Origin of the sequence: Chryseobacterium sp. SIMBA_028 (assembly GCF_046535285.1) — a bacterium.
Lineage (GTDB): Bacteria > Bacteroidota > Bacteroidia > Flavobacteriales > Weeksellaceae > Chryseobacterium.
The window spans coordinates 230,687-288,357 of the sequence record NZ_JAWRWZ010000006.1; the positions used below are offsets into that span (position 1 = coordinate 230,687).

A 57,671-nucleotide genomic window follows, 5' to 3' on the forward strand; every position below is an offset into this window, starting at 1 on the left:
CATTACACTTGTGTTGATCCATAACTCAAAAGGGTGATTATCTATGTTAAATATTCTTCTTTTGAATTTTACTTCTTCTTTCATAAGTTTATATACTATTAGTTTTTCAAATATAATAAAGATAATGGTTAGGAAATTTTTATTTCTCCCTCACATAAGGTTTCATAATCACAATAAACAGAATCAAATCCATTATTCAATGTCCATTCATGGGAATAGATAAAAGATATATAACTCCCAATATAAGGTCGGGTCTTTTTATTGATTTCAGCATATTTATACTCTATCCATATCAATAAAGAATCATTTTCTTTCGGTTGATAATCTTCAAATATAGCCTTAGAATTTAGTAAGGAAAGAATGGGCTCATATGATAATCCATTAGTCAATTGAGGGCTTGAGGACCTATACTGAAAATCAATCCCGATATATTCTTCCATTTTCAGAAATCGGGACAGTCTCCATAGAATAGAGGTTTCTTCATATTGAGATTTTGTCAGTTTAATTTTATTCTTTCCTATATTCTTATTGTGAATTATTTTTCTGTTATCAATTGAAGACTCAGGTTCTATCATGATAAAATCAATTCTGGATTCTGAATTTGTCATGATTTTCTTCAATTGATTTGACGCTTTTTGATTTTTTCTATAGACTCCAAATATACAAAATGAATTAAAAAAATTAAGTTTAAAATTGTATAAGTAAAATGGTTTAAATAAAAATTGAATTTCAATAGTTTTTCCCTGAACTAAGCAATCAATCCTATCAATTACAAAAAGTAACTAATGCAGTTTTTATGTTTTAAATTTGTTTGGTTTTTTAAGAATCCAATTTAGAATTATGAAATCAACGAAGGTGATTTCATTTCACCTTTAGAAAATTAGCCTTTCGATATGAAAAATTTTGAAATTTCTGTTTTAGATCTTGCACCAGTAAAGCAAGATAAGAGCATTCATGATACTTTTCAGGACAGCTTGTCCCTAGCCAATCACGCCGAAAACTTAGACTATAAAAGATTTTGGCTGGCTGAACACCACAATATGGAAAGCATTGCCAGTTCTGCAACCTCCGTTTTAATTGGTTTTATTGCCAATGGAACACAAAAAATAAGAGTTGGTTCAGGAGGAATAATGCTTCCGAATCACAGCTCCCTGATTATTGCCGAACAATTTGGTACCCTGGAGTCTCTTTTCCCAGGAAGAATTGATCTTGGGGTAGGAAGAGCGCCAGGAACTGATGGTTTAACAGCGCAGGCACTGGGGAGAAATCCTGCGATCATTAATGAACAGTTTCCAAGACAGATTCTGGAACTTCAGAGATATTTTTCCAAGGAAAATTCTGATGCAATGGTTCGTGCTATTCCTGGAGAGGGATTAGATATTCCTATTTATATTCTGGGATCGAGTACGGATAGTGCCTGGCTGGCAGCTGAGCTTGGTCTGCCATATGCGTTTGCAGGGCATTTTGCTCCGGAACAGATGGAAATGGCTTTTAAAATTTATAGAGAACACTTTCAACCGTCAAAATATCTGGCTCAACCTTATGTCATTGCCTGTGTAAACGGAGTAGCAGCCGAGACTTCGGAAGAAGCACATCGAATTTCCACGACTTTATTCCAGGCATTTATCAATATTGTAAGAAATGACAGAAAACCTTTTGCGCCGCCTGTAGATGATATGGATGAAATCTGGTCGCCAATGGAAAAATCTATGGTTTTACAAAAGTTGAGATATACCTTTATCGGAGATCAGTCGGAAGTTCAGGAAAAGCTTAAGAATTTTCAGGAAAAATTCAATGTAGATGAGCTCATGATCAATTCACATATTTATGATCATCAGAAAAGATTAAGATCCTACGAGATTTTCAGAGAAGCTGTGAACTCTTTATTCAAAGCGTAATAAACCATTCATATTAATTGGCAGATGCTTATTTTTATGAGTATCTTTGCAAAAATAAAAAGTAAAAATGTCTGATATTAAATTAAATACTATTCCAGAGGCTATTGAAGACCTTAAAAATGGTAAAATAATCATAGTAGTAGATGATGAAGACAGAGAGAATGAAGGAGATTTTCTTTGCGCAGCAGAACTGACAACACCTGAAATTATCAACTTTATGGCACTTCACGGAAGAGGGCTAATTTGTATGCCGCTTCCTGAAAAAAGATGTGATGAACTAGGACTTGAGGTGATGGTGAGCAGAAGTAGTGATCCTAAGGAAACTGCTTTTACGGTATCTGTTGACCTGCTGGGTAACGGTACTTCCACAGGTATCTCTGCAGGTGACAGAGCAAAAACGATATTAGCTTTGATGGATGAGAAGTCCAAGCCTACAGATTTTATGAGACCGGGCCACATTTTTCCGCTTCGTGCTAGAAAAGGAGGAGTATTAAAAAGAGCAGGACATACAGAGGCTGCCATTGACCTTACGCATTTAGCAGGATTAAAAGAAGGAGGGGTGATCTGTGAGATCATGAATGAAGACGGAACAATGTCCCGTTTACCTGAGCTTCACGCTTTTGCTCAAAAGCACGATATGAAGATTGTTTCTATTGAAGATTTGATTCATTATCAGCTTAAAAAAGGAAACCTTGTTGAAAGACTTGAAGAGAAAAAAGTAAAGACCCACTACGGTGATTTTGATTTTTATGCATTCAGAGAGACTTCTAACGATCAGATCCACTTTGCATTGACAAAAGGAGCATGGACTGTAGATGAGCCGGTTTTGGTAAGAGTTCAGTCATCAGATTCTTATTTCGATGTATTAACAAGATTGAATAACGGTGAAAAACCTTTATTAGAAAAAGTAACCGGTATGGTGAACGAAGCGGGTAAAGGAGCAATTATCTTCATCAACAACGTTTCAAATTCTGAAAATACATTAAGAAAACTTCAGCAGTTCCTGAACTATCAGGATGGGCAGGAGCAGCATCCAACTTTGGCGTATAACTATAGAGATTATGGTATTGGAACGCAGATTCTAAAGAATTTAGGAATTAATAAGTTTAAAGTAATCACTCAAAATCCTAATATCAAGCCTCAGGTTGGAGGATATGATGTAGAGGTTACTGAGTTGGTACAATTATAATACGTAAATGATGAGTTGTGAATGGAGTTCACTGTAACTGATTGTTTATAATATAGAATAAAAGGTTTAGGATTTTTCTAAACCTTTTTTTATTTTTAAACCATGACGGAGTCTTTAAAAAAACATATCCGAGAATATGTTGACATTTCAGACGAAAAGCTGGAAAAATATAGTAATGCCTTTATTCTTAGAAAAATTAAGAAGAAAGATTTCCTTTTAAAGGAAGGTGATATTTGTGAATTCGAAGGATTTGTACTGAACGGATGCTTCAAGGTTTTTCATACTGATCGAAATGCTTCTGAACAGATATTATACTTTGGTATTGAGAACTGGTGGATTTCAGACATTGATAGCTTTATCAACGGTATTCCATCTAAACTGAATATTCAGGCTCTTGAGGATAGTGAAATTCTTCTTATTTCAAAGAAAGATAAAGAAAAATTATATCAGGAAATGCCAGAAATAGAAAGATTAATGAGGCTTAAGTTCCAGATGTCGATTATAGCACTGCAACGACGAATTATTGATAACTTAAGTAAATCCTCAGAGGAACGTTACACTGAATTTTTAAAAGATTACTCAGAAACCGCCCATCGTCTTACCAATATCCAGATTGCAGCTTATTTGGGGGTTACGCCTGAATTTATAAGCAGAATTCGGAGAAAAATAGTCAATAAAAAATGATTTAAAATAATACCTTAGTTATGGTAAGTGTACTTTAATACGTCAAAGCTTGTCCCTTACCATAACTAAAGTGTTTGAAAATGTTCGTGACTTTACAGTTTAAGTAAAGGTATATTTAATCCTTAAGAGTAATTTCATCAAAATTTCTGAAGCCGTTCAGAAAATCTTTCACACTCATTCTTTTTTTACCTTCTAATTGAAGTTCCTGTGGATAATAAATTCCGTCTTCTGTATAGATTTTAAATTCGTTCTTTGAAATCTCTAAGGTCCCTGAAGGTTTTCCATGGTTTGAAATTTCAAATGTACCCCCGAATATTTTTAATCCTTTTTCCTCCTCTCCAATTTTTAAAGTAGTGAAGGCAGCTGGGTAAGGTGACATTCCAAGGATAAACTGATGTACTGTTTTTGATGGTGCATTCCAATTGATTTTGGTGTCTTCTTTAAAGATTTTATAGGCATTTTTTGGATGCTCTACCTCTGGTTGAGGTCTTTCTTCAATCGTATTTTCGGCTAATCCATCCAACGTTTTTACCACTAATTTTGAACCCATTTCCATCAATCTGTCGTGAAGACTTCCAGCGTTTTCATCAAGTAGGACCTCGAGTTCGTTCTGAAGAAGAATATTTCCTTCATCAATTTTTTCATTAATGAAAAAAGTTGTTGCTCCGGTTTTTACTTCACCGTTAATCACTGCATAGTTGATAGGTGCAGCCCCTCTGTAATCAGGCAATAAAGATGCATGAAGGTTGAATGTCCCCATTTTCGGCATTTCAAAAAGGACTTTAGGCATCATTCTGAAAGCTACCACTACAAAAACATCTGCATCGAGTTTTCTCAGTTCTTCCAGGAATTCAGGATTTCTTAATTTTTCAGGTTGAAAAACAGGGATATTATTTTCTGCAGCATAGACTTTTACCGGTGATTGGTTAATCTTTTGCCCACGGCCACTTGCTTTATCAGCTACAGTTACAACACCTACCACGTTATGGTGAGATTGATGAATAGCCTCCAATGAAGTTTTTGCAAACTCAGGAGTTCCTAAAAAAACGACTTTCAATGATTTCATACTACAAAGATAAGTTTTTAGTTGAAAATTGAATAGGAGGGAAGCATTTGAAATGCTGAACGAAGGTGTAGTTTCAATGAACGAGCAGAAGGGTTGGAGAGGAATTGAATTTTTAAAATTTTACAATACAACATTACCCATGATTCAGTGCATACGTTCTGAAATTAAGCATTCTTACCTTTCCGGAATCCAGTAGAAAGATCAGGCTTTCCAAAATACTTTCCTTGGAATGGTAGCTTAGCTGTACAGAAAGTTCTTCTATGGTTGAAGATTTCTTGGCCAATAGGTTGATGATCTGCTGAGAGATATTTTTCCCGAAAATAGATTGTTTATTTTTTTCGCAGACGGAACAATGCCCACAGTTTTTTGAATTTTTTTCACCAAAATAGGCAAGAATGAGTTTCATTTTACAATAATCATTGTCTTCTACATAAAACTTCATTTCTTCCCATTTCTGGATTTTGTTTCTTTGAATATGTTCAAAAAGTTTCCAATAGGCATTATGGATAACCCTTTCATCACGAGGTTTTAAAAACTTTATACTGGATAATGCTCCATCTATATATTCCAGATAATTTTTTTGCTGAAGCTCTTTCAAACGTTCTTTGATGAGTGGCACACTCACTCCAATCTTATTGCTTACCTGTTGTTCACTAAACAATACCTTGTGCGTTGTAATTCCGGACATGGCACGGAGAAGAAGCTCTATGAAATAAGCGTCTTTTTGAGGCAATTGATCTATTTCATCTGACTTGATGAAAAGTTCCAGAGATGATAAGCTTTTGTTGGCATTATAATAAATGATTTCCTGATTGTGCAGGAAGTTGAGAATATTGTTGATCTTTGCTTTGGATAATCTTGTGAAGTTTTGTATTCCAACAGTATTCAGTTGGAATGTTTTTTCGGGTAACTCAAATTCTGCTACCTGAAAAATAGAGTAGAGGTAGCTAATGATCTTTAAAAATTCTGCCTTATTGGGAATCTGGTTTTTTAGGATCTGATCAAAGTTCAAAAGCTCCTGTTTATTCCAAAGCATGAATGCGAAACTTTCCTTTCCATCTCGTCCTGATCTCCCGATCTCCTGATAAAAATTTTCCAACGATGGAGCAGGAGAGTAATGAAGAACAAATCGTACATTATCCTTGTCAATACCCATTCCAAAGGCATTGGTTGAAATAAGGACTTGGTTGTCACTATTATTCCAGGTATTTTGCTTTGTGTTTTTCTCCTTTGTTGTTAAACCTGCATGAAAATAATCAACATTTTTCAAGTGATTTTTTTTCAGGAATTCTGCTAAGAGTTCTGCTTCTTTTCTCGTTCTTACATATACAATTCCAGAATCGTTATTATACTTTAAAATATCAAGCACACGCTGAAACTTATCAGAAACTTCTTCTGTAAAGATTTTGATATTATCTCTTTTAAAACTCTTTTGAAAGACAGCCGGATTTCTAAGTTCAAGTTTGCTTTTAATTTCTTTCAGAACCTTTGGGGTTGCCGTTGCTGTCAGAGCCAGACAGGGGATCTCAGGATTATTACTTCTGAATCCTTTAATGTTTTGATAGCTTGGACGAAAATCCTGCCCCCATTCTGAAATACAGTGAGCTTCATCTACTGCAATGAATGATAATTCAATTTCCTCCATATTTTGAAGAAACTGAGTATTGGTTAATCTTTCAGGAGAAACATATAAAAGCTTTGTAAGCCCCTCTTTACAACGATTATAAATGGTTTCCGCATCATATTCGTCAAGTTCTGAGGATAAATATTCTGCTTCTATACCTCTAAACTTAAGCTGATTCACCTGGTCTTTCATTAATGCCAGCAAAGGGGAAATAACCAAGCAGGTTCCTTCCTTAAGTAAAGCCGGAAGCTGATAACATAATGATTTCCCGGCACCTGTAGGGAGAAGTACCAGAGTATCTTTTTCATTAATAACAGCATTGATAATCTCTTCCTGAGAATCTCTGAAACCAGTATAGCCCCAGAAATACTTAAGAGTATCATATTTTAGCTTTTGAAAATCCTGTGAAGAAATCATGGTGTAAAAATAAGGAAAGAATTATGACAAAAAAAGCCACGCAATGCGTGACTTTTGTATAATAAATTAATAAGTTTATTATTTAGCTTCGAAGTATACTCTTCTATTTGCTCTGTTTTTCCATTCAGGGCACTTAGTTGCTGGTTCACACTCAGGGTATTTAAGGTCTTTCTCACCTTTACCTACTGCGTTTAGTTTACCAGATTGAACTCCATTTTTGATCAAATAACTCTTAACGTTGTTTGCTCTTCTTTCAGATAGTTTTTTGTTATAAGCATCAGTACCTCTTGTATCAGTTGCACCTACTACGTTATAAGAACCATTTGAAGAATTGATATAATTTACTGCATTGTTTAGAATAGGAGTATTTGAAGGTAAAATTCTGTCAGAATTTAAATCAAACTCAATTCCTTCCAATTTAGTTTCTGTTTCTACTACAGGTCCTGTAGTGGTTGTAGGACATCCGTTGTTTTCAACAGGCCCAGGAACCGTTACACACTTGTCGTAAAGATCGATTACACCATCAAGGTCAGTATCCAGGGCAACACCAGCACCATCTACTCTTGCTCCAGCAGGAGTGTCAAGTTGTCTGTCCCAATCATCACATACCCCGTCATTATCAGCATCCCCTTTCTTACATACTTCAATGTCTTGGTTTTTATTGGCCAACACATCAAGCTTGTAATAAATTTCCTGAAGCGGATCATGCCACATTAGATGAGATTCATGTTTTCCTAGCTTTAAGGAAAGACCTAATGTTGCATTGAAGAAGTTATCAGAAACCTGTTCTTCACGTCTATTAACTGCACTGTATTTGTCACCACCACCGTCAAATTCATCATCACCGGTAACCACGTACATTAATCTACCTTCAATGTCAATTCTTCTGTTTACCTTAAATTTCAAACCAGCACCCGTTTGCATAAACATGGATCCAAGTTGGAAAGGCTTGATTTCAGTCATTAAACTTTGTCCTTTGATGTCTTTCTGGTATGCTCTGTAGGCAATTGTACCAATACCTGCATATCCGTGAAGAGCCCATCTGTAAGGAGAGTGATTGTCAACTCTTCTCAAAAGGTTAGAGAAGTTAATATCTCCCAAGATTGAGATTGCATCATACTGAGTTCTTGCGCCTACAGCAGTTGCGTCAGGTGCAGCATCCTTGGTATTGAACCATCCTTGTCTTGTTTCACCTCTGTCATACTGTAAGTTAATACCAAAAGCATGAGTGATTGCCTTATCAATACTTACATAAGCAGAGTATCCAAATAGGTTTTTACCATTACCATTTTTGATAGAGGTTAAATCTGCTGATTGCATCAGTGGAACTCCAACCCCTGCCGAGATTGACCAATCATTAAACCTTTTTGATTGATTGGTAAATGGGGAAACATTAGCAGACCCAGAAGAAAAAGTATTTGGGTACTTTCCATTTGAAACTGCCGTTGAGTCTTGTTGTGCATAGCTGGCCGTAGGAACAGCCAATGCTAGGGCAACAATTGCTAAACTTAATTTCATAGTGTTATTTTTTTAAGTTAAGTTATTTTAAATGATTTTTTTACGTGAAAAATTGATTTTGTATTATTTTTTTCAAAACAACTATGCTAATGCCTTGTTTATTTGGTACCTATTGCCTTGAAAATGATATAAAGGTATGTAAAAAATTTCGTAGTAGAAAAAAAATAAACCGAAAAGAACAATTCTTTTCGGTTTATGTATTTAATAAGAAATTACTTTTTCTTTTTTTTAGCAGGTACCTTTTTAGTCGCTTTTTTTACAGGAGCATCTTCATAATCTTTCTTTTGGATAGAATTCCATTCAGAGCTTTCTATAAATCTTACTGTAACTTTTCTGTCGGCTAATCTTTCAGCATCTGAAGCTGAAGCAGGTATTGTTGCTTCTGCAGAACCTACTCCTTTAGATTTCAGTGCATTATCATTTACTCCTCTGGTTTCTAAAGCTCCCACTACAGCAGCAGCTCTTTCTTTAGATAATCTTAGGTTATATGCAGCATTACCTTTGATATCGGTATGTCCTGTTAATAGATAATTACCACCGTTTTCTTTAATAATTGAAGCCGCTAAATCCAGTTTACTGTTAGATTCTGGTCTTATCGTTGCTTTATTAAAGTTAAAGTAGATATCCTTAAGTGTTTTTTCTACTTCTACTGCAGTCTCTTTATTATCTTTCTTTACTGGGCATCCATTGTTTTCAACAGGTCCAGGAACCGTTACACATTTGTCGTAAAGGTCAATTACACCATCAAGATCAGTATCCAGGGCAACACCGGCTCCATCTACTCTTGCTCCAGCAGGAGTGTCAAGTTGTCTGTCCCAATCATCACATACCCCGTCATTATCAGCATCCCCTTTCTTACATACTTCAATGTCTTGGTTTTTATTGGCCAACACATCAAGCTTGTAATAAATTTCCTGAAGTGGATCATGCCACATTAGGTGAGATTCATGTTTTCCTAATTTGAAAGAAAGACCTAATGTTGCATTGAAGAAATTATCAGAAACCTGTTCTTCACGTCTGTTGACTGCGCTGTATTTGTCACCACCACCGTCAAATTCATCATCACCAGTAATAACATACATTAATCTACCTTCAATGTCAATTCTTCTGTTTACCTTAAATTTCAAACCAGCACCCGTCTGCATAAACATGGATCCAAGTTGGAAAGGCTTAACTTCAGTCATTAAACTTTGTCCCTTGCTGTCTTTCTGATAAGCTCTGTAGGCAATTGTACCGATACCGGCATATCCGTGAAGAGCCCATCTGTAAGGAGAGTGATTGTCAACTCTTCTCAAAAGGTTAGAGAAGTTAACATCTCCCAAGATTGAGATCGCATCATACTGAGTTCTTGCGCCTACAGCAGTTGCATCAGGTGCAGCATCCTTGGTATTGAACCATCCTTGTCTTGTTTCACCTCTGTCATACTGTAAGTTGATTCCAAAAGCATGAGTGATGGCCTTATCAATACTTACATAAGCAGAATATCCGAAAAGGTTTTTACCATTACCATTTTTGATAGAGGTTAAATCTGCTGATTGCATTAGTGGAACACCTGCTCCAACTGAAATAGACCAGTCATTAAATCTTTTCGATTGTTGGGTGAAAGGGGAAACATTGGCAGATCCAGAAGAAAAAGTATTGGGATACTTTCCATCTGTAGTTGCTGCTGAGTCTTGTGCATAGCTTATAGCAGGCATCGTCAAAGCCAGTACAGCAATTGCTAAACTTAATTTCATCGTGTATTATTTATTTTTGATTTTTTGAAAAGCAGTTTTTAGCTTCTTTTTATTATTTAATTGGGCATCCGTTGTTTTCAACAGGTCCAGGAACTGTTACACACTTGTCGTAAAGGTCAATAACCCCGTCAAGGTCCATATCCAGGGCAACACCAGCACCGTCTACTCTTGCTCCAGCAGGAGTGTCAAGCTGTCTGTCCCAATCATCACATACCCCGTCATTATCTGCGTCTCCTTTTTCACAAACTACAAGATCGGTAGTTGCATTTTCCAGAACGTTGGTTCTGTAGTATGCTTCCTGAAGTGGATCATGCCATGCTAAGTGAGATAGGTGTTTTCCTAATTTGAAAGATACCCCTAAGCTTACGGTCCATGCATTGTCAGATCTTCTGGCATTAAGCATGTTATATTTTGAACTTGTTGAACCTGGTTCATAATCACCAGGACCAGCCCATCCGCCGCCATCAAATTCATCATCGCCACTGATAATGTACATGGTTCTTGCTTCTACGTCAATAAGTTTTGAAACATTATACTTTACCCCTAGACCTCCTTGATAGAATATGGAATTAATTCCTAGATCTTGTTTGATGAATAAAGGAATTCTTTTTGGATTAGTACTCCATCTGAACTCATCATTGTCATGCAAAGACGTTCTGAATCCTTGGATACCAACTCCCATATATCCATGGAAAGCCCATCTGTAAGGAGAGTGGTTGTCAACTCTTCTTAATAGATTAGAGAAATTGATATCTCCCATTAGAGCAATTTGGTCAAATTGAGTTGTTGCAGTACCTACTCCGGCAAGTTGACCGGCTGTACCAGGAAGCTGGCCAGTCTGCTTTGTTTCTCCTCTCGTATACAGTAAGCTTAAGCCAAACGTATGGGAAATTTGCTTGTCAATACTTACGTAAGCATTATATCCCCAGTTGGTCTTATCTTTGCGAAGAGATTTAAGATCCGAGTGAACCATAAATGCCGGTCCTCCACCAACTGAAATAGACCAGTCTCTGAAACGTCTGGCTTTGTTGTTGAAAGTTTGTACATTAGCGGAACCTGAGGAGAATGTATTAGGATACTCAGTAGAAGAGTTTACTGTAGTACTGCTATTCTGTGCGAAAGCTGCAATTGGCAATGTAGTAGCCAATAATAATAAACCTAATTTCATACAATATGTTTTATGTTTTAAATAAAATCTTTTAATAATACTCTGGAAAAATCCCTTTCAAAAAGATGTTTTTTATGAGGGATTTCTAATCTTTCTGATTTAAAATTTAATTCATTATACTTAATGATATCAATATCTATTACTCTATCAGTGTAGCCTCCGGATACTTTTGAATCATTAATTCTTCCCATTTCAACTTCAATATCTTTAATACAATCAAGCAGTTGAATTGGTGAAAGATGAGTGAATATTATTGCTGCAATATTACAAAAAATATTGGAACTAACAAATTCTACAGGATCAGATATTAAAAATTCGCTTGTTTGTGAAATGTTGTTTCCTGCATCACTTATTTTCTGTAAAGCGAGTTCTATATTTTTTTTTTGCTCTCCAAGGTTACTTCCTAGTAACAAAACTACCTTTTGCTGCGACATATTGGGAAATTGATTGATTTATGAGAAGTTTCTTTAAAAATGTTTTGGCAAATATAGTAGCAATAGTTATACTTTGCGCTGTATTTTTCATCTTTTTCATTATGTTGATTGTGTTTAGTTCTATGGGAAGTGATAAGGCTGTTGCCGTGAAAAAGAATTCGGTTCTTACGATTAATTTAAAGACAAACATAATAGATAGCCCTACGGAAGAAGAAATGGGACTATTCGGTATCAGTAACCAGAACAAGAGTGTTCTTCTGTATGATGCACTGGAAGCTATTAACAAGGCTAAAACCGATGATAATATCAAAGGAATCAGTATTGAAGCTGATGAGCTGAATGCAGGATTAACACAGATTGATGATCTTAGAAATGCAATTGAGGATTTCAAGAAAAGTGGAAAATTTGTGTATGCTTATGGTAACGGAGTTTCTCAATCGGCTTACTATTTAGGGTCGGTAGCTGAGAAGTATTATCTGCATCCGGCAGGAGGGATAGAATTAAAAGGGCTTGCTACTGAAGTTACATTCTTTAAGGATTTTGCTGATAAATATGGGATCGGGATTGAAGTGATTCGTCACGGTAAATTTAAATCTGCAGTGGAACCATTCTTAAGAAATGATATTTCCCCGGAAAATAAGGAACAGCTAAGTACTCTATTAAATGATCTTTGGAAAAATACTTCCGATAAAATGGCAGCATCCAGAAAGATTGATACAGTTCAGTTCAGAACGATTGTTGATAGTTTATATGGAATGATTCCTGAGCAGGGATTGAAATATAAGCTTGCGGATAAGCTTATTCAAAAAACAGAATATGAAGATTTGCTTAAAGCTAAATTAAGTTTAACAAATAAGGAAAAACTGAACAAAATCTCTTTGGCTAATTATATCAATTCTTATGCTGATGAGGATCAATCAGGTGAAAAGGTAGCTGTACTCTATGCTTCAGGATCTATTAACAGCGGAGATCAGTATAATGACATTCATTCTGACAGATATGTAAAATATATTCAGAAGCTTCAGGAAGATGATAAGGTGAAAGCTGTGGTTCTTAGAATCAATTCTCCGGGAGGAAGTGCCAATGCTTCAGATGAAATTTTATTTGAACTGCAACAGCTGAAAAAGAAAAAGCCATTGGTTGTTTCATTTGGTGATTATGCTGCTTCAGGAGGATATTATGTAGCAATGGCTGCCGATAAGATTTATTCGGAGCCTAATACTCTTACTGGTTCTATCGGGGTCTTTGGAGTGTTGCCTTATTATAAGGATATTGCTGCGAAGAACGGAATTCGTGCAGATGTTGTTTCTACCAATGCTAATTCTATGTACTATTCAGGCTTGAATGGAGTAACACCATATGGAGTAAATATGATGACAAAAAGTGTAGAGGGCACTTACAAAAGATTTGTACATTTTGTTACTCAAAACAGAAAACAAACTTTTGAGCAGATTGATAATGTAGGTGGTGGTAGAGTATGGAGTGGTGTTCGTGCTAAGCAAATTGGATTAGTAGATGAATTGGGAACCCTGAATGATGCGGTAAAGTTTGCAGCACAGAAAGCAGGATTAAAGTCAGCGTACCAGGTTGAGTCTTTTCCTAAGAAAATGTCTCCTTTTGAGCAGATCTTTAAAGACCTGAATGAAGAAGATGTTTCGGCAAGAATCATCAAAAGTAAAATAGGAAAATCCAACTATGAGATTTTACAGCAGATTACAGATAAGAAACTGCAGTCTGATATCAAAATGGAAATGCCTTATCAAATCAGAATCAACTAACTAAATTATATTGTACAGAAAATCCCGGATCTGAATTTCAGATCCGGGATTTTATTTTTTATTAATTAGTATCGATTAGCCTTTCTTTGTAGCCATTCCGTAAATCCAAAGGACGATCAGAGATCCTCCTATGGCAAGAAGCATACTTCTGAAATCAAAACTGTCAACTGTTCCCCAGCCAAGAAAATTTCCTATAAATCCCCCAACAAAAGCTCCTATAATTCCCAGGATAATTGTTATTAGCCATCCGCCCCCTTGAGTGCCTGGCATTATTAATTTAGCAATGGCTCCCGCAATAAGACCAAATATGATCCAAGTTAAAATTCCCATAGTTTTAAGATTTTAATTGTTAATATTTATTGATTTGTTTTGCTAATATAAGGGAAAACATGACATAAATCATCTTTTCTTGAAGAATGAGTCTACAAATTCCGTACCATTAAAAAGCTGTAGATCCTGCATTTTTTCACCTACACCTATATATTTTACCGGAATCTGGAATTGGTCTGAGATCCCAATAACAACTCCTCCTTTTGCTGTTCCGTCCAGTTTGGTAACTGCCAGTGCGTTCACTTCAGTAGCTGCTGTAAATTGCTTGGCTTGTTCAAATGCATTTTGTCCTGTAGAACCGTCAAGAACCAATAGGATCTCATGAGGTGCATCAGGAATTACTTTCTGCATTACTCTCTTGATTTTGGAAAGTTCATTCATCAGGTTGACTTTATTATGAAGTCTTCCTGCGGTGTCAATAATGACAACATCTGCATTTTGGGCAACAGCACTTTGTACCGTATCAAAAGCTACAGATGCAGGGTCAGAACCCATTTCTTGTTTTACGATAGGAACACCCACTCTTTCACTCCAGATGGTAAGCTGGTCAACGGCAGCAGCCCTAAAGGTATCAGCAGCTCCTAAAACTACTTTCTTACCCTCAGATTTGAACTGGTGAGCCAGTTTTCCAATGGTTGTTGTTTTTCCAACGCCATTTACTCCCACTACCATAATTACATAAGGCTTCTTGGAAGTGTCGATATTTCCTGTTCCTGCATGAGGGTTTTCAAGCAAAAGACCTGCAATTTCATCACGAAGAATTTTATCCAGCTCGCTTACCCCGACATACTTGTCACGGGAAACCCGTTCCTCAATTCTTTCTATGATCTTGATGGTGGTAGAAGCGCCTACATCGGATGCGATCAGTATTTCTTCAAGATCATCCAGTACTTCGTCATCTACCTTGCTTTTACCGACAACGGCTTTCGTCATTTTTTCAAAGAATCCCTGGCTGGATTTTTCCAATCCCTTATCTAAGGTTTCTTTTTCTTCTTTTTTGAAAATATTTTTAAACCAACTCATAGTTTTAGTTTATTCTTATCTTTTGTTTTTAATCACTGCTGTGGCTTCTACCTCTATCAGTACATCATCTCTGAAAAGCCTGCTTGCCTCTATAAGGCTGCTTACAGGAGGGTTTTGAAGATTAATATGCTTGTCCCTTATTTTTCTGAAATCAGGGGTTTTTGATATGTCTTTGATGAAAATTCCCAGCTTTATAATATCCTTTCCCGTACCTCCGTACTCTTTCAGAATGTTTTCAATATTATTGAAAATCTGCTGTGTCTGCTCTTCTACATTATTTCCTACCAAGTTTCCCACTGTATCTAAGGGGACCTGCCCAGATAATAAAATCATTTTGGAACTTCCACAATCAATGCTTACTGATTGTGATAATCCCTGAATGTTGAAAACTTTTGACGAACTTTTATATTCTATAGTATTCATTGCTTCCTGACTATATGAAAATAGAAAAATTACTGTACAAGCCAGAATGAGAATTTTTTTCATATTTCATTGATTAATAATCTGGTGAACAAAGATAACAAAAAAACTACCCAAAATATGAGTAGTTTTTTATATTGTAAATAAAGTATTAATTATTTTTTCAAATAACCATCTACTTCATCAGCATTCATTACTTTTTCTTCGAAAACGTAAGCTCCTGATTTAGAAGACTTAACCATTTTCACCACTTTAGTCATCTTTTTAGACTGACCGCTTTGTAGGGTTGCTACTACTTTCTTTGCCATGGTAAATTATTATTTATAAATTACTTGATTTCTTTGTGAAGGGTAGATCTCTTAAGAACAGGATTGTATTTTTTCAATTCCAATCTTTCTGTAGTGTTCTTTTTGTTTTTTGTAGAAATGTATCTAGACATTCCTGGCATACCACTTTCTTTGTGCTCTGTACATTCAAGGATTACTTGAACTCTATTTCCTTTTTTTGCCATGATTTATTAATTCTTTTTAATCAATCCGTTTCTAGTAGCTCTTTCAATAGCTTCCTCGATTCCAATCTTGTTAATCACTCTCAATCCATGAGCTGATACTTTCAGTGTAACGTGCTTATCTTGCTCCGGAAGGTAAAACTTCTTCTCTAATAAGTTAATTTCAAAACGACGCTTCGTTTTGTTATTAGCGTGAGAAACGTTGTTACCAACCATTGCACGCTTTCCTGTTATTTGGCAAATTCTTGACATATCTCGATGTTCTTATTTGTATAATATTTGAGAGTGCAAAATAACGAAGAATTTTTTAGATAGACAAATCTTTTGGAAAATATTTGTAAATAAGTGACTGATTAATAATATTGATTTTTTAAAATATCCGAATTTCTGGGATATAGCCGAAAATCCCTGCTGATATATTTCATACAGGCTTTTTTTTAAAGGAGAAATTTAATATTCTATCTTTGTTTTTAATTAATCTAAATAAGAATAACATGAAGAGAATTTATTTTCTATTGTCTATGTTTCCTGTAAGCTTGGCAGCACAAAGTTTCAGTGAGATACAGACTGGGATGAATAATTTTTATTTTTCGGCGGCGGATATTGCTGATATAGACAATAATGGCACTTTGGATATTGTAGTGAATGGAGCCATAGATTCCGATGGAGACGGACAGCCCGATGCTACCTATAACGAAGTTTATCAGAATAATGGAACAACATTTCAGCCGTATACTGATCTTGGAGGAGATGTGACGCATTTGGGAGACGTGAAATTTATTGACTTTGATAATGATGGATTAATGGATATAGTCTCTACGGGGCTTAGCTATATGGACATTGTGAACTATAAACATTATCGGTTTAAAAATACCGGAGTAGGTTTTGTAAAACAGGAGGATCTTCCCGGAAAAATCTATGGTTCTATGGAAGTCTTTGATTTTAACCATGACGGAAAACAAGATTATGCAATCAATGGAACTCAATTTGCCCATGGTAGTGGGGAGTTTAATAATACATTAGATTTTTACAGAAATACAGGATCCGGTTTTGAAATGACTGAAAATTGGGTTAACGGGACGCAAAACGGTAGTTTTAAGGTAGTAGATTTAAACAATGATCATCTGTTGGATCTTATTGTAATTGGATCTGATATTAATGGAGATCCTGTATCCAAGGTTTATATGAATCAGGGTGGAACTTTGGTTGATGCACAATCACTGGATTCTTTGATATCCGGAAAACTTGAGGTCGCAGATTTCAATGCAGATGGTTTTCAGGATGTTGTAGTTGCTGGTAAGGATGCCAATGATGATCCTTATTTTGCAGTTTTAATGAACGATGGAACAGGTACATTGGTTACTCAACAGATTAGTCCTGCTGAAATTGAAGATGCGTCATTAAGCGTAGGAGACTTGAATAATGATGGATATTATGATTTTATCATCTCTGGTAATATAAACTATAATGCAGTTGTAAAGACTTATTTATATAATTCACCCAGCCAGACCTTTACGGAGGGAGCAACAACTGGGATATATAACCTGGGGGGTCCAGGAATGGTCCAATTGTTTGATTTTAATAATGATAACCACTTAGATGTCCTATTGGGTGGATTTGACTGGTCTGATTCAGGATTGCCATCGTTGACAAAAGTCTTTAAAAATAATTCTACAGCTACGAATGCAAAGCCAACGGCTCCTACGAACCTTAACCTGGCTAGAAGTGGAAACAGGTTTAATTTTACCTGGAGTGGGGCAACGGATGATAAGACCCCTGTTAATGCCTTACGCTATGAAATTAAGGTAGGATCAACTCAGGGAGCACACGATATTGCTAAATATATAGTCACAACACCATCATGGTTTCTGGATTTGGACCCATCGATTCAGAATGTATATTGGAGTGTAAGAACCATTGATGCTTCAAAAGCGTATTCTGATGTGTCTACAGTAGGTACACTGGCAACTAAAGAAAATAATATCAATACAGAAAAACAACTTGTTATCTATCCAAACCCAACATCTGATAAAGTGTATATTAAAGGTGAAAAGGTTTCAGAAGCTGAAGTGTATTCAATGGATGGACGAAAGCTGAATGTCATTTTAAATGGAGACCAGTCTATTAATGTTTCTCATTTACCAAAAGGAGTATATCTATTAAAACTGAAAATAAAAAACGAAATAACCACGAAAAAACTTACAATTAAATAACTGAATCATTCTATCATGAGAAAAGCCAGACGTCCAGCTGGCTTTTCTCTTTTTATAGGGTGAATCTTTTAATATTTTAAAATGAAGAAAGAATGGAATTTCTTCTGGAAAAAAAATCTGCGTTATCTGCAAAATCTACGAGAATTTATGTTTCTATCGCAGATCTGGCGGATGACGCAGATTCTTATATTATATGCTGTAAAGCGAGTATAATTACTATTGTAAGACTATGCTTTCTTCATTTTAGCCTGAAACCATTTAATCAGAAAATAAAATAATAAAAACCCCAAGGCAAAGATTGAAAATCTCGAGAGAAGATCTCCTGCCCTTGAGTAAAACGTCATGTTCTCGTAAAGATTTACCTTGGCAAACAGAGTAGTTTGGTCACCATAAAAGGTATCTGCCACCACTTCACCTTTTGCATTGATGTGTGCTGAAATTCCACTGTTGGCAGCACGGGCTATTTCTCTTCGGGTTTCGATGGCTCTCAATTTAGCATAGGATAAAAGCTGCTTGTGTCCTTCGGTAACTCCCCACCATGAGTCATTGGTCATAATTCCTAAGAAGTTAGCCCCTTTTTTAACATAGTCAGTTACAAACTCACCGTAAATACTTTCGTAGCAGATAATAGGAGCAATTTTACCTTTGTTATAAGGATTAGAAAAAGCGATTCTTTCCTTGTCTGTTCCCAGGGAGGCTACAGTTCCACCCAAATTAAGCATTGCATCGCCTAGTATAGGTTTAAGAACGCTCATATAAGGGAAAATTTCAACACCCGGAACAAGTTTTCCTTTGTGGTATACCTGTACTTTTTGCTGAGGAGCAAGCTGAATAGATGTATTGTAGCTTGCTATCCATACCCCTGGATTAATTTGATACGCTTCATCAGGTATTTTTGCAGGATCAAAATAAAAACGGTGTGAAGAAATCCCTGTTGCAAAAACCGATCCCGGATGTTTGACTAAAAAGTCTTTGATATTATTTAAAAGTAAACTCTTTTCAAAAGCGGTTTCAGAAATAGAACCTCTGCCCGGAAGTGCAGTTTCCGGAGCAATATAGTAATCAATTTTTGTGGTCGAGTTTTTCTCTGCAAGATTAAGAAGATCCTGTTCAATTGTTAAACTGTCCTTAGAGTATTTTTCTGCATAGGGATCAAGATCAGGCTGCAGCATCAGTACATTGACTTGTCCGGATGGTTTCTCATTAAAATTATTGTACTTAATGATTGAAATAATCATCGGAATAGCAATTAAACCTGCTACAATGGATGAATTTCTAATCAAATCCTTTGTCTTTCTTCCTGCTTCCCATGTTCTTACGGTATAGAAAATTAAGATATTGATAAGGAGTATCCAGAAGCTTCCCCCGGTTGCTCCTAAGGTATCATACCATTGAATTAGTTTTGGATAATCTGAAAATACATTACCTAAGTTCAGCCAAGGCCAGGTAAGCTCCCAACCCATGTGAAATTTTTCAAAACTCATCCAGATGGCAATAAAGAATCCAAGTCCCCAATACGTTCCCTGTGCATTCTTGTACCAATGGTAGCACTGGAAAACCAAGGAGTATAAAAGAGAATTAACAAGAACCGGAAATACTACAGCCATGAGAGAGTGGCTTCCGTCCGGATTTTTAGAACCGTACAGCCATCCTGTGGTCACAATATTCCAGATGATAAAGCAAAGATAGGACAGCCCAAAGATAATCCAGCCTTTTCTTTTATAATCTGAAAATTTTGAAATTCCATGTTCCATCATCAAAAGAGGAACAAGGGCGAAAAATATAAAAAACGGAACTCCATAAGTTGGCCATGAAACCGACAGCAGCATTGCTGAAATAAGTGTAAGTAGAACGTATTTCATTAAATTATTTTAACATACAAATTTAATGTTTTTGAAATGAATATATTAGCACTTCATGTTAAAGAAAATTTATAAAATCATTATTATTCCTTATTCGCTGTTTTTGCTCTACCTGATGTTTCTGGGAATGGGCAGGTTTCAGTATGATGATAACCTGATCACAGTGGAGCCTGTATTCTCTACCATCAAATTTATCCAAGGGGCAATGTCCTGGAAAGACATTGTAGTGATTGTTGTTGGAAATATTGTAATGTTTATTCCTTTTGGTTTTCTGGGATGGAGTTTTCCGGAATTAAGAAATCTGAAAACATTGATTTTCACTTTTGTTTCAGCAATTGTCATTGTAGAAGCGCTCCAGTACTTTACCAGAATGGGAATATTTGAGGTAGACGATATCATCCTGAATACTTTTGGAGTGTATTTAGGCTGGCGGCTTTGTGGGTTTATTGAAAAAAGATTTAGTTATTTAGTTCTTTAGCCCGCTTTTCGGCGTTTAGAATTCCCTGTTTTAAAATTTCTTTAAAATTGTTTTCTTCAAATGTTTTTAAGGCTGCTTCCGTAGTTCCACCCTTGGAGGCAACATCCTTAATAAGTTCTTCCAGGTTCTTTTCAGAGTTGTTAATTAAATGATAAGCTCCCAGCATGGTTTGCTTTACAAAAAGCTTAGAAAGGTTTTCTTCAATTCCCATTTCCACTCCAGCCTTGATCATGGCATCAATAATGTAATAAAAGTAGGCCGGTCCACTTCCTGAAAGTGCGGTAACACCATCCAAAAGGTCTTCATTCTCCAGATAAACTGATCTTCCGGTACTATTCAGTAGCCTTTCAATATTGATAAGCTGGCTGAATGAAATGCCATCTGCAGCGGTGTAGCCCGTAATTCCCATTCCTAAAAGAGTAGGAGAGTTGGGCATGGCTCTTACCACCAATGGATGATGTAATAATTTTTGAATTTTCTCAATATTAATTCCGGCCATGATGGACAGAACCATCTGGTTTTCTTTTAAGGTAAATTGGATATTCTGAGCAACAGCCTGGAAATCCTGCGGCTTTACAGCAATGATGATAAGGTCTGCATCCAGATCTTTCACCTCTTCAAAGGTGGAGATTTTTGACTTGGGAAATTCTTCTGCTATTTTGGAAATTTTTGATGAATTTCGAATGATAAGATGAAGATTTTCCGGCTTGATCAGTTCATACTTCAAAAATGATTTTGAAAAAGATAATCCCATGTTTCCGGCTCCCAAAATAGCTATTTTCATATTGTTTGCGTTATTTCTTAACGAAAATAATGTTTTTTATTGTGACAGGAAAGACTGTTCATGTTAAAGCCTGAAGTTATCACCATATTATTCAACGAAAAAGTCTGGCATTATACCAGACTTTATTTTTTTGATTCAAACCATTTCTTATTCCACGGGGAATTCCGGTCTTCTCATTTTATATTTTGTTCCTGAAAGAGCTTCCAGGAAAGAAACCAGGGCTTTTCTTTCTTCCTTCGTTAGCTTTAAAGGCTTTAATAAAGGATCAGTCACAGGATAAAGAGGGTCTTTTTGCTTGGCTTCAGGAGAAGGATCTATCATGTGCATTCCACTGTTATACATATTCACAACCCCTTCAAGCTCATTGAAAAGCCCGTTGTGCATCCATGGCTGGGTAAGCATCAGGTCTCTTAATTGAGGTGTTTTGAACTTACCTACATCTTCAGCATTCTTGGTGATATTATACAGTCCAAGATCCTCATATTTTCTTTTATAATACGTTAAACCGATATTATGAAAAGATTCGTCTGTAAGGTACTGGCCACTGTGGCAGTTCATGCATCTTGCCTTGGTTCGGAAAATATGCATACCATAAATTTCCTCGTCAGATAATGCGGTGTATTTTCCTTCTAAAAATTTATCAAAACGGCTTGGCTGGCTTTTGATGGTTTTCTGGAAGTCAGCAATGGCTCTTACAATTCTATCATAGGTTACTTTTTCATCACCATAGGCATTTTTGAAAAGGGGCTTATATCCTTTTAGTGCCTGGATTTTTGCGGGTAATGTTTTTACATCCATGGCCATTTCATGATGTGCACCCAAAGGGCCCGCTGCCTGTTCTTCAAGTGTTTTTGCTCTTCCGTCCCAGAAAAACAACTGTCTTTCTGCAATATTGTAAAGAGATATTGTATTTCTGTTTCCTTGCAGGTGATCATTTCCTAAGGCTACATGTCTTCGGTCTGACCAGCCCATTTCAGGATCATGACAAGAGCTGCATGAGATCTGGCTGGATTGGGATAATTTTGGATCAAAAAATAGAGTTTTGCCGAGGATAACATTGGGTTTATCCTGCTCTGCAAAAAATGTGGAGTCAGATTTAATGGGTGAGAACTCATTCCATTTTACACCATAGTCAATAGTTGGTTTTGGCCATTCCGATATTGCTTTTTTATAACTTTTAACAATATCTTCAATGGTAGGATCCTGAAGTTCGAAGAGGTCCTGATTTACCTTAGGCGTAAAGCTTAATAAGATCATTATAGCTCCGCCTAATCCCCAATAGATTATTTTTTTCATGTTTAAAACGTTATCCCGATACTCGCACCTACAAAATTATTGTTTTTTTTCTGAATTTTCTGAGACTGATACTGGGCGCCTACAAAGAAAGCAGGAAGTTTTTGTAGTTTAAAGTCATATCTTACTGAGGCTCCCAACGTGGTCATATCACTTGCCTGATAAATATAATCCTGAAGAATCCATTCGTTTATAGCTGCATTTCCTGTGGTAGTTAATGCATTGAAATTTTTGCCAACCACTCGTTGTGAGAAATAAGGCTGTACTGTCAGTACCTGATTGTCTTTGATTTGTTGCTTATAATCAACATTAATTCCGAAATAGCTGTATATGAATTTTTGTCCTGCAGCAGGATAGAGTCTTCTTTCCTTAATTTCTTCATATGCGAAAAACGGAGTCGTGGTAATAGAGAAGTTTTCCTGATTGTATTGGTAAAACCCTTTCACTACAGTTGTATAATCTTCCTTACGATATGATTTTCTTTTATAAATCTGTTGTAAGCTTGCTGTATTTAGGGAGTATCCATATTCATAACCTGTTTTTACAGAAGAAGAAAAGTTGGCTAAAAGTCCGATTCTGTTTTTTTCATTGATGCTGAAGAATTTTGCTCCCTCCACTTCAATAGTTTTATTTTCTAAATCGGAAAGATCATAAAATAAGTTGGAAGATGGACTGTTGACATAGCTTTTAATATTATTTGATTTCCCCCAGGCAGCCTGAAGATAAAAATCTCTGCCTTGTTTGTTGGCTATTTGTATCCCTCCTTTGTAGGCAAATTCTTCAAAAGTGGTATTGGGATTGGCACTTCCGTTGAAGAGGTAGTTTGAAAATCCAAAACCTGACATTTGGTATGTAAAAGGCCTTCCTAATAAACTTTGGAATGTAATGGAGCTATTTTGGGTATACTTGCTGAATTCACCAAATACGCCTACTTCATATTCTTTGTAAAAAATATAGTTCAAACCTGCTTTTATACGGAGATCAGATGTCGTACTTTTTAGCCGTGGATCCTTCGCACGGAACCCCATTTGAGCAAGATAGCTTACCTGTCCCGCAATGGTCCATCGGTTAAATTTCTGTAAATATCCTCCGGCGAACTGATAACGTTCAAGATTTAACTTTCCTCCGGCAGAATCTGCAGTGATGTAAGGTGCTACACGGTCATAATCTAATGATTCGTTCCATTGGAGCAGTCCGGTTTTTAGATTTTGATAGCTTGCATTTCCCCAAACATAACGGTTTGGTTTTGATTTTTGAAATGATTTTGCTTCAACAGTTAAGCCTTTATCTCCGTTTCCTAATTGCTGGCGGTAAATTTTTTTATCATTGTTATGGTAACCCACACTGAACTCTGAAAATGAAGAAGGACTATAACCCGACATTGAAGACGGGTTATAGAAAAAGTTATCTTTAAAATTTCTTTCGGTATCGTATTGGTTGTTGATGGTCTTAAAAAGACTGATGCTGTCCTGTGCTTTCACAGAAAGAAAACACATGCTGACCAATAGCAGGAAGAAAGATGTTTTTGTATTGAACATAATGTATTGAAAGTATAAACCGATATTTTAATGAACAATACCGTCTTTTAAACTAGCTTCGGAATCCTTAACGAAGTCATTCGAAGAATTGTTGGTGTCCATGTAAAGATTTTTATTCCCTACCATTTTTCCAGTAATCTTACGTCTTACAGATTTTCCGAAACGGGTAGGGTCACTATCTACAGATCCTGCAGAAGTCCATCCTGCATCAATGCTAGGAGATGTTAATGTGTGGAAAAACTTGGTAGGAACACTATTGTTAACCCCATCTATAATCCATGTATTCGGAATTGAATAAACACTTCTTTTGGTAACGGTCCCTGCAGAATTGATATAGCTAAAATCATATTTACGGTTTTGAAGGAATGTGTCTTTTGACTCTCCAGCCGGGAAACGTGCTATAACGTAGCTTTCAAACCCTCTGTTGTGCATGATAAACATATTCTTTGCTGTAGTAAAGGCTACATCTACATTAGGTACAGCAGGGTTATCAACCTGTCCCAGCGCCGGAGCTGTTGATGGGAATTCAAAGTCTGCATTATGAAGATCAAAAGCGGTACTTGTCTGCGCTTTATGGTTGATTGCATTATCTGCTACAACGATAAAGTCACCTGGCTGTACAGGGTATTTCTTTATGGCTGGATCTACTTCGTTTGTAGGTAAAATCAGAACTCCTTTTACCGGAAAATATTGGTTTACATCATAAGGAGTAGGGTTGTCATCCTCAGTGGTCATGAATTGAGACTGGCCAATGATCAGGTTATCCGCGTATAAAACTTTATCCGTATTATTTACGATTTTAAAATAACGGCTCGAGTTATAGTTTTTACCATCCGGAGTTTTAACTCCTGTAAAGAATACTTCCTCAATGATAAAATCCTCATGGAATGTTTTAAAATATAAAGGAACCGTAATATTGGTAGCCATTGTGGTGATATCTGCGACTGCTGTACCGGCAGCGTCAGTAGTTGTCAACTGAGTGGTAACCACTTTACCATTCACAATAATCTTATAAGAACCATAAGGGACTTCTATAGAGGTTGCCGTTACTTTTTGAGTTTTTTTGGTGATAATCGCCCCGGTATTCACTTCTCGAAGTTCAATATCCAGATTTTCGTAAGAATTAATATTCTCGCCGGTAAAAGATAAAGTTAAGACACCAATTTGTGCAGTCTGTACTCCGAATTCATCATCTGTACATGAGGTAACTGTAAATGCAGCTCCCATCATGGCTACAAAGCTTAATAGTAAAACTGTTTTTTTCATGCTATTTCCTTTTAGTATATTTTAAAAATTGTAGTTTAATTCCATTCCGAAGTAAGGCGTATTCATCCTTTTTCTGTAGACTGTTACATTGTTGAATGTGTAGGGGGCGCTGTAGTTGAAAAGTCTGTTGACAAATAATGAGGTACGTAATGCCTTATAAATACTTTTTGTCACCTTTATATTTCCTGAGATTGTAAATGTGGTAAGCCTGTCCAGATTATCAGAAACTGAAACATTTCTTACCAGCCATTGTTTGTAGGTATCTGTTTTGTCTGCCTCTGTGTAAGGATGTACTACGCCGTCCATTCCATAATAAGAAATAGGTTCTGCGATTCTTCTGTCGTTTCTTGAATGATCGTATAAACTTCCCTGAAATGAAGTTGAAACAATCAGATCCAGACTTGGAATATAAGTGTCTACAAGAAGATTGTAATTTAAATTTGAATTAACATATCCATAATCACTCTTGTAGATCCCATAATAAGGGTAAATCTCTGAACCAATGGTTACCGGGGGTTTATAAATAACAGGCGCTGAATTTCTGTATTGTGACTTAAACCATGCTCCTGTAAAGGTAAACTTTGTATTGATGGCCTTAATTCTTGGCGAGGTATAACCAAATTCGATACCTTGCTTCAACGTTTCACTTCCATTTTCTGTAGTGGTGTAGTTTCCGAAAATATTTTTCACTTCATACGGAACATTCGTTAAGTCTGGTCCGTTGAGAGTCCATTGAGAAATATCCACCTTTGTGGCATCGTATTGTTTATAATTATGAACAGTTGTTTTATCCATAGTACGGAAACCATTGTTCATGTTTTCTTTGAAATAAGTCATAAAGAACTCATGATTTCTGTAGGAAAGATCTAAACGGATTTCTTTTTTTATACTTTTTGCTGCCTGAAGATCCTTATTTTCTCTGGGTTGTACATACGTCATGAAGTTGACATATCTGTATTGAGCATCATTATGGTAATAATTCAGCTGGGTATAATCCCAATATTCATTATTGGGGTAAAGCATCAATAGAGTAGGCTGCTTATAGAAAAGACCATATCCTAATGTAACATCTGTTTTTAAAGGATAATTATTGATCATGATATGAGGCAGACTGTATTGAAAATTCAATCTAGGTTCAGTAAATACTTTTTTACTGATCGCATAAGAATTGTCAATCCCCAGATTTTTGGAAAATCTTAAACCTGCATACAATGTAAATTTATGCTGGTCAATAGCATAACTCATCTGATCTCCAACAAAAGCAGCTACCAGGCTTGAAGCAGGAATATCATTATAAGCTCTGGGTCTTGTAATACCTGTATTGGCAGAGGGCGGAGTTCTCATGTCGTATTGAAGCCCTTTACCATTATTTTTAGAATATCTCCAGTCGAGACCCGCTTCATATTGATGCGTAATTCCCATGGTCTTTTTAGTACCGGTTGCCTGTAGAAAAGTAGTGATGTCCAATGGCTTTCCTTCTGTGGAAAATTCCGCAACATAGCGAAGATCCGGAAAGTATCCTACATTTTCTCCCTGTTGAGTAGCGAGTGAAAAAGAACGAGGCCCTGATAATTGTATCAGTTTTACCTGTTCTATCTTTTCAAATCCCTGTCGGATGGCTGTATTTAAAACCAGTTTATTGAAAAATGAATTTTTATCCAGTTGATAAATAAAATTATTGGTGAAACTGATTCTTTTATTGTTCGAAGTATACTTGTCAATAGATGGATATCCGTTATCCGGATCATATTTTTTGTTATCAATATTCGTGGAAAAATCAATATTTGACCTCCATTCCAATGGTCTTGACCATAGGGTAGAAATCTTTTTTGAACGGATAGAAGCTGTAATACGCTGATAGTTTTCAAAATCATCGGTCGGATTTGATTTTGAATCCAGGAAATCTGCACTGGCGCTCAATTGCCATTTATCAGTTAATTTAAAACCTTTCCCTACATAATATTGTTTACTGAATCCATCCGCCTTGAATCTTGCCTGTAGAGGAGAAGCCTTTATTTTTCTTTCAATCTTGATTAATCCGGAAGTTAAGTCCCCATAGGCCGCAGACGGAATTCCACGAATAATTTCTACCTTTTCAATGTCATTGGTAGAAATAGTTCTCATATCAACTCCTGAAGATGAGGTTTCTCTGTATTTTGGAGCTTCCAAAAACTGTTTTTCGTCCAGTGAAACCTGCATGTCTGCATTAGAGTTGATGATATTGTCATCAATCATAAACTGGATACCCAGCGATGAGGTGTTATATTGATTACCTGTATAGATTCCTGTATTTTCCCGAAGAGTAGCTTTATTTACTGAATTTAATACAGGTGCCTTGGAAAGACCTCCGGGAAGCAGCTCCATTAAGTCAGTAAAACTAGAAGGCTGTAGATGTTGCATGGCCTGTCTGTCAATAACAGATTTGGTGGTTAAGCCCTTACTTTCCTTAGAAAATACAACAACTTCTTCCAGTTTATTGATCGGCTGAAGCTTGATGGTGATATTTTGTGCTGAAGAATGACTGATGTTCAGTTCCTTTTCCTGATAGCTGGGATGGAGAACTTTTACAAGATATTGACCATTGGAAATGGAAATACCGGTATTCCCATTCTTATCAGTAGTTAAAGAGGTCCGGTTGATGGTAACAGAAGCACCTCCTAATTCTTTATTGTTTTCGTCAAAAACGGTGATGTTCAATTGTGATTTTTCATCCTGAGCATGTATAAACTGTATACTGAAAATGAAAAAGAAAACAAGAAATAAAGATCTAGTCATTTTTATTTATTCTAAATAAGCAGGTGGCAAAATTATAAAATATAATAATGCTGACCAATAGTTATTTAGAATAAATTAAAATAATAGACAAATGTCAGGAAAATAATCCTGAGAATGTTATATAATATAGTGTGGAATTTATATAATATTCACTTCCCGCTCTAGCTCTATCCCGAATTTTTCCTTTACAGAATTGATGATCTCAGTAGAGAAATCAAAGATTTCTTTTCCGGTTGCAGTTCCTGTTGCGTTGATGATCACCAGTGATTGAAGCTTGTGTGAAGCTACATTTCCAATCTGCTTACCTTTCCATCCACATTGTTCAATAAGCCATCCGGCAGGAACCTTTACTTTATTTCCGTTAGGATATCCCTGAATATTTTCAAACTTCTGTTGAAGAACTTCAAATTGAGTCAAAGGAATGGTGGGGTTTTTAAAAAAACTTCCGGCATTTCCAATCTCCTTAGGGTCTGGCAATTTGCTTTGTCTGATACTGATAACGGCCTTAGAAACATCCTGAATCGTAGGTTGTTCTATACCCATATTTTTCAGCTCAGAAGTAATAGCTCCATATTCTGTCTTGATGTGGTGATCCTTTTTGGTAAGCTTAAAGGTAACTTCCAGAATGATATATCTGCCCTTTCCTTCCTGCTTGAAAATAGAGTCCCTGTAGCCAAACCTGCATTCTTCAAGATTGAAGGTTTTCAGTTCAAGGTTTTCCAGATCCAATACCTTACAGCTTACAAATATATCTTTGATTTCCGTTCCATAGGCTCCGATATTCTGCATTGGAGAAGTGCCCACATTTCCTGGAATTAAAGAAAGATTTTCCAATCCACCGTAGTTTTTTCCAATACAGTCTACAACAAATTCATGCCAGTTTTCACCAGCTTTTGCGGTTACAAGAACCTCGTTTTCATTAAGGTCTTCTTCGGAAATACCTTTTAAATTAAGCTTAATCGCAAGTCCGTCAAAATCCTTTGTCAGCAGAATATTACTTCCGCCTCCCAACAATAAAAGAGGAAGAGATTGTGCCCTTGAAAAACTAAGGGCATCCTTTAATTCTTCGATATTATTAATCTCAATAAAATATTTTGACTTGGCATCAACGCCAAATGTATTGTAAGGCTTTAATGAAAAATTTTCTTGCATGTTTTATTTGTATTCTTGTGGAAGAATTAGGTCTAATTGTTCTTTAAACTGTTGAAGTTGTGGGTAGTGTTCGGTATCCGCAAAAGAATTAACGTAGATATGGATCTTTTTGGGAGTACGCACTTGAAAAGTTTCATCAATTCCATCCACCGATTGTTGGCTCGGAGAACTTTTTATTTGGTCAAGATCCTTAACATTGATCGAAGATCTAAGTCGCTTCCATGTATCAATGTTGATGGCTGAAGCCCATTCCTGATGAGTTTTATTGGCCGTAGCACCTTTTTCTGCAAAGACAGAATCTTTGGTGACTTTGATGATCCTGTACTCACCCATGGTTCCTCCAATATGAGACAGCCTAATAGAAGTTATTTCATTTGGATTTTTAGAAGCAACAGGTGACTTCTGTTTTTCACAGGAAAAAAATGCCGACAGCAAAAGAATCAAAAAGATGATTTTCAGATGGATATTTCTTGTTGTCGGCATGATATGATTTTATAGGCTAAATTCTTCTCTGTACTTCTTTAAGGCTTCCTTAAGAATTTCAGCACTTTTCTTTAAATCCTCTTCTTTTAAAACGTAGGCAATTCTTACCTGTTTTTTTCCTAATTCAGGGTTGCTGTAGAATCCACCTGCAGGAGCTACCATAATGGTTTCATTTTTATAAGAGTATTTCTCCAATAACCATTGTGCAAATTTTTCGGTATCATCTACCGGAAGTTCTGCAACACAGTAGAATGCTCCTCTTGGCTTAGGGCAGATTACTCCCGGAATAGCATTTAAAAGGTCTACTAAAATATTTCTTCTGTGGGTATATTCTTCTCTTACCGCTCTGATGTAAGCCCCATCATTCTGGTGAGCTGCTGTTGCTGCAATCTGTCCCAAAAGAACCGGGCTTAATCTTGCCTGTGCAAAAAGCATTGCTGCATTACGGATTTTTTGAGAACGGGTAACCATACATCCGATTCTTACTCCACACATAGAATAACGCTTGGATTCTGAATCAATAATAATACAGTTTTCGCTCAATTCCGGGAAGTCCAGCATTGAAATCTGCTGTTTTCCGTCATATACATATTCTCTGTATACTTCGTCTGAAATGATGACGATATCATATTTTAGAGCAATTTCAGCAAGCTTTTTTAGCTCTTCACGTGTATACAGGTATCCCGTAGGGTTTCCTGGGTTACAGATGATGATTGCTCTTGTTTTATCTGTGATTTTTTTCTCAAATTCCTCAACAGGAGGTAAAGCAAAACCCGTATCAATGGTAGATGGAACCGCCACTACATTCACATCAAATGTACTGGTGAAACCATTGTAGTTTGCATAATAAGGTTCAGGGATGATTACCTCATCTCCCTCATCGCATAACGTTGAAATGGCGAAGTTCAGGGCTTCAGAGCCACCGTTGGTAACAATAAAGTTATCCGGAGTAAGATCTGAAAAACCTAATGAATGATAATATTCAGTAAGGGCCTTTCTGTATTCAATATTACCTTCAGAAAGTGCATATTCCAATACTTTTAAATCGATATTTTTTAAAGCATCTAAAGCTGTTTCCGGAGTTTCAATATCAGGCTGTCCGATATTTAGGTGGTATACTTTTATTCCTTTCTGTTTTGCTTGTAATGCAAAGGGAACCAGTTTTCTTACCGGTGATGCCGGCATATGCAGTGCTCTGTTTGAAATATTTGGCATTGTTCAAAAAATTTGTATGACAAAAATAGGATTTAATTTCACAATAATAAAATTCAGAGCAAGAAGATAGCGGCCCATCGTTCCTATACATTCTTTTCTATAATGAATAACTCAAATTATTATAATGATAAAATTTGATAAATCTTAATTAATTGTTAAATATTTATTAAAAATAACATTATTGTATTGATATTTTTCTTAATTTTCCAAGCAAATGTGAATAAAATGACAATAAATTTATTTTTTAAAGCTTTTCCAGCTATTGCTCTTCTTTCAGCATCTGCGATGATGGGGCAAAATTTTCAAACAATGCCTGTTAGTTCAGGATACACCGCTGATGTTATTGCTAACGGAATTGGTTCTTCCATGATTTCTACCACAACCGATGTAGATGGGGTTTCCTATAATTTTGTTTCCAGGGATTTTCAGCTGACTTCAACGAGTACACCTATTACTTATGGTATTCCTACTAATGGGATTATTAATTCTGTAGTGGCTTCAACACCTGGTTTAAGTTACCAGCTTGCAGATCTTTCCGGAAATAATTCCTTAAGAATCAATACGAATGCTGCGGGAAGCAATTCCGGAACACTTGTATTTAGCAATCCGGTGGCTGCTTTTAAATTATACATGCTTTCTACCAGTGGAAGTGGAAGTTCTACAGTTACCATAACAGTTAACTTTACGGATAATACTACACAGGTTTTTACAGGACAAAATATTTCAGACTGGTACAGCGGAAGTAATTTTGCCATTCAGGGAATTGGACGGATCCTTAGGACTTCAGACGCATTGGAGGCTAATACTACCAATCCAAGATTATATCAAAATGTTTTAAATATTGATCCTGCCAATCAGGCAAAGCCTATTCAAAGCGTTACCGTAACAAAAACAAACAGTGCAGGCGTTACAAATGTCTTTGCTTTTTCAGCAGATGCCTATACAGACTGTCTTGCGCCAACAACGGAAGCTGCAACTGCAGTGACTTCAAACTCTGCTCAGATCTCATGGACGGTTCCGTCGAGCAATCAGGCTGTAAGTCATGATATATATTACAGTACAAGTTCTGCAACCCCTACAGCAAGTACGGGTCCAAATCATTCTGCTGTTACCGGGACATCTTATACTTTAGGAAGTTTATCTCCAAGTACAAACTACTATTATTGGGTAAGAACAAATTGTAGTGGTACAGCAAGTAAAAGTGCATGGTCATTCTTAAAATCATTTACTACATTATGTGGAGCGGTAGAACCATCCTATACTAACAATTTTACAAGTTATCCCGGGAATTGCTGGTCCAATTCACTTTCTGGCGGAACTCCGGATACAGGGCCTACGGGAACTTCTGTCTATTGGAATCAACGTAATTTCTTAAATGGACCCTCTAACGGATCAGCAAATATGAACTTATATGGTACTTCAAAAACCGGATGGCTTAAGACGTTGCCTTTTAATCTTTCAGCAGGAGGATATAAAGTGAAGTTTGATTATGGAGTAACTACATATAGCGGAACAGCTGCTTCAGAAATGGATAGTGATGATGTAGTTCATTTTTTAGTTTCCAATGATGGAGGAAGTACATGGACTATATTGCAAACTTGGGACGCCAATAATAGCCCATCTAATACATCAACCGAATATACCTATAGCTTGGCCAACTTTACAAATGCCAATACCGTATTTGCCTTTTATGGAAGTACAGGATCGGTGAATGATAATCTTGATTACAATTTCTATATTGATAATTTCACAGTTGAAAAAGAACAGTTAAGCACTTCTGAAGTAAGCAGCCAAACCAAGAAAGCATCCGTTCATCCGAACCCGTTTAAAGATATTCTGTATATCTCAGATACGAGGGATGTGAAATCTGTAAGTGTTGTAGATGCATCAGGAAGAATGGTAAAAACGATTGAGGGAGCTACCAAAGAATTGGATCTTAGCAGACTGAATTCAGGACTATATTTTGTTACCCTTTACTTTAAGGACGGAACACAGTCTACGGTAAAGGCTATAAAAAAATAATTTTTTTAGTGTAAATAAAGTTGGGCGGTAGTATATTTTTGTACTGCCGCCTTTTTATATCAAATGATTTTTTTATTAACTTGAAAGCTTAAAACTAACTGAAAATGCAAATCTCATCCCATTCTATAGAAGACTATATTTCAAAGATTCCTGAAGAAAGACAGGAAGCCTTTAAAAAACTCTTTGATACCATTAATACTCATCTGCCAAAAGGTTTTGAGGATACCTCCAATTACGGAATGATAGGTTGGGTAGTCCCTTTGGAAACTTACCCTGCAGGTTATCATTGTGCTGCCAATACTCCTTTGCCGTTTATCAACCTGGCTTCCCAAAAGAACTTTATAGCACTTTACCATATGGGATTATATTCCAAGCAGGAGCTTCTTGACTGGTTTGTTGCAGAATATCCTAAACATTCAAAGAAAAAACTGGATATGGGTAAATCCTGTGTACGTTTCAAAAAAACGGAAGACATTCCCTTTGCATTAATTGCTGAGCTGAGCAAAAAAATGACCGTTGAGGACTGGATTGGAATTTACGAGTCCCAGTATAAGAAGTAGTTTCAAATTTTTAATTGAAATACAAATAAAACTGAACCACAAAAGTCATAAAAGTTTTCTTTAAAAACACTTTAGTTCATATAAGTGAGTTAAAATAATGCGGTATAGAAAGCTTACGTAAGATGAAAATCTATGATTTTCGTAGAAACCTAAGTGTTTTTCTCAGTCGTATCTATAATAACTTATTCTTTTAAATGTTAAAAAGCTTTTGTGACTTTTGTGGTTAAAAATAATCAGATGATTCTTCTTTGTTTCATCTTAGAAATCAATATCCCAGATTCCTGCCTTACGCTCAAGATCAATTAAGGCTGCTGCATTTTCTGCCAGAAGCTGGAAATAATTTTGGCGAAGTTCATTATAGGTTCTCTGTGCATTGAGGACTTCCAAAATAGAGCTTTCCCCGCGTTGATAGCTGTAAGTAATTCCTTTCAGGATATTTTCTGCTTCTTTCAGCATGCCATTGTCAAACTGCTGTAACTGTTTTTGGGAAGAAGTATATTGTTGATAAGCTTGTGTAACCTCCATCCGGATGCTGTTTTCAATCTGTCTGTATTCAGTTTCAGCTTGTGAGTAACCCATTTCTGCAATTTTCAGATCGGCATTTCTTCGGTTGGAAAACTTCAGAGGAACACTGATTCCTAATTTTACAGTGTTTACAGCAGGAGAGGGAGCTATTTCATTATTAGCAACAGTATTGTGTCCGGCACCGGCACTTAACCCAAGATCCATGACACGATTAGCCTTTTCAAGTTTAATACGACTTGCCGCTGTATGGATATTCTGCTTGGATGCCAAAAGATCAGACCTTTCGTTAACGGCCTGTGTGATGAGGTCATTCAATGTGTAGTTTCTGTTGAAAGAGTTCAGATCTCCGATTACATCCTTTTCTGTACTATCACTACCGATGAAATCAGAAAGTGCGGTTACGGATTGTTGCTGGGTTCCCTCAAGATGGTATACGTCATTCAATAAAGAAGAAGCTTCAAGCTTGCTTTGCTGGGAGGTTACTCTGGAAATATCACCCAATTTGTATCGGATACTGTCGGATTTTGCCAGTTTCAGCATGCTTTGATAAGACTCTTTCTGAACATTCAGCAAAGCTTTAGATTTTAAAGCTTCAATATATCCCAAGGTAGCATCAGCAAGCAGGTTTCTTAAATAATCCTGTAGCTGTAACTTGGAGTATTCTGCCTCATTTTTTGCCGCTTCAATTCTTGCTTTTCTTTTTCCACCCAGTTCAAGGGTCCAGCTGATGGCTCCTTCTATAGTATGTCCCATATCTTTGGAAACCCCGTTGTTTGAGGTTTCCATTTCTATTTGTGGATCAGGAAAAATACCTGCGGTAAGAATAGATGCTTCTGCCATGCTGACATTGTATTTCTGTGCGGCAAGGCCTAGGTTTTTATCTTTAACAAAAGCCAGATATTCATTGAAGTAAAGAGGCTCTTTTACCGTCTGTGCATTGATGAAAATACCTGTAACGGTACAGCATAATATGATTAAAAAATTAAATTTCATGGGATGTTACATTTTGTTTGTCAAAACGAAGTTCAGCTAAATAATAAATGGCAGGAAGTACAAACAGGGTAAGGAATGTAGAGAACATAAGCCCATACACAATTACTGTTGCCAGAGGTCTTTGTACATCGGAACCAATTCCTGTTGCCAGTGAAGCAGGCAATAAACCTATAATAGCCACTGAGGCAGTCATTAATACCGGCCTGAAGCGGTCCTTTGCTCCCTGAATGACTGATGTTTTGAGATTAATTCCATTTTTTCTGAGGGTATTGATATAGGAAACCATAATCACTCCATTTTGGATGGCTACCCCGAATAAGGCAATGAAACCTACTGCAGAAGAAACGTTCAAGGACATTCCTCTGATGTTCAAGGCGAGCATTCCCCCAAATAATGCCAGCGGAATAATACTCATCAATATAAGTGCCTGTCTGAAGGTTCCAAATGCACCATAAAGCAGTAGGAACATAAGCGCTAATGCCAGCGGTACAATAACCGCCAGTCTTGAATAGGCTCTGTTTTTATTTTCAAACTGGCCACCCCATTTGATCTGGTACTTTTCATGATCGTAGCGGATATTATTTTCAATGCTTTTCTGTGCTTCGTTGAGGAATGAAGTAAGGTCTCTTCCGCGCAGGTTAAGCTTTACGGTAAGGTGTCTTTTATTCATTTCCCTTGTTATGGTGCTTTCTCCGGTACTTAGTGTTACACTTGCAATCTGCGAAAGCGGAATTTTGGCTCCGGATGAAGAGGCCAGCATTAGGTTTCCTATTTTCTCCGGAGTATTACGGCTGTTTTCTACATATCGGCAGGAAATATCATATACTTTGTTTCCTATAAAAATTTGTGAAACTGCTTTTCCTCCAAGAGCGGTCTCGATGAGGTCGGTTACGTCAGAAACATTCAGTCCATATTGAGCAATTTTATTTCTGTCAGCGATGATCTGTAATTGAGGAAGCGGAGGTTCCTGATCGATAGCAAGATCGGCTGATCCGGGAATTTTCTTTAAAAGTGAAAGTACATTATCGGCCACCTTTCTTGTTCCTGCAAAATCATCACCATATATTTTGACGACCAGTTCACTGTGCGCTCCAGAAATTTTATCCATTACCCCATCAATCATCGGCTGTGAAAATCCTACGGTAAAGCCTGGCATTCCTTTGTAATCTTCTGCTAATTCTTTAATAAGATCAGCTTTTGTTTTTCCTGACGGCCATTCCTTGTAAGGTTTTATTCCTACCGATACTTCAAAGTGAGAAGCAGTCCATGGATCTGTGCCATCATCGTTCCGTCCTGCTTGTACCATAATGTAAGTGACTTCTGAGTGCTTCATTGTTCTGAGACGAAGTGAATCGCTCATTTCCTGAGCCTTTTTCAATGAAATACCCGGAGGAAGCTGTACCTGAAGCCAGATAGAACCTTCGTCAAGCTCCGGTAAAAAATCCTTACCTACATTGTATGAAAGTATTCCGGCACCTACCAGTACAATTCCGGCAGGGATAAAAATCTTTTTGGGAGCGGCCATGATTTTGTCTATCCCTCTTCCATAAGCAGTACTTATTTTTTCAAGCCATTTATTATGATAAATTTTTCTGGGTTTTTTATAAATCATAAAAGCCAGCCCGGGAATCAAAAGTAAAGCAACAGCCAATGCTCCCAGTAATGCATACCCTACCGTAAAGGCCATTGGGGTAAATAGTTTTTTTTCTACTCTTTCAAAGGCAAATAGCGGTAAATAGGCTGTAATGATGATAATTCCTGAAAAGAAAATAGGTTTTGCAATCTCAGTGGCTTTCTGGATGATTGTTTTTTCCTCCAGCTCTTCATCAGGATGATCCTCTCTCTTCTTCAAAATAGCTTCCAGCATTACAATGGAACCATCTACAATTATTCCGAAATCTATGGCCCCCAATGACAGAAGATTAGCAGGAATATTCGTAAAATGCATTAAAATAAATGCAATAAGAAGCGAAAAAGGAATGGTAATGGCGGTAAGAAGTGCTCCCCGCCAGCTTCCAAGGAATATGATCAATATAATAATGACCAGTACAATTCCTTCTGTTAAGGTATGGGAAACTGTATTGAGGGTTGTTTTTACCAGATCAGTTCTATCCAGATAAGTATGAATTTTTACGCCTGCAGGAAGAATATTTTTGTTAAGTTCATCTACTGCTTCATGGACCCCTGTTAAAACCTGTGATGGATTTTGACCTTTTAGCAAAAGAACAATTCCACCTACGCTTTCATTGTAATTTCTGTTACGGTCTGTAAAGCCTAGAATTCCCTTGCGTTCAAGATTTCCGTATTTCAATGTCCCGATGTCATTCAGAAAAACGGGAACTCCTTTTTCTGTTTTGACAACGGTTTTTCCCAGATCATCAAGGTTTTTGATGAGTCCAATTCCACGAACCACATACGCCAGATCTCCACGGGGAAGCATGCTTCCTCCTGCACTGGCATTGTTTTTACTAATGGTTTCAATAACTTCAGCTAAGGAAAGACCATATTGTTCCAGCTTATTGGGATCAAGCTCTATCTGAAACTGCGTGGTAATTCCTCCAAAATTAGTTACATCAGCAATCCCGGAAACCTGTTTTATTCTGGGAATAATAACAAAGTTCTGCAGATCTGTAAGTTCTCTTAAACTGTGGTTATCGCTTTCAATAACATAGCGGTAAATTTCTCCTACGGGAGAGGTTAAAGGATCCAGTCCCGGCTGTGCGCCATAGGGCAGGGAAACATCAGCCAGTCTTTCCTGAATACGCTGTCTCGCCCAATAATCATCAATTCCATCATCAAATACCATGGTAATCATGGAAAGTCCAAATGTACTCTTACTTCTCATCACATGCATTCCCGGAATCCCATTGAGGGCTCTTTCCAGAGGAATAGTGATCTGCTGTTCTACTTCTTCGGCAGCCAGGCCTTGTACCTGGGTGACAACTTGTGAAGTCGTATCGGCAATATCAGGATAGGCTTCAACGGAAAGCTTAGTCCAGGAATAATATCCAAAAACTCCTAATAATATGAATAGGGCCAGTATCAGCCATTTTTTCTGTATAGAAATTGTTAATAACTTTTTCATATGCTAACTTTAATGGGAACCTTCATCTTCCGCATTCGACATTTATTTTACTTCCAGCAAATAGATTCCACCCGTAGTCATGATTTCGTCTCCGGATTTAAGTCCTGAGGTAATCTTTACCATTTTCTCAGAAGCTTCTGCGGTGGCTACATTTCTTTTCATGAATTGGTTTTTTCCTGTTTTAATCCATACATACTGGTTGTCGTCTTTCTGCATCAATGCAGAGGTTGGGATAATAATTGTGTTTTCAGAATCGGTGGAATACGTAATGGTGGCAAACATGCCCGGCTTCAATGTTCTATCGGGATTTTCACATTGTATTAAAACCTTAATACTTCGTGTTGCCTCATCTACCCAGTCATTGATGTGATAAACTTTTCCGGTGATGGCTCTGTCCGGATAAGTATTAATTTTTACAGATACCTGATCGCCGTTTTTAATAAATCGAAGGTCTTTCTCCTTAACTTCTCCAGAGATCCAGACTTTTGAGAGTTCGGCAACAATCATTACAGGTTCAGCATCTTCGCGAAGGTATTGTCCGGTAACAATTTTGTTAGAAATAACTTCTCCTGCGATGGGAGCTCTAACGATTAACCCTCCGGAGCCTTTACTTTGGCTGTTGTAGATCTTTAATGCTGTAGAAGCATTGGTTAAAGAGATTTTTTTGTTTTTAAATTCGGTTTCTGATTCCTCTAGTTCTTTTTGTATTCCCACCCCGTGTTTTACAAGGTCCTGCTGGCGTTTGTACTTCTTTTCAGCGAGACCAGCTTCATTCAGGGCATCAGAATATTCTTTCTGCACCTCCAGATAACCAGAAGAAAGAACCTCAAAAAGGGGACTTCCTGCGCTTACCTTTTGACCGATATTAACAAAAGCCCGTGTAATTCTTCCGGAAAAGGGGCTTGCAATTTCGGCGTAGTTGTTGGGAATGGCTTCTATGGTTCCTACAGAGGTAATATCATGGTTGTATTCCTGATCGCTAACCGTTATGGTTTTTATTTTTTTTAAAACAGGACTGCTTTCCGGAATAATGACCTGATTATTTTTGAAGGTGATTTCCTCTTCCTTGTTTTGCTGAGGGGCATTGTCTTTGCAGGAGATGGCAAAGAGGGTAATAATGCTTAAGATTATTCTTTTCATGATCTTAATAAAATTGGGTACTGTTGCTGATTTTTGCTTTGGTATCGTTCTTTTTCTTTTTAATGACGATATTTTTACTTCGTACTTCCTTTTGGGTAGACAAAGCGGGTCGTAGAAATATATTTGTGGAAACAATGAAGAAAACGGTGATAAGTGCTTCTATGGGATAACCTAAGGCACATAAGGCGCCTATTGCAGCGGAGCACCATAAAGTAGCCGCAGTATTTAATCCTCTTACGGTAAGGCCATCTTTCATGATAACGCCACCCCCCAGGAAACCAATTCCACTGACAATATAGGAGGTAATTCTTCCGGCTGCATCACCACCAATTCTGATGGCAATTAATACGAATGCTGCAGAGCCTATACAAACCAGTGTATTGGTACGGAGGCCCGCATTTTTTCTGCGCCACTGTCTTTCGAAACCTATACCGGCTCCTAAGCAGAAAGCAGTCAATAAACGAAGGGTAAATTCAAATGTATTCATAACTTTTCCTGTTTTTATAAAGCTTTGAGGCTGTACGGGAAAAGTGAGTACAACTAAAGCTTTTAAGATTGATAATTACTGTAGGGATCTGAGTCCATATGCTTTATTTTTTACTGTGCAAAAGTAGAAATGACGTTGCTTTTTTACCGTTAGAAAGGCTTTAGAATGCTATTAGAATTTTATTAGAGAAAATAAGGATAGAGCTTTTTTAAATGAAAGATTATATCATTTGATACTATGCAAAGGGGTATGAGTGGTTACAGATTAACGCTTTAATTCTAAATCTGTAACCATTGTTTAAGATAATAATTCAATACATTTGGCAAAAATTCAATTTTGTACTATACTATTATTAATTTTGTAGAATAAAATTTGTTTTATCTCCCGGTTTCATCCCCAAAAGTTGTCTTTATAAATTAAATTGTAGAAATGAAAAAATCAAATCTGGCGATTCCCGCTACGCTTTTAGCCATTATCTGTGTACAAGGCGGAGCATCTATTGCCAAACAGCTTTTTCCTGCGATAGGAGCTATTGGAACCGTTACTTTAAGGATTGTTCTTTCTGCAATTTTACTGACAATAATTAACCGTCCGAAGTTTTTGCAGTTTACCAGCCAAAAATGGAAATATTGTGCAATGTACGGAATAGGACTGGCCGCTATGAACCTTATTTTTTATATGGCTATTCAGCGAATTCCCTTAGGGTTGGCGGTTACCGTCGAGTTTGCAGGACCTTTATTCTTGGCCTTAGCCCTTTCCCGTAAATTATTGGATGTGATATGGGCCTTGTTGGCTTGTGTAGGGATATTGCTTATTGTTCCCTGGAAAAGTGATCATATCGATTTAGTGGGGCTTGGACTTGCTTTTCTTGCAGGAATATTTTGGGCTCTTTATATTGTGATGGGTGGAAAGGTTTCTAAAATAATGGATGGAAAGGATGCTGTTACCACGGGAATGCTGTTTGCAAGTCTTGTGATTATTCCCTTTACAATATGGGATGGTGCCGTTTTCAATCTTACACCTACAATTTTTGTGAAGGGGTTAGGAGTTGCAATTCTGTCAAGTGCATTACCATTTTCATTAGAAATGATGGCCCTTAAAAAACTTCCGGCAAAGACTTTCAGTATTCTGATGAGTCTGGAACCAGCTTTTGCAGCCCTTTCGGGATTGGTATTTCTGGCAGAAGAGCTAACTTTTTTACAGTGGATATCCATTGCCTGTGTCATAGCAGCCAGTATTGGGACTACAATTTTCAGCAGGATTTCTCATGAATAAACTCTAAAGAGGAAAAGAATTTTAAATCCATATTAAAGATTAAAGATCACCATAAAAACTGTTTTATTGTTTTCTGATGTTACTTTAATCATTGCATGATGAAGATGGATGATTTTCTCGGTCAGGAAAAGTCCTATGCCGTATCCCTTTTCTTTTTTGGAATTTTCGCTTCTGTAAAATGGCTCAAAAATATGCTGTAGGTCTTCCTGTGAAATGATAATTCCTGTATTGGTAAAACTGATGATCAATGAATTTGCATAGGTTTTGACATCTATAGAACACCTATGCTCAGGAGAATATTTACAGGCGTTATCAATAAGGTTATTAAATGCAACCTGTAGCAGATACTCATTTCCTTGAAGGATAAGCTGAGGTTCTTCCACTTCACTCCCTATATTCAATGAAACTTTGTATTCTGAATTTTCCTTTATAATTTTAGAATAAGATTCCAGAAGAATTTCATCAAGGCGTATTTCAGAAAAACTGATTTCATTGGGATCATAGCTGGCCTTGGCAAGATCCATCAAGCTATTGGATAACTTGACCATATTACGGGCATCATCCAAAGCAAACTGAATGGTTTCCTGATATTCTTCCTTGGTCTGCTCCTTTTCAGAGGCCAGTTCCAGTTCCGTAATAATGGCAGATAATGGGGTACGAAGCTCATGTGAAATATTGGATACGAAATGCTTTTGAGCATCAAAGGAATTCTCCAGTCTTTCCAACATCCCATTGAAATTTTGGGCAAGCTCATTAAGCTCATCTTTCTCTTTGGTGGTTTTCAAACGCAGTTGTAATTTTCCGGCTGTAATCCTTTTGATTTGTTCCACCATTTCACTCAGTGGATTCAACGCTTTTTTAGAAAGAAAGATTCCTGCCAGATAAATCAAAATAAGAATACTGATAAAAGCAATGATACTGATGGTAAGCAGATGATTGATTGAGCTATAGCCATACTGATCATATCCGGCTGCAGTTACTAAATATTCTTTCCCATTATGAGAATAAACGGTTCCAACAGCCTGAAGATCATCAATAAGAAAACTTATTTCTTTATTTTTCAGAATTTTGGAAAGCATCTTCGGATCCTCTTTTACATAATCTACCTTTGAATCGTCATGATAGATGAGGTTGAATTCCGGATCATAGATGGCTACCTGAACTTCATTAATGGTTTTTGTATTGTTTTTGTAAAGACGGTGCATTTCCTTTTCAGACAATGTACTCTGAAAAAAAAGATTGGCCTTGGCAACGCCTTCATTTCTGAGCTGAGCATAAAATGAGGTTTCTCTTGCTTCACTTGAAGAATAATAGACGGCAACACCATAGAATATCATCAGCATTGCGGTGACAAAAGTAAAAAGTAGGGTAAGCCGGGTTCTGACTTTCATGCTTTAAAGTGCTATTGATGGTTTTCTTCGTATCCTTTTTTTAAAATAAAACCCATTCCTGCTTTGGTATGGATTAGTTTACTTTCAAAATCCTTGTCAATTTTCTTTCTGATATAATTGATGTAGACATCAATAAAATTGGTTCCGGTATCGAAGTGAGTTTCCCATACATTTTCTGCAATTTCAGAGCGGGAAAGAACCCTTTCCGGATTTTCCAGCATATATTTCATCAGATTGAATTCCTTAGGAGTCAGCTTTATGGAGATTCCGTTTCTGCTGACAGACTTCAACTTGAGATCCATTTCAATATTTTCATATTTTAATAGCTGTTCTGTAGGGGAGTGTAGGGAGGATCTTTTCATTAAAACCTTAACTCTGGCAATGAGTTCACGCATTTCAAACGGCTTGGTAAGGTAATCATCCGCTCCGGAATCAAAACCCTCCAATTTATCGTCGGTAGTTCCCAATGCGGTAAGCATAATGACAGGAATATGAGGTTTTGAACTTTTTATTTCCCTGCAAAAATCCAGACCATTCTTTAATGGAACAATAATATCCGTAATGATGAGGTCGAAATCCTGAGATGAGGCCAGTTCCAATGCTTTTTCGCCGTCATAGGCAAAACTTACGTCCATATCCTGTTCCAGAAGTCCTCTGCCGATAAGTCGTGAAAGTCTTTTGTCGTCTTCTACTAGTAAAATATGAGGCATAAGAATGTGTAAAGTGTTTTTATTGGAATGAAAACTCGCTCAATATTCACCACAAATGTAATGAATTCTATTTTGTAATTTTGAGCCCGAAATAATAATCAGATGTCAGGATTTAAAATGTTTTTAGATAAAAAATTAGAGAAAATATCCATTGCAGGTCTTCTGTCCTTTTTAATGGTTGTGTTGATGCAATGTGCATCCCAAAAGGATACAGAACAACTTAAGAATGGAGACTTTCTTTTTGTTACCGCCAAGGAATCGGGACTTTCCGGTGCCATTAATAATGTTACACAAAAACAAAAGAGGGCATCCTTTGATCATATTGGTATTCTCGAAAAAATAGGTGGTAAAATGTATGTTTTGCATGCGGCACCGAAAGGAGGATCTCAGAAGCAGGATTTAAAGGAGTTTATTAAAGATCAGAAAGAAGATGGCCAGAATGTAGTGGTGTACCGTTTGAAGCCTGAATATCAAAAAGCGATTCCGACTGCCATTGAAAAAGCGAATTCAATGGTAGGGAAACCCTATAATTTCAATTATATTTTGGATGAAAATTCATATTACTGTTCTGATTTTATTGAAAGAGCTTTTAGAAATGATCAAATTTTCAAATTGGAGCCCATGACATTTATTGATCCCAAAACGGGAAAGATTAATGCATTTTGGGCGGATTTTTATAGCAAAAAAAATCTGAAAGTCCCTGAGGGAGAGCCTGGCTGTAATCCCAACGGCTTGGCCGGCTCAGAAAAACTGGAAAGGATAAAGGAACTTTAAGATACTAGGAGAAGCTGTAAAGGCTTCTTTTTTTGTTAAATTTTAAAAAATATTAGTCTACTAGTTTGGTGGACTAATATTTTTTTATATTTTTGTGACAGATTTAAATGCAAAGAGCAATATGATCTAAAAGTGTTTAACCAAAAAATGTTTAGTGATGATTACACCTAATCCTGGCCTGCAGGTTCTGCAAAATAAACTGAACCTCCCTAAAAAAGAATTGTTATTGGAAATAGAATTGAATGGCAAAATGAAATTTGAGCATTTAATGAATACCATCTATAATCAATTTGGGATTTGTCACAGAGTGTTGTCAGCCAATGTGGAATATGTGAACGGATACAGTTTTGGTTCAGTACAATTATACATTAATGTTAATTCAGAAGACTATCATCAGCTTGAAGTTTATCTGAATAAAAATAAACTTTTGAATACAACGGTGGAGTACCTCTGCCGAAAATATTCATAGGGGAGATTCATATAGTTTTAATTACTCAAAGTGTCTGATTTTTTTAATCAGGCACTTTTTTTAGAAGTTTTATTTCAAATTAACCAGTAAAAAAAGCGTCCAGATTAATCTGAACGCTCTATTGTAATAAAAATAAGTTTTTAAATTCTTTCGATATCGGCACCAATTGCTTTTAGTCTTCCATCGATATTTTCGTATCCTCTGTCGATTTGCTCGATATTGTGGATAATGGATTTCCCTTCAGCAGATAATGCGGCAATAAGAAGTGCATTTCCGGCTCTGATATCAGGAGAAACCATTGTAGTCCCTCTTAATGGAGCTTCCTGGTTTAATCCAATTACGGTAGCTCTGTGCGGATCACATAAAATAATCTGAGCACCCATATCGATTAATTTATCCACGAAGAATAATCTGGATTCAAACATTTTCTGGTGAACAAGGATACTTCCTTTAGCCTGAGTGGCTACCACCAAAATAATAGATAATAAATCCGGCGTGAATCCCGGCCATGGAGCATCCGAAATGGTAAGAATAGATCCGTCTATAAATTTCTGGATTTTATAATGTTCCTGAGCAGGAATATAAATATCATCACCGCTTTGCTCAAGCTGAATTCCCAGTTTTCTGAATGTATTTGGAATCACACCTAGTTGGTTCCAGTTTACATTTTTAATAGTGATTTCAGATTTTGTCATAGCCGCAAGACCAATCCAAGATCCGATTTCTACCATGTCCGGAAGCATTGTGTGTTCAGTACCTCTTAAATAATCTACTCCTTCAATAGTCAATAGATTAGAACCGATTCCTGAGATATTAGCTCCCATTCTGTTCAGCATTTTACATAGCTGTTGAAGATAAGGCTCGCATGCAGCGTTGTAAATTCTTGTTTTTCCTTTAGCCAATACAGCAGCCATAACGATATTGGCTGTTCCTGTTACAGAAGCTTCTTCCAGTAAAATAAATTTACCATTAAGTTCTTTAGCCTTTAAAGAATAGAAATACTCTTCTTCATCGTAATGAAATTCTGCACCCAGCTCTACTAATCCCTGGAAGTGAGTATCCAACCTTCTTCTTCCGATTTTGTCACCACCCGGAGTTGGCATATAAGCCTCTCCATAGCGTGCCAACATTGGTCCCATAAGCATGATAGAGCCACGTAGTTTAGCTCCGTCTTTTTTAAACTCATTAGACTTTATATAGTCAAAATTAACTTGATCAGCTTTGAAAGTATAATCTCCGTGACCATTTTTAGTAACTTTTACACCAAAATCACCCAGAATTTCAATCAATCTGTTGACATCATGAATGTCTGGAATATTTTTGATCCTAACTTCTTCATCAGTTAACAGAACTGCACATAAAATTTGTAGAGCCTCATTTTTGGCTCCTTGTGGAGTTATCTCACCCTGCAGTCTTTTTCCTCCTCTTATTTGAAATGTTCCACTCATTATTTTCTGTTTTTATGATTGTTATTATGCCTTCTTTTGTTAGGTTGGTTTTTATTATTGTTGTTACTGTTACTATTGTTTCGGTTGTTGTTACCGTTATTGTTTCGGTTGTTATTATTGGTATAATAAATCTTACTTTTTTCAAGAGATTCAATTCCCGTAAGATCCAACCTGTTTTCAGACAGTTCTTTCAGATGACGGAAAATAACGTCATCCGTCACATGTTCTTTATTATAGACATTATAAGATTTCTTCATATTGTTGGCAATTACCTCTATTAGGGCTTCTTTTTCATCCCCTGGCTCTAGTTCGATTGCTTTTTCTATCAATTGAAGAATACTTTTTCCGTAAAACTTGAAGTCACCTTGAAGTTTTGGATATTCCATTCTTTTAGGTTTTTCTGCCAATTGTTCCATGGTAGGAAACGGATAAGGAGATTCTACATCCAAATCATGGTTAGCAAGAATAAAAAGATGGTCCCAAAGTTTATGTTTATAATTTTCCTCGTCGCGAAGTTGTGGGTTTCTTTGACCCATAAAATCGATGATTGCCATAGCCATTTCATTCCTTTCCTCTTTGGTAGGAAGTTCTTTGCAGCGCTCAACCAACTGTTGTATAATTCTGCCGTATTCCGGCATATGAAGCTGAGTTTTTTGGGTATTGTATTCCATAGTATGCAAATATATGGATTAAAAGAAAAATTGTTTGGAGAATCTTAAAAAAATATGATTTTTTAATGAAACTTCATGTAGGTTAACTTATTGATTTATTATGAAAAGTAAAAATATTTCACTTTAAATTGAATTTGATTTTAAGAAAATTGTAACTTGTTTAATAGATTGATAATTAAATATTCCGATGAAAAAAGTACAATTTTTACTTTCCTTACTGGCATTGGCACTAGCTGGTTCATGTCAGAACAATGATGAATTTATCAAAGAGCCTTCTCAAAAAGATGAAGTACATGATAAAATTGTAAATGTAACCCATCATGATGGCAGACCTTTCAGTGCCGGAAAGGGATCTGGATCTGTACAGGGTAAATTTGTAGCAGGTCCGGGGGGCAGTGTTTTGATGCAGGGATTTTATTGGGATGTTCCGGAAGGAGGCAATTGGTGGAATACCGTGAAAGATAAATTAACGGCATGGTCTAATGCAGGAATTGGAGCGGTATGGCTCCCTCCGGCCTCAAAGGCACAAAACGGAGCTTACTCAATGGGGTATGATCCTACGGATTATTATGATTTTGGAAATTTTAATCAAAATGGAAGTGTAGAAACCCGTTTTGGATCAAGAACTGAACTGGAAGCCTTGATTACAAAGGCTCATGCTGAAAATATGCAGGTATATGCTGATATCGTCATTAATCATAACAGCGGCGGGCAATCTGAGGCTAATCCTTATACCGGAACAAATACCTGGACTAATTTTTCAGGAGTAGCTTCCGGAAAGTTTCAGAGAAGCTATAATGATTTTTATAAAAATTCTTACGGAAATAATGATGAAGGCTCTTTTGGTGGTTTTCCGGACCTTTGTCATGCTAATCCTCATGTGCAGGACTGGCTTTGGGGCAGAGATGATTCTGTAGGGAAATACTATAAAAATGTGATGAAGTTTGACGGCTGGAGATTTGATTATGTTAAAGGATTTGGCCCTTGGGTAGTCAATAACTGGAATTCTAAGGTTGGTGGATTTTCTGTAGGGGAATTGTGGGATTCCAACGTCAATACTTTGGAGGCTTGGGCAAATAATGCAAACAGTTCTGTATTTGATTTTGCGGCTTATTATAAAATGGATGAAGCCTTTGATAATGGAAATTTAAATGTTTTGAATGATGATATGATGTGGAAAAGAAATCCGTACAAAGCAGTAACCTTTGTGGCCAATCATGATACGGATATTATCTACAATAAAATGCCGGCCTATGCCTATATTTTGACCCATGAGGGATATCCAACTATTTTCTACAGAGATTATGAAGAATGGCTTAATAAAGACAAGTTAAATAATTTAATTTGGATCCACAACAACAAGGCTACGGGAACAACTTCCATTGTATACACTGATAATGATGAATACATTGCAAGACGTAATGGTTATAATGGGAATCCTGGGCTGGTCGTGTATATCAATACATCATCAAGCTGGCAGGAACGTTGGATTGAAACTAATTGGAGCAATCAGCAGATCAAGGATTTTACCGGAAGTTCAAGCTGGTATCCGACAACGCAAGGGGATAAGTGGGTGAAAATTCAATGTCCACCAAATTCTTATTCCATCTGGTCCTTAAATCAATAGAAAAAGAGAGCAAAATGCTCTCTTTTTTATGAATCTATCCTTTGAAATGATACTATAGACTATTCTAATATCCGGGATTTTGGGTAAGCTTGGGATTTAAAGACAGCGCATCTGCCGGAATAGGGAAGAGTTCTCTGCTGACATTTCCTGAGTGAGGATAAGGAGATGCCGGAAAGTCGTATTTATATTTCAATTCTACTTTTTCAAGTAACTTCCCAAACCTCAGAAGGTCTTCTCTGCGGTATCCTTCATGATAGGTTTCCCATCCTCTTTCATTCAGAATATCATCTAATGTTAAAACGGTAAGAGGCTGTAATCCGGCTCTGGTCCTGATTGGATTGATATACTGTAAAGCTGCTGCTGTATTTCCCATCTGAAACTGGGCTTCTGCATACGTAAGATAAATTTCACCAAGACGCATCAGCGGGAAGTCGGCATCACTGTCTTCTCCTTTTGCAATGTTTTCCTGTAAAGGGAATTTGAATGTAATGACCCGGTTAAGATGTTTTTGAACGGTTTCAGGAGCAGCTATTGTTCCATATACAGGGGTTCCGTCTGCTTTATACTGTATTCCTGCAATAGCAATTCCCTGTTTAGTATTTTTGTTAAATGGTGCCACCCGTTGATCATCGGATGCAAAAGTGCTGTAGAAATAATTAGACATCCCATATCCGTTAGAAGCAGATACTCCCTGGATATTAAGCGCATTGCGCAGCTCGCTTTCCAAAGAAAGAGCCACATATTTATTTCCTTTATCCGACTGGTTAATTTGATTGACTGCTAAAATAATCTCAGAGTTTGCATCGATTTTAAATACATCCTGATATCTGGCCTGAAGACTTGCTCCGGAATTATCAATAACGTCTTTTGCATACTTGCTGGCCTTTGCCCAATCTTTATTATTCAAATAAAATCTTGCTAAGAAAGCTTTTACTGCCCATTTTGTAGGTCTTCCGTAAGTGGAAGGAAGGGGAGGAAGTGTATTTTCAATACTTTTCATTTCAGATTCTACGAAAGACCTTATGCCGCTTGCTGAAGTTCTTTCAATGCCGCTGGAGAGATTTTCACCACCGGTAACTAAAGGAACAGCTCCAAAAACATTTTGTAATTTATAATACGCGTATGCTCTCCAGAATCTGGCTTCTGCGATCATAGCAGAATAGGCAGGGTCATTCTCTTTGCTGCCAAATGATATAAGGACCTGATTAGACTGAGCAATCAGTTTGTAGGTTTCGCGGTACATTTCCATGGGTTGATAATGGCCGGAATTCAGGTTGAGGAAATTTTGCATTCCGCCCCATTCTGTAATGGCAAATCCCCAGTTTAAAGTAAACTCATCGGTTCCTGCTTCGGGGGCCAGCTGCCAGTTATTCCCCCGTGAATAACTAAAATATTGTACATACTTGTAAATGCCGTCTACGAGAATTTTGCAGCCGGTTTCGCCCTGAGCTATAAGATTATTCTGAGAAGTTCCGGTATAAACATTTTCTTCAAGCATACTATCGGAGCATGAATTGAACAGGTTTCCACCGGAGAAAAGAATAAGCCCCAGCCAATAAGTTTTTATAAATTTATTTTTCATTATAGGTTTTATTTTAATCATTAAAGAAATTAGAAGCTTACATTCACTCCCAGAGAATATGTTCTTGCGGAAGGATAACCTCCGAGATCTATTTTCCCCGGTAGCATAGGGGTAGGAATACCTTCGGATCTTTCCAGATAACTTCCATTGGAAGATTCCGGGTTAAGCCCTGAGTATTGGGTCCAGGTCCATAGATTTTGTGCCTGAAAATAAATTCTGAAGGAAGAGATGAAATCTCCAAAGTACTCACTAGCTGGTAAATCGTAAGACAGCGTAATATTTTGTAATCTGACAAATGAGGCGTCCTCTATAAAACGGGAGTTATACGCCCAGTAATTACTTCCTGATCTGGAAGCCGGAGTTCCGTTTGCAGCCGTGAAATATTGAGCTTCCCTTAAAAGGTTATAGGGTTGCTCCGGTTTGGCAATGCCATATTGAGCAGCAGCATAATTAAATAACTTTTGACCCAAAGAGGCTGTGAAAAATACATCAAGCCCAAAATTTTTATATTTAAAATTATTGCCCAGCCCGGCTGTAAATTTGGGATCCGGGGTTCCCTGGTACTGTAGCTCTTTAGACAGATTCATACTTCCGTCAGGATTAAGCCCTAAAAAGTCTGGAGCTAAATAGGCATTGGCTCTTTCTCCTTCCCGGAAACCTAATAATTCCATGGCCGATCTGGCAGCAGTACCTCCATAGATTTTATCTACAGTGGTTTTTATGGAAGAGAAGTTGGCATTGGCATTCCATGAAAAATTTTTCTTATGGATTATCCTTGCATGTAATGAAACTTCTATACCTGTTGTTTTGGTATCAGCTGCATTGATCCACTGATGATCAACCCCGCCTTCAAAAGGGAGTGAAATAGGAATTACCAGATCTTTTGTTTTTTTACTGAAAGCATCAATACTTCCGGACAGTACTCTGTTGAAAGCTTCGAAATCGATTCCAATATTAAGCTGGCTGGTAGTTTCCCATTTGAAATCTTTATTTCCTGTATAATTGGATAATGTGGCTCCGCTTATCAGCTGTTGGCCCAGGATTCCGTTTCTTTCTATAAGATAAGTGTTCATAGAAAGATAATTATTGAATCCCTGGTTTCCTGTTTTACCATATCCTGCTCTTAATTTAAGTTCGTTAAGGGTTTTGTTATCTTTTAAAAACTCTTCTTCAGAAATTCTCCATGCTGCAGATACTCCGGGAAACCAACCCCATTTGTTTCCACTGGAAAATTTTGAGGAACCGTCTCTTCGGATTGAAGCGGTAACAGAATATTTCCCGTCATACGTATAGTCTATTCTTCCAAATCCTGAAATAAGGGTGCTTGGAGTTCTGCTTGAAAATGCCCTGAGTATTGATGCCGATTGAAGATTATAATTTCCGTCTAAAATATCTGTCGGAAATTTTTCTCCATAGGCCATCGTTAATTCATTTTCAAATTTTTGAATGGAATATCCTGCCAGTCCAATGATTTGATGTTTTCCAAACGTTTTGTTATAGTTCAGGAGGGCTTCTGCCAGGTAATTATTATTTCTTGAATTTGAATTGGAGGCAATTCCGCCATGTACTCCTATACTTGACATACCGCTTGCGGGAACAGAATTAGGCAGAAAGAAATTGTTGACAGAGTTTTGGGTTTCGTATCCTAATTTCAGCTGCGGTTTCAGACCATCAAGGATTTCATAGGAAATATCGGCACTTGCATTCAATTTATCTGATTTTGTGCGGTCTTTAATATTTAAAAAAAGGAGCGGGTTTACATTAAAATCAGAAGACGGATCTGATGCATAAGGGGTATCCGCAGAAAGATAAGGGGCGAAAGTAACAGCAGAAGAAACTAATGAATTTCTGGTATCCCCCTGTATTGCAGGATTTTTATCTTTGATGAAACTGGTGAAAATATTGGTGTTGATGGCTAGTTTATTTTTGGTATAGCTGAGGTTCAATCTTCCGGTATACCTTTCAATACCTGAATTCTTAAGAACTCCTTCCTGATCAAAATAGCCTAACGAAGCAAAGTATTTTAGATTTTCGCTGCCTCCAGACATACTTAGGGCATGGCTGCTGATCACCCCTGTTCTCTGGATCTGTTTTTGCCAGTCGGTATTAATTCCGGTGTCTGCAGGAGTCAGGGTTTTACCCATCTTGGTCCAGAAATTCAGATATTCCTGAGTGTTCATGACATCATAATTTTTTACAACACTCTGCCAGCTGTAATAGGTGTCATAAGTAATTTTTGCCTTACCTGTTTTCCCTCTTTTGGTGGTAATGATCACTACGCCATTAGCGCCTCTTGAACCATAGATGGCCGTAGCGGAAGCATCTTTTAATACAGCAACACTTTCAATATCATTTGGATTGATAGAATTTAGAGGATTTTTTGAAGGTGCTGAAAAAGTCGCAACCCCGTTGAGTGAGGAACCGTTTGCTGCGGTACTTTCTTCGGATAAGGGAATTCCATCAATAATATAAAGAGGATCAGTGGTACCAAAAATAGAATTTCTGCCTCTGATGATTGTTTGGCTGCCACCACCGGGCTGGTCGGAAGTCTGTTTGAACTGTACCCCGGCGACTCTTCCGCCTATCATCTGGTCGATATTGGCTGTGGCTCCTCCGATATTGGATTCAGAAGCTTTAAGATTGGTAACGGCTCCGGTGATATCTTTTATTTTTTTTGAACCATAGCCTATGACCACAACTTCTTCGATCCTGTTTTCCTTTTCCTCTGTTGTTTGAGCAAAGGCAATATCGCTTACCCAAAGGGCAGCTAATGCCAGAGGTAATTTCATTTTTTTCATAATTTGTGTATTTTAAATTTCAGATTTATTTTAGTTTCTTATCTCTATTGTTTTTTCATCGGTTCCAATTCCTTTTATTTTTAAAGATTTCCATTTTTTAGGCAGAACACCTTTATTATATTTTATTCCCTGATCTGTAATTTCCACCCCTCCAAAACCATAGATGACGGCCTGAAGCATGGCTCCTGCTCCGGTTACAAAATAAGGGTTGTTACTTTTGGCAGATTCGGAGAAAACACCAAAAGGCGGCCGTGAGTTCGGGATATAGGATTTTAGGAAATAATCATAGGCTTTTTCGGGTTCATTCATTCGGGCATACAGAACAGATAATATTCCCGGGCCCATGGCAGGTCCGTCATTTTTGTCCATCTTCTCGGCATAATATTCCAGATCGTTTTTTATCTGTTTTTTATCTGTGATAATATGCATGGGATAGGCCAGCAGATTAACATCAGCTTGTTTTATCGGCTGGCCTTTGTAACCTTTATAGTTTTGAGTAATCCCGTTTTCTGTATGGATCAGTAATTTTTCAGCAACTTCCTGCCATGCAGGATTTACTTTTTCACCTAGAATATGTCCTGCTTTTATTGTGTTTTTTAAGGTTTCTATTGCAGAACCATTAGTAAAAGCATTATCATCAATATGTTGTGCATATTCATCTGCACCTACTACATTTTTAATAGAGAAAGAGCCATTGTTATTTTTAGTAACCCTGCTTACCCAGAAATCTGCTGTTTCCTTCATCACATTATAGTTTTCTTTCAGCCAGTTTTTGTTCTGTGTCACTGTATAATAGTTCCAGAAAGCAATAGGGATATCAGAAGTGATATGTTGTTCAAAGATACCGGTCAGTGCCCAGGTCGGTGTGGCTTCTTCTCCGGTATCATCGGATTCCCACGGGTACATTGCCCCTTTGTAGCCGTAGATATATGCTTTTTGTTTCGCTTTTTCAAGTCTGTCGGTTCTGTAGTCCAAACATGATTTTGCCATTTCAGGCTGCATAGCAAGCAGGACAGGGTACATCCATAATTCGGTATCCCAGAAAATATGGCCGTTATATCCCTGTGAAGATAGACCCATTGGCGGAATGCTCAATCTTGAACCTGATCTTATAGAAGAGTATAAATTATAGAGTGCAAATCTTATTCTTTGCTGTGCATCAAGGTCGCCTTCTATTTCAATGTCTCCGGAATCCCATAGGGCTGCCCATGCTTTTTTATGCCTGTCAAGCATAGAATCTATTCCTTCCTGCAAAGCAAATATCGGCTGTCTTTCGGATTCGTTTACGGGATCAGTCACGTCTTTTGAAGTACATATTCCGCCGGCAACAGCAAACCTGTATTTCTTGCCTTTTTTGAGCTTCGTCATAAAACCGAGTTCCTCATTGATGTATTTCAGATCTTCTTTAGAGCTGTCAAATAAGAATGTAGTGGAAGCTGCCACTCTGTATTTTCCATTCAGGGTTTTGGTTACGGTACCGAAAACGGGCATTAGATATTCGTTGTCTTTCAATATCCTGTAATTTTTTTTGACATCCTTAAGTTCATCAGGAATGCTCATATAATTGAATACGGATACTTCAATGTCCTTTTGGGGAATAATCTCAACAACTGCCATTGCTGAATAAGGATTGGCTCTGTTTGCCAAAAGGCTGTAGTGGATAGTTGCAAGATCCTTAAATGAAAATGAAGTAGTGGAAATACCTTCTCTCATGGAAATGGTCTGATTCCAGCCAGAAATATTATTTCCGGTGACCTCCTGACTGTTGATTTTAAGCCTAAGATTTAAGAATTCTATACCTTTTACAATCCGGCTGATCCCGTTTTCGGGAGAAGATTCATAGACTCCGTTCAGGATAATTTCCTTTGTTACTAATGGGGTGTCATCAGTTACGATACCCAGCTGTCCGTTGGCCATGGCTACCCCATTATAATTTTCTCTTGAAGTGGCAAAAAGATTCCATTCATCAGATTTTTTTACTTGTCCGGAATATAAAATAGTACCCATTAGAAATGGGAGGGATAATTTTTTAATAAGACTCATTTGTGTTAAAACTTTAACATCAAATATATGTTCTAACGTGCTAAAGAATTAAGGAAGTATTAAAATAAATGGTTACTGTTTATTTATTTGTATTTTATGGATTATATTTTACATATATACTATTCTTTGCATGTAATGTATTTGTCAGTATCTTATTTCTATAGAAATATAAATTTGACAGAGGGCATCATTAAAAATAGATTTAAGGATAAGGGAGGGTTGAATTATTTCCTAATAATAGTACCTGATGACGGACAAGCAGTCGATATGAAGTTTGAAATGAAAAATAATTTTACAAATAAAATAGAATTGAGTAATGGTATTCGGAGAACTATTACTTTTTGACTAAGCGGTATTTTTTACCAAAAGTGAAGGCTGGCTTGCCGGAGAAGCCCAAAGATAGATTTAGATCTGAATGAATTTTTTCTTTTGATGCTGATCCGGTAAGTAACATTTTTGATTAGCCAGTTTCATTCTGTTTCTCGATATCATATCATATACTTTATCACTCAGAAATACTGGCATTACTTTGCCAATGGCTGAAAGCTTGTAAATTCCGCCCAATAAGCTGGCAATTTGAAGTACCGCTCTTGATTTGATCAGATAGTATTGTTTGGGTTTCCAAAGATACATGGTGTTGAACTCTGTAGTTTCCAAGCCTCTTTCAGATAGAAATTCCTGTCCGAAGTCAGACTGTAGCGAGGCAAACATAAATTTGTCTTTTTTATCTCTTTCCAAAATCCATTGGACCCAGAAGTTACAAACCCCACAGTCGCCGTCAAAAAATACAATATGTTTGTGTTCCCAGTTTTCCACGATCTTATTTATTAAACATGATTCCTCTTTCTGTGTCTTCCTTTATCTGTTTGAAGTATTTTATGAGATCTGCCCGCTGAGCATCTGTTAACTTGGCATTTTGATGTCCTATATAATAAGATTCAAGCGGCATTTCTTTTTTCTCAACCATTTCCATGCTTTCTTTCAGTTTGCGAAGCTGTCTTTGAGGTTCATATACTGCAAAGGTAGAAAAATTAAGATGCTTTCGACCTTCCTCAATATGATTTTTTACAACCCACGAAACAGGGGAAATACTAGAATACCAAGGATAAATCGTTTCATTGGAATGGCAGTCATAGCATGAAGTTCTGATGATCTTAGCGACTTTTTCAGGCGTATTTTTTATTTTTAAAAAGTCCATGCCGGGTGTAGGGCGCGGATTGGTTTTATCAATAGGAAAAAACTGAATGATAATAAATGCGACGAGGATAACAACGAGTATTTTTTTCATGGGGAATGGTATTCATGTTTGTGAATTATAAAGATAGCTAAATAATTTTTAGTCTGAATTTAAATTGATATTAATGGTATAAGAGTTTGTTACACAGTTTTATGTGTTGGTTTTTAATTCTTACAGCATAAATAACTTTCTTCCAATAGATGTCTTCCTTTTTCTATTGATTATTATATTGAGTTATTCTAAATAGGGTAGAGTACTGTTTTTTTTTACTAAGATGAATTTAAAATTTTACTAACTTAATACCACAATTGTGTCTTGGGTTCGGATGCTGTCGGAAATATTTCTCTATAGTTTTTAACTATCGTTGAAATAACTATTAATAGATTGTATTTATTGAAAAGACGTTGTAAGTTTGCCATGTTCTTACAACAGAGAAAGTTACTTAAACTGTATTAATCAATATAAAAAAAATAAATAAACGACAATGGAAAACGATTTGAATGACATCAGTAAATGCCCGTTTCACAACGGAACCATGAAGAAAAATAATGTAGCAGGCGGAGGTACTCAAAATCAGGATTGGTGGCCTGACCAGCTGAGAGTAGATCTTCTGCGTCAGCATTCATCACTATCCAATCCTATGGATAAAGACTTTGACTATGCTGAAGCGTTTAAGAACCTTGATCTTGAAGCTGTAAAAAAAGATCTTCATGCATTAATGACGGATTCACAGGATTGGTGGCCGGCAGATTTTGGTCATTATGGACCTTTGTTTATCCGTATGGCCTGGCACAGTGCCGGAACTTATCGTGTAGGTGACGGTAGAGGTGGAGCAGGAGCGGGACAGCAGCGTTTTGCCCCTTTGAACAGCTGGCCGGATAATGTTAGCCTGGATAAGGCAAGAAGATTGTTATGGCCTATTAAGCAGAAATACGGAAGAAATATATCATGGGCAGACCTTTTAATTCTTACAGGAAATATAGCCCTTGAATCTATGGGATTCAAAACCTTTGGATTTGCCGGAGGACGTGAGGATGTATGGGAACCAGATGCAGATGTATATTGGGGATCAGAAAAAACATGGCTGGGAGGAGATATTCGTTATGCTCATGGCTCTGAAGGAGTAGTAGAGAAAGGTGCTGTTCTTCCTACCGATGATAAAGCAGATGGAGATATTCACTCCAGAAATCTTGAAAATCCTTTGGCCGCTGTACAAATGGGATTAATCTATGTAAACCCTGAAGGTCCGGACGGAAATCCTGACCCGATTGCTGCCGCTAAAGATATCCGAGACACTTTCGGACGTATGGCGATGGATGATGAAGAAACAGTAGCCTTGATTGCCGGTGGACATACCTTTGGAAAAACCCACGGTGCTGGCCCAGCAGATCATGTTGGTAAAGAACCTGAAGGGGCGGGTATTGAATTACAAGGATTAGGATGGGCAAGCAGCTACAAGTCCGGAAGTGGAAGAGATGCTATTTCCAGCGGATTGGAAGTAACATGGACTGAAACCCCTACCGAATGGAGTAACTATTTCTTTAAAAACCTGTTTGAAAACGAATGGGAATTAACGAAAAGTCCTGCGGGCGCACACCAATGGGTCGCAAAAGATGGAGCTGAAATCATTCCTGATGCATTTGATTCTTCTAAAAAGCATAAACCGACCATGCTTACAACGGATCTTTCTTTAAGACTGGATCCTGTTTACGAAAAAATTTCAAGACATTTTTATGAAAACCCTGATGCCTTTGCGGATGCGTTTGCAAGAGCATGGTTCAAGCTTACCCACAGGGATATGGGACCTCGTGCCCGTTATCTGGGACCGGATGTGCCTCAGGAAGAATTGATCTGGCAGGATCCTATTCCTCAGGTCGATCATGAATTGGTCAATGATGCGGATGTTCAATCTCTAACCTTTAAAATTCTAGCTTCGGGATTAAGCATCTCTGAATTGGTTTCAACAGCATGGGCGTCTGCTT

The 57,671-nt window shown here is 37.1% G+C and carries 48 protein-coding genes and 1 pseudogene (2 of these 49 running past the window's edge); 13 read left to right on the forward strand and 36 right to left on the reverse strand.

Annotated elements, in window-relative coordinates:
• Together SCA31_RS10100 and SCA31_RS10105 are read right to left on the reverse strand one after the other, a co-directional pair.
• Positions 1–84, reverse strand: the 5' end (the start) of a protein-coding gene (locus SCA31_RS10100; protein ID WP_410696854.1) for a hypothetical protein. 345 nt of this gene lie to the left of the window's left edge; the window shows 84 of its 429 coding nt (coding positions 1–84); the start codon lies at positions 82–84; the stop codon falls past the left edge of the window.
• A gap of 44 nt (positions 85–128) precedes the next feature.
• Complete coding sequence (locus tag SCA31_RS10105; protein WP_410696855.1) at positions 129–608, reverse strand: hypothetical protein; 480 nt, start codon at positions 606–608, stop codon at positions 129–131.
• A 285-nt stretch (positions 609–893) separates the two neighbouring features.
• On the opposite strand from SCA31_RS10105, the gene SCA31_RS10110 reads away from it, so the two are divergent.
• The 3 genes from SCA31_RS10110 to SCA31_RS10120 all read left to right on the forward strand — a co-directional run bounded on the left by SCA31_RS10110 (position 894) and on the right by SCA31_RS10120 (position 3,771).
• Complete coding sequence (locus SCA31_RS10110) at positions 894–1,898, forward strand: LLM class flavin-dependent oxidoreductase (protein ID WP_410696856.1); 1,005 nt, start codon at positions 894–896, stop codon at positions 1,896–1,898.
• 67 nt (positions 1,899–1,965) lie between these two features.
• Positions 1,966–3,087 carry a 3,4-dihydroxy-2-butanone-4-phosphate synthase gene (gene ribB / locus SCA31_RS10115; protein ID WP_129038162.1) on the forward strand — a complete coding sequence of 374 codons (1,122 nt, stop codon included), beginning with the start codon at positions 1,966–1,968 and terminating at the stop codon, positions 3,085–3,087.
• A gap of 102 nt (positions 3,088–3,189) precedes the next feature.
• Entirely contained in the window at positions 3,190–3,771 is a 582-nt protein-coding gene (locus SCA31_RS10120; RefSeq protein WP_410696858.1) for a Crp/Fnr family transcriptional regulator, read from the forward strand.
• Positions 3,772–3,886: 115 nt separating this feature from the next.
• Here the strand turns inward: SCA31_RS10120 and fmt are convergent, their stop codons facing one another.
• From fmt to folK, 6 genes are all read right to left on the reverse strand, one after another.
• A complete protein-coding gene (fmt, locus tag SCA31_RS10125; RefSeq protein WP_410696860.1) occupies positions 3,887–4,837 on the reverse strand; it encodes a methionyl-tRNA formyltransferase in 951 nt (316 codons plus the stop codon).
• A gap of 133 nt (positions 4,838–4,970) precedes the next feature.
• The gene (locus tag SCA31_RS10130; RefSeq protein ID WP_410696862.1) at positions 4,971–6,878 is read right to left on the reverse strand and encodes an ATP-dependent DNA helicase RecQ; all 1,908 of its coding nucleotides are present in this window, start codon (positions 6,876–6,878) and stop codon (positions 4,971–4,973) included.
• Positions 6,879–6,956: 78 nt separating this feature from the next.
• Entirely contained in the window at positions 6,957–8,396 is a 1,440-nt protein-coding gene (locus SCA31_RS10135; RefSeq protein WP_410696864.1) for an OmpA family protein, read from the reverse strand.
• 212 nt (positions 8,397–8,608) lie between these two features.
• On the reverse strand, positions 8,609–10,132 hold the full coding sequence (locus SCA31_RS10140; RefSeq protein ID WP_410696866.1) for an OmpA family protein: 1,524 nt from the start codon (positions 10,130–10,132) through the stop codon (positions 8,609–8,611).
• Between the two features lie 52 nt (positions 10,133–10,184).
• Complete coding sequence (locus SCA31_RS10145; protein WP_410696868.1) at positions 10,185–11,300, reverse strand: OmpA family protein; 1,116 nt, start codon at positions 11,298–11,300, stop codon at positions 10,185–10,187.
• A 17-nt stretch (positions 11,301–11,317) separates the two neighbouring features.
• Complete coding sequence (gene folK / locus SCA31_RS10150; RefSeq protein WP_410696869.1) at positions 11,318–11,734, reverse strand: 2-amino-4-hydroxy-6-hydroxymethyldihydropteridine diphosphokinase; 417 nt, start codon at positions 11,732–11,734, stop codon at positions 11,318–11,320.
• Positions 11,735–11,754: 20 nt separating this feature from the next.
• On the opposite strand from folK, the gene sppA reads away from it, so the two are divergent.
• Positions 11,755–13,512, forward strand: a complete 1,758-nt coding sequence (sppA, locus tag SCA31_RS10155; RefSeq protein WP_410696870.1) for a signal peptide peptidase SppA — start codon at positions 11,755–11,757, stop codon at positions 13,510–13,512.
• Between the two features lie 75 nt (positions 13,513–13,587).
• Here the strand turns inward: sppA and SCA31_RS10160 are convergent, their stop codons facing one another.
• The 6 genes from SCA31_RS10160 to rpmB form a co-directional block, all read right to left on the reverse strand.
• A complete protein-coding gene (locus tag SCA31_RS10160) occupies positions 13,588–13,842 on the reverse strand; it encodes a GlsB/YeaQ/YmgE family stress response membrane protein (protein ID WP_106914742.1) in 255 nt (84 codons plus the stop codon).
• Positions 13,843–13,911: 69 nt separating this feature from the next.
• Positions 13,912–14,865, reverse strand: a complete 954-nt coding sequence (gene ftsY, locus SCA31_RS10165; RefSeq protein WP_410696872.1) for a signal recognition particle-docking protein FtsY — start codon at positions 14,863–14,865, stop codon at positions 13,912–13,914.
• A 15-nt stretch (positions 14,866–14,880) separates the two neighbouring features.
• Positions 14,881–15,351, reverse strand: a complete 471-nt coding sequence (locus SCA31_RS10170; RefSeq protein WP_410696874.1) for a RidA family protein — start codon at positions 15,349–15,351, stop codon at positions 14,881–14,883.
• Positions 15,352–15,440: 89 nt separating this feature from the next.
• Positions 15,441–15,593 (reverse strand): DUF4295 domain-containing protein, encoded by a 153-nt coding sequence (locus tag SCA31_RS10175; RefSeq protein ID WP_002976755.1) that lies wholly within the window; start codon positions 15,591–15,593, stop codon positions 15,441–15,443.
• Positions 15,594–15,613: 20 nt separating this feature from the next.
• A complete protein-coding gene (gene rpmG / locus SCA31_RS10180) occupies positions 15,614–15,796 on the reverse strand; it encodes a 50S ribosomal protein L33 (RefSeq protein WP_027373683.1) in 183 nt (60 codons plus the stop codon).
• Between the two features lie 6 nt (positions 15,797–15,802).
• Positions 15,803–16,045: a 50S ribosomal protein L28 gene (gene rpmB / locus SCA31_RS10185; protein ID WP_002976757.1), complete on the reverse strand. Its 243-nt coding sequence runs from the start codon at positions 16,043–16,045 to the stop codon at positions 15,803–15,805.
• Between the two features lie 242 nt (positions 16,046–16,287).
• Here rpmB and SCA31_RS10190 point away from each other — a divergent pair, with 242 nt between their 5' ends.
• Positions 16,288–18,006 (forward strand): T9SS type A sorting domain-containing protein, encoded by a 1,719-nt coding sequence (locus SCA31_RS10190; RefSeq protein ID WP_410696876.1) that lies wholly within the window; start codon positions 16,288–16,290, stop codon positions 18,004–18,006.
• Between the two features lie 227 nt (positions 18,007–18,233).
• Here SCA31_RS10190 and lnt read toward each other — a convergent pair whose 3' ends face one another.
• A complete protein-coding gene (lnt, locus tag SCA31_RS10195; protein WP_410696878.1) occupies positions 18,234–19,868 on the reverse strand; it encodes an apolipoprotein N-acyltransferase in 1,635 nt (544 codons plus the stop codon).
• A gap of 55 nt (positions 19,869–19,923) precedes the next feature.
• On the opposite strand from lnt, the gene SCA31_RS10200 reads away from it, so the two are divergent.
• The gene (locus SCA31_RS10200; protein WP_410696880.1) at positions 19,924–20,346 is read left to right on the forward strand and encodes a VanZ family protein; all 423 of its coding nucleotides are present in this window, start codon (positions 19,924–19,926) and stop codon (positions 20,344–20,346) included.
• Here SCA31_RS10200 and proC read toward each other — a convergent pair.
• From proC to SCA31_RS10240, 8 genes are all read right to left on the reverse strand, one after another.
• Positions 20,327–21,130: a pyrroline-5-carboxylate reductase gene (gene proC / locus SCA31_RS10205; RefSeq protein ID WP_410696882.1), complete on the reverse strand. Its 804-nt coding sequence runs from the start codon at positions 21,128–21,130 to the stop codon at positions 20,327–20,329. The genes SCA31_RS10200 and proC overlap by 20 nt on opposite strands.
• A 147-nt stretch (positions 21,131–21,277) precedes the next feature.
• On the reverse strand, positions 21,278–22,426 hold the full coding sequence (locus tag SCA31_RS10210) for a cytochrome-c peroxidase (RefSeq protein ID WP_410696883.1): 1,149 nt from the start codon (positions 22,424–22,426) through the stop codon (positions 21,278–21,280).
• A 2-nt stretch (positions 22,427–22,428) separates the two neighbouring features.
• Entirely contained in the window at positions 22,429–23,961 is a 1,533-nt protein-coding gene (locus SCA31_RS10215) for a DUF6850 family outer membrane beta-barrel protein (protein ID WP_410696884.1), read from the reverse strand.
• Between the two features lie 27 nt (positions 23,962–23,988).
• The gene (locus tag SCA31_RS10220; RefSeq protein ID WP_410696886.1) at positions 23,989–25,227 is read right to left on the reverse strand and encodes a DUF4876 domain-containing protein; all 1,239 of its coding nucleotides are present in this window, start codon (positions 25,225–25,227) and stop codon (positions 23,989–23,991) included.
• A 21-nt stretch (positions 25,228–25,248) separates the two neighbouring features.
• Positions 25,249–28,002 carry a TonB-dependent receptor plug domain-containing protein gene (locus SCA31_RS10225; protein ID WP_410696887.1) on the reverse strand — a complete coding sequence of 918 codons (2,754 nt, stop codon included), beginning with the start codon at positions 28,000–28,002 and terminating at the stop codon, positions 25,249–25,251.
• A gap of 138 nt (positions 28,003–28,140) precedes the next feature.
• Entirely contained in the window at positions 28,141–29,154 is a 1,014-nt protein-coding gene (gene murB, locus SCA31_RS10230) for a UDP-N-acetylmuramate dehydrogenase (protein WP_410696888.1), read from the reverse strand.
• 3 nt (positions 29,155–29,157) lie between these two features.
• Complete coding sequence (locus tag SCA31_RS10235; protein WP_410696890.1) at positions 29,158–29,637, reverse strand: hypothetical protein; 480 nt, start codon at positions 29,635–29,637, stop codon at positions 29,158–29,160.
• A 9-nt stretch (positions 29,638–29,646) separates the two neighbouring features.
• The gene (locus SCA31_RS10240) at positions 29,647–30,852 is read right to left on the reverse strand and encodes a pyridoxal phosphate-dependent aminotransferase (protein ID WP_410696892.1); all 1,206 of its coding nucleotides are present in this window, start codon (positions 30,850–30,852) and stop codon (positions 29,647–29,649) included.
• 225 nt (positions 30,853–31,077) lie between these two features.
• On the opposite strand from SCA31_RS10240, the gene SCA31_RS10245 reads away from it, so the two are divergent.
• A complete protein-coding gene (locus SCA31_RS10245; protein WP_410696893.1) occupies positions 31,078–32,874 on the forward strand; it encodes a T9SS type A sorting domain-containing protein in 1,797 nt (598 codons plus the stop codon).
• A gap of 104 nt (positions 32,875–32,978) precedes the next feature.
• Positions 32,979–33,434: a DUF1801 domain-containing protein gene (locus SCA31_RS10250; RefSeq protein WP_410696895.1), complete on the forward strand. Its 456-nt coding sequence runs from the start codon at positions 32,979–32,981 to the stop codon at positions 33,432–33,434.
• Between the two features lie 258 nt (positions 33,435–33,692).
• On the opposite strand, the gene SCA31_RS10255 is transcribed toward SCA31_RS10250, so the two are convergent.
• From SCA31_RS10255 to SCA31_RS10270, 4 genes and pseudogenes are all read right to left on the reverse strand, one after another.
• Complete coding sequence (locus SCA31_RS10255; protein WP_410696896.1) at positions 33,693–34,952, reverse strand: TolC family protein; 1,260 nt, start codon at positions 34,950–34,952, stop codon at positions 33,693–33,695.
• Positions 34,942–38,037, reverse strand: coding sequence for an efflux RND transporter permease subunit (locus tag SCA31_RS10260; RefSeq protein ID WP_410696897.1), 3,096 nt, complete (start codon positions 38,035–38,037; stop codon positions 34,942–34,944). Before SCA31_RS10260 ends, SCA31_RS10255 begins: the two co-directional genes overlap by 11 nt.
• Before the next feature lie 42 nt (positions 38,038–38,079).
• Positions 38,080–39,177, reverse strand: coding sequence for an efflux RND transporter periplasmic adaptor subunit (locus SCA31_RS10265; RefSeq protein WP_410696898.1), 1,098 nt, complete (start codon positions 39,175–39,177; stop codon positions 38,080–38,082).
• A gap of 106 nt (positions 39,178–39,283) precedes the next feature.
• Positions 39,284–39,664 (reverse strand): annotated as a pseudogene (locus SCA31_RS10270) (MgtC/SapB family protein); the annotation flags it as partial.
• Positions 39,665–40,093: 429 nt separating this feature from the next.
• Here SCA31_RS10270 and SCA31_RS10275 point away from each other — a divergent pair.
• Positions 40,094–40,939 (forward strand): EamA family transporter, encoded by an 846-nt coding sequence (locus tag SCA31_RS10275; protein ID WP_410696900.1) that lies wholly within the window; start codon positions 40,094–40,096, stop codon positions 40,937–40,939.
• 32 nt (positions 40,940–40,971) lie between these two features.
• On the opposite strand, the gene SCA31_RS10280 is transcribed toward SCA31_RS10275, so the two are convergent.
• Both SCA31_RS10280 and SCA31_RS10285 read right to left on the reverse strand, forming a co-directional pair.
• Complete coding sequence (locus SCA31_RS10280; protein WP_410696901.1) at positions 40,972–42,330, reverse strand: ATP-binding protein; 1,359 nt, start codon at positions 42,328–42,330, stop codon at positions 40,972–40,974.
• Between the two features lie 11 nt (positions 42,331–42,341).
• Positions 42,342–43,040 carry a response regulator transcription factor gene (locus tag SCA31_RS10285; protein WP_410696902.1) on the reverse strand — a complete coding sequence of 233 codons (699 nt, stop codon included), beginning with the start codon at positions 43,038–43,040 and terminating at the stop codon, positions 42,342–42,344.
• A gap of 102 nt (positions 43,041–43,142) precedes the next feature.
• Here SCA31_RS10285 and SCA31_RS10290 point away from each other — a divergent pair, with 102 nt between their 5' ends.
• Together SCA31_RS10290 and SCA31_RS10295 are read left to right on the forward strand one after the other, a co-directional pair.
• The gene (locus SCA31_RS10290; protein WP_410696903.1) at positions 43,143–43,814 is read left to right on the forward strand and encodes a YiiX/YebB-like N1pC/P60 family cysteine hydrolase; all 672 of its coding nucleotides are present in this window, start codon (positions 43,143–43,145) and stop codon (positions 43,812–43,814) included.
• Positions 43,815–43,971: 157 nt separating this feature from the next.
• Positions 43,972–44,283, forward strand: a complete 312-nt coding sequence (locus SCA31_RS10295) for an NIL domain-containing protein (protein ID WP_106914765.1) — start codon at positions 43,972–43,974, stop codon at positions 44,281–44,283.
• Between the two features lie 140 nt (positions 44,284–44,423).
• On the opposite strand, the gene murA is transcribed toward SCA31_RS10295, so the two are convergent.
• A complete protein-coding gene (gene murA, locus SCA31_RS10300; protein ID WP_410696904.1) occupies positions 44,424–45,731 on the reverse strand; it encodes a UDP-N-acetylglucosamine 1-carboxyvinyltransferase in 1,308 nt (435 codons plus the stop codon).
• A complete protein-coding gene (locus tag SCA31_RS10305) occupies positions 45,731–46,402 on the reverse strand; it encodes a DUF4290 domain-containing protein (RefSeq protein ID WP_410696905.1) in 672 nt (223 codons plus the stop codon). The genes murA and SCA31_RS10305 overlap by 1 nt, the downstream gene beginning before the upstream one ends.
• A 187-nt stretch (positions 46,403–46,589) precedes the next feature.
• On the opposite strand from SCA31_RS10305, the gene SCA31_RS10310 reads away from it, so the two are divergent.
• Positions 46,590–48,029, forward strand: coding sequence for an alpha-amylase (locus SCA31_RS10310; protein ID WP_410696907.1), 1,440 nt, complete (start codon positions 46,590–46,592; stop codon positions 48,027–48,029).
• A gap of 64 nt (positions 48,030–48,093) precedes the next feature.
• Here the strand turns inward: SCA31_RS10310 and SCA31_RS10315 are convergent, their stop codons facing one another.
• The 5 genes from SCA31_RS10315 to SCA31_RS10335 all read right to left on the reverse strand — a co-directional run bounded on the left by SCA31_RS10315 (position 48,094) and on the right by SCA31_RS10335 (position 55,740).
• Positions 48,094–49,611: a RagB/SusD family nutrient uptake outer membrane protein gene (locus tag SCA31_RS10315; RefSeq protein ID WP_410696908.1), complete on the reverse strand. Its 1,518-nt coding sequence runs from the start codon at positions 49,609–49,611 to the stop codon at positions 48,094–48,096.
• Between the two features lie 29 nt (positions 49,612–49,640).
• Positions 49,641–52,409, reverse strand: a complete 2,769-nt coding sequence (locus SCA31_RS10320; protein ID WP_410696910.1) for a SusC/RagA family TonB-linked outer membrane protein — start codon at positions 52,407–52,409, stop codon at positions 49,641–49,643.
• Between the two features lie 30 nt (positions 52,410–52,439).
• The gene (locus SCA31_RS10325) at positions 52,440–54,452 is read right to left on the reverse strand and encodes a glycosyl hydrolase family 95 catalytic domain-containing protein (protein ID WP_410696911.1); all 2,013 of its coding nucleotides are present in this window, start codon (positions 54,450–54,452) and stop codon (positions 52,440–52,442) included.
• A gap of 405 nt (positions 54,453–54,857) precedes the next feature.
• Positions 54,858–55,268: a thiol-disulfide oxidoreductase DCC family protein gene (locus tag SCA31_RS10330; protein WP_410696912.1), complete on the reverse strand. Its 411-nt coding sequence runs from the start codon at positions 55,266–55,268 to the stop codon at positions 54,858–54,860.
• Positions 55,269–55,272: 4 nt separating this feature from the next.
• Positions 55,273–55,740: a heme-binding domain-containing protein gene (locus tag SCA31_RS10335; protein ID WP_410696913.1), complete on the reverse strand. Its 468-nt coding sequence runs from the start codon at positions 55,738–55,740 to the stop codon at positions 55,273–55,275.
• A 433-nt stretch (positions 55,741–56,173) separates the two neighbouring features.
• Between SCA31_RS10335 and katG the strand changes: the two genes are divergently transcribed.
• Positions 56,174–57,671: the 5' portion of a catalase/peroxidase HPI gene (gene katG / locus SCA31_RS10340; protein WP_410696914.1), read on the forward strand. Its footprint extends 782 nt past the window's final position; only the first 1,498 of its 2,280 coding nucleotides appear in the window; its start codon is at positions 56,174–56,176; its stop codon lies beyond the right edge, outside the window.

Coding starts and splice junctions, on each gene's coding strand:
- SCA31_RS10140 (WP_410696866.1), bottom strand. CDS start 10,132: ATGAAATTAAGTTTAGCAATTGCTGTACTGGCTTTGACGATGCCTGCT.
- folK (WP_410696869.1), bottom strand. CDS start 11,734: ATGTCGCAGCAAAAGGTAGTTTTGTTACTAGGAAGTAACCTTGGAGAG.
- lnt (WP_410696878.1), bottom strand. CDS start 19,868: ATGAAATACGTTCTACTTACACTTATTTCAGCAATGCTGCTGTCGGTT.
- SCA31_RS10130 (WP_410696862.1), bottom strand. CDS start 6,878: ATGATTTCTTCACAGGATTTTCAAAAGCTAAAATATGATACTCTTAAG.
- SCA31_RS10325 (WP_410696911.1), bottom strand. CDS start 54,452: ATGAGTCTTATTAAAAAATTATCCCTCCCATTTCTAATGGGTACTATT.
- rpmG (WP_027373683.1), bottom strand. CDS start 15,796: ATGGCAAAAAAAGGAAATAGAGTTCAAGTAATCCTTGAATGTACAGAG.
- SCA31_RS10245 (WP_410696893.1), top strand. CDS start 31,078: ATGACAATAAATTTATTTTTTAAAGCTTTTCCAGCTATTGCTCTTCTT.
- sppA (WP_410696870.1), top strand. CDS start 11,755: ATGAGAAGTTTCTTTAAAAATGTTTTGGCAAATATAGTAGCAATAGTT.
- SCA31_RS10250 (WP_410696895.1), top strand. CDS start 32,979: ATGCAAATCTCATCCCATTCTATAGAAGACTATATTTCAAAGATTCCT.
- murA (WP_410696904.1), bottom strand. CDS start 45,731: ATGAGTGGAACATTTCAAATAAGAGGAGGAAAAAGACTGCAGGGTGAG.
- SCA31_RS10275 (WP_410696900.1), top strand. CDS start 40,094: ATGAAAAAATCAAATCTGGCGATTCCCGCTACGCTTTTAGCCATTATC.
- SCA31_RS10200 (WP_410696880.1), top strand. CDS start 19,924: ATGTTAAAGAAAATTTATAAAATCATTATTATTCCTTATTCGCTGTTT.
- SCA31_RS10175 (WP_002976755.1), bottom strand. CDS start 15,593: ATGGCAAAGAAAGTAGTAGCAACCCTACAAAGCGGTCAGTCTAAAAAG.
- SCA31_RS10295 (WP_106914765.1), top strand. CDS start 43,972: ATGATTACACCTAATCCTGGCCTGCAGGTTCTGCAAAATAAACTGAAC.
- SCA31_RS10290 (WP_410696903.1), top strand. CDS start 43,143: ATGTCAGGATTTAAAATGTTTTTAGATAAAAAATTAGAGAAAATATCC.
- SCA31_RS10260 (WP_410696897.1), bottom strand. CDS start 38,037: ATGAAAAAGTTATTAACAATTTCTATACAGAAAAAATGGCTGATACTG.
- SCA31_RS10335 (WP_410696913.1), bottom strand. CDS start 55,740: ATGAAAAAAATACTCGTTGTTATCCTCGTCGCATTTATTATCATTCAG.
- SCA31_RS10255 (WP_410696896.1), bottom strand. CDS start 34,952: ATGAAATTTAATTTTTTAATCATATTATGCTGTACCGTTACAGGTATT.
- ribB (WP_129038162.1), top strand. CDS start 1,966: ATGTCTGATATTAAATTAAATACTATTCCAGAGGCTATTGAAGACCTT.
- SCA31_RS10315 (WP_410696908.1), bottom strand. CDS start 49,611: ATGAAAAATAAATTTATAAAAACTTATTGGCTGGGGCTTATTCTTTTC.
- SCA31_RS10320 (WP_410696910.1), bottom strand. CDS start 52,409: ATGAAAAAAATGAAATTACCTCTGGCATTAGCTGCCCTTTGGGTAAGC.
- ftsY (WP_410696872.1), bottom strand. CDS start 14,865: ATGAGTTGGTTTAAAAATATTTTCAAAAAAGAAGAAAAAGAAACCTTA.
- SCA31_RS10160 (WP_106914742.1), bottom strand. CDS start 13,842: ATGGGAATTTTAACTTGGATCATATTTGGTCTTATTGCGGGAGCCATT.
- SCA31_RS10110 (WP_410696856.1), top strand. CDS start 894: ATGAAAAATTTTGAAATTTCTGTTTTAGATCTTGCACCAGTAAAGCAA.
- SCA31_RS10120 (WP_410696858.1), top strand. CDS start 3,190: ATGACGGAGTCTTTAAAAAAACATATCCGAGAATATGTTGACATTTCA.
- SCA31_RS10190 (WP_410696876.1), top strand. CDS start 16,288: ATGAAGAGAATTTATTTTCTATTGTCTATGTTTCCTGTAAGCTTGGCA.
- SCA31_RS10220 (WP_410696886.1), bottom strand. CDS start 25,227: ATGAAAAAAACAGTTTTACTATTAAGCTTTGTAGCCATGATGGGAGCT.
- proC (WP_410696882.1), bottom strand. CDS start 21,130: ATGAAAATAGCTATTTTGGGAGCCGGAAACATGGGATTATCTTTTTCA.
- fmt (WP_410696860.1), bottom strand. CDS start 4,837: ATGAAATCATTGAAAGTCGTTTTTTTAGGAACTCCTGAGTTTGCAAAA.
- SCA31_RS10225 (WP_410696887.1), bottom strand. CDS start 28,002: ATGACTAGATCTTTATTTCTTGTTTTCTTTTTCATTTTCAGTATACAG.
- SCA31_RS10305 (WP_410696905.1), bottom strand. CDS start 46,402: ATGGAATACAATACCCAAAAAACTCAGCTTCATATGCCGGAATACGGC.
- murB (WP_410696888.1), bottom strand. CDS start 29,154: ATGCAAGAAAATTTTTCATTAAAGCCTTACAATACATTTGGCGTTGAT.
- SCA31_RS10145 (WP_410696868.1), bottom strand. CDS start 11,300: ATGAAATTAGGTTTATTATTATTGGCTACTACATTGCCAATTGCAGCT.
- rpmB (WP_002976757.1), bottom strand. CDS start 16,045: ATGTCAAGAATTTGCCAAATAACAGGAAAGCGTGCAATGGTTGGTAAC.
- SCA31_RS10240 (WP_410696892.1), bottom strand. CDS start 30,852: ATGCCAAATATTTCAAACAGAGCACTGCATATGCCGGCATCACCGGTA.
- SCA31_RS10285 (WP_410696902.1), bottom strand. CDS start 43,040: ATGCCTCATATTTTACTAGTAGAAGACGACAAAAGACTTTCACGACTT.
- SCA31_RS10235 (WP_410696890.1), bottom strand. CDS start 29,637: ATGCCGACAACAAGAAATATCCATCTGAAAATCATCTTTTTGATTCTT.
- SCA31_RS10210 (WP_410696883.1), bottom strand. CDS start 22,426: ATGAAAAAAATAATCTATTGGGGATTAGGCGGAGCTATAATGATCTTA.
- SCA31_RS10310 (WP_410696907.1), top strand. CDS start 46,590: ATGAAAAAAGTACAATTTTTACTTTCCTTACTGGCATTGGCACTAGCT.
- SCA31_RS10135 (WP_410696864.1), bottom strand. CDS start 8,396: ATGAAATTAAGTTTAGCAATTGTTGCCCTAGCATTGGCTGTTCCTACG.
- SCA31_RS10170 (WP_410696874.1), bottom strand. CDS start 15,351: ATGAAAAAAATTCTCATTCTGGCTTGTACAGTAATTTTTCTATTTTCA.
- SCA31_RS10280 (WP_410696901.1), bottom strand. CDS start 42,330: ATGAAAGTCAGAACCCGGCTTACCCTACTTTTTACTTTTGTCACCGCA.
- SCA31_RS10105 (WP_410696855.1), bottom strand. CDS start 608: ATGACAAATTCAGAATCCAGAATTGATTTTATCATGATAGAACCTGAG.
- SCA31_RS10265 (WP_410696898.1), bottom strand. CDS start 39,177: ATGAAAAGAATAATCTTAAGCATTATTACCCTCTTTGCCATCTCCTGC.
- SCA31_RS10215 (WP_410696884.1), bottom strand. CDS start 23,961: ATGTTCAATACAAAAACATCTTTCTTCCTGCTATTGGTCAGCATGTGT.